64 protein-coding genes, 1 other RNA gene and 1 pseudogene (2 of these 66 only partly in view) are annotated in these 56,245 nt (G+C 46.8%); 7 read left to right on the top strand and 59 right to left on the bottom strand.

The window, feature by feature from the left end; all coding sequences use genetic code 11:
* Positions 1–3, bottom strand: partial view of an ATP-dependent DNA helicase gene (locus D5S11_RS12585; RefSeq protein ID WP_012117827.1) — the start only. 1,917 nt of this gene lie to the left of the window's left edge; 3 of the gene's 1,920 nt are visible here — the first part of the coding sequence; it begins with the start codon at positions 1–3; the stop codon falls past the left edge of the window.
* A gap of 103 nt (positions 4–106) precedes the next feature.
* Positions 107–298, bottom strand: coding sequence for a hypothetical protein (locus D5S11_RS12580; RefSeq protein WP_061046664.1), 192 nt, complete (start codon positions 296–298; stop codon positions 107–109).
* A 165-nt stretch (positions 299–463) separates the two neighbouring features.
* Here D5S11_RS12580 and D5S11_RS12575 point away from each other — a divergent pair, with 165 nt between their 5' ends.
* The gene (locus D5S11_RS12575) at positions 464–616 is read left to right on the top strand and encodes a YpzG family protein (protein ID WP_003153548.1); all 153 of its coding nucleotides are present in this window, start codon (positions 464–466) and stop codon (positions 614–616) included.
* A 40-nt stretch (positions 617–656) separates the two neighbouring features.
* Here the strand turns inward: D5S11_RS12575 and D5S11_RS12570 are convergent, their stop codons facing one another.
* The 9 genes and pseudogenes from D5S11_RS12570 to D5S11_RS12530 all read right to left on the bottom strand — a co-directional run bounded on the left by D5S11_RS12570 (position 657) and on the right by D5S11_RS12530 (position 8,031).
* Positions 657–1,823 (bottom strand): THUMP domain-containing class I SAM-dependent RNA methyltransferase, encoded by a 1,167-nt coding sequence (locus D5S11_RS12570; RefSeq protein WP_015417697.1) that lies wholly within the window; start codon positions 1,821–1,823, stop codon positions 657–659.
* A gap of 96 nt (positions 1,824–1,919) precedes the next feature.
* An RNA gene (rnpB, locus tag D5S11_RS12565) (RNase P RNA component class B) lies at positions 1,920–2,301 on the bottom strand.
* A 55-nt stretch (positions 2,302–2,356) separates the two neighbouring features.
* Positions 2,357–2,656: a cell division regulator GpsB gene (gene gpsB / locus D5S11_RS12560; protein WP_003153541.1), complete on the bottom strand. Its 300-nt coding sequence runs from the start codon at positions 2,654–2,656 to the stop codon at positions 2,357–2,359.
* Between the two features lie 79 nt (positions 2,657–2,735).
* Positions 2,736–3,284 carry an SLOG family protein gene (locus tag D5S11_RS12555; RefSeq protein WP_007409499.1) on the bottom strand — a complete coding sequence of 183 codons (549 nt, stop codon included), beginning with the start codon at positions 3,282–3,284 and terminating at the stop codon, positions 2,736–2,738.
* Positions 3,285–3,372: 88 nt separating this feature from the next.
* Positions 3,373–3,609 (bottom strand): spore coat protein CotD, encoded by a 237-nt coding sequence (gene cotD / locus D5S11_RS12550; RefSeq protein WP_003153539.1) that lies wholly within the window; start codon positions 3,607–3,609, stop codon positions 3,373–3,375.
* 83 nt (positions 3,610–3,692) lie between these two features.
* Positions 3,693–3,800, bottom strand: a pseudogene (locus tag D5S11_RS12545) (hypothetical protein); the annotation flags it as partial.
* Positions 3,801–3,921: 121 nt separating this feature from the next.
* The gene (locus D5S11_RS12540; RefSeq protein ID WP_032866286.1) at positions 3,922–5,160 is read right to left on the bottom strand and encodes a ribonuclease H-like domain-containing protein; all 1,239 of its coding nucleotides are present in this window, start codon (positions 5,158–5,160) and stop codon (positions 3,922–3,924) included.
* 19 nt (positions 5,161–5,179) lie between these two features.
* Entirely contained in the window at positions 5,180–7,426 is a 2,247-nt protein-coding gene (locus D5S11_RS12535; RefSeq protein ID WP_106080186.1) for a DEAD/DEAH box helicase, read from the bottom strand.
* A 98-nt stretch (positions 7,427–7,524) separates the two neighbouring features.
* Positions 7,525–8,031, bottom strand: coding sequence for a PTS sugar transporter subunit IIA (locus D5S11_RS12530; RefSeq protein WP_007409495.1), 507 nt, complete (start codon positions 8,029–8,031; stop codon positions 7,525–7,527).
* Between the two features lie 138 nt (positions 8,032–8,169).
* Here D5S11_RS12530 and D5S11_RS12525 point away from each other — a divergent pair, with 138 nt between their 5' ends.
* Positions 8,170–8,583 (top strand): Hsp20/alpha crystallin family protein, encoded by a 414-nt coding sequence (locus tag D5S11_RS12525; protein WP_017418017.1) that lies wholly within the window; start codon positions 8,170–8,172, stop codon positions 8,581–8,583.
* A gap of 29 nt (positions 8,584–8,612) precedes the next feature.
* Here D5S11_RS12525 and D5S11_RS12520 read toward each other — a convergent pair whose 3' ends face one another.
* Complete coding sequence (locus tag D5S11_RS12520) at positions 8,613–9,011, bottom strand: YppG family protein (protein WP_128424624.1); 399 nt, start codon at positions 9,009–9,011, stop codon at positions 8,613–8,615.
* Positions 9,012–9,728: 717 nt separating this feature from the next.
* On the opposite strand from D5S11_RS12520, the gene D5S11_RS12510 reads away from it, so the two are divergent.
* The gene (locus tag D5S11_RS12510) at positions 9,729–9,911 is read left to right on the top strand and encodes a YppF family protein (RefSeq protein ID WP_003153532.1); all 183 of its coding nucleotides are present in this window, start codon (positions 9,729–9,731) and stop codon (positions 9,909–9,911) included.
* 38 nt (positions 9,912–9,949) lie between these two features.
* On the opposite strand, the gene D5S11_RS12505 is transcribed toward D5S11_RS12510, so the two are convergent.
* Both D5S11_RS12505 and D5S11_RS12500 read right to left on the bottom strand, forming a co-directional pair.
* Positions 9,950–10,318, bottom strand: a complete 369-nt coding sequence (locus D5S11_RS12505; RefSeq protein ID WP_042635291.1) for a YppE family protein — start codon at positions 10,316–10,318, stop codon at positions 9,950–9,952.
* 45 nt (positions 10,319–10,363) lie between these two features.
* Positions 10,364–10,609 (bottom strand): DUF5446 family protein, encoded by a 246-nt coding sequence (locus D5S11_RS12500; protein WP_014418233.1) that lies wholly within the window; start codon positions 10,607–10,609, stop codon positions 10,364–10,366.
* 205 nt (positions 10,610–10,814) lie between these two features.
* Here D5S11_RS12500 and sspM point away from each other — a divergent pair, with 205 nt between their 5' ends.
* Positions 10,815–10,919 carry an acid-soluble spore protein SspM gene (gene sspM / locus D5S11_RS12495; RefSeq protein ID WP_003153525.1) on the top strand — a complete coding sequence of 35 codons (105 nt, stop codon included), beginning with the start codon at positions 10,815–10,817 and terminating at the stop codon, positions 10,917–10,919.
* Positions 10,920–10,962: 43 nt separating this feature from the next.
* Here sspM and D5S11_RS12490 read toward each other — a convergent pair whose 3' ends face one another.
* Positions 10,963–11,925: a DUF2515 domain-containing protein gene (locus tag D5S11_RS12490; protein WP_108724853.1), complete on the bottom strand. Its 963-nt coding sequence runs from the start codon at positions 11,923–11,925 to the stop codon at positions 10,963–10,965.
* A gap of 41 nt (positions 11,926–11,966) precedes the next feature.
* On the opposite strand from D5S11_RS12490, the gene recU reads away from it, so the two are divergent.
* Both recU and D5S11_RS12480 read left to right on the top strand, forming a co-directional pair.
* Complete coding sequence (gene recU / locus D5S11_RS12485; RefSeq protein ID WP_012117837.1) at positions 11,967–12,575, top strand: Holliday junction resolvase RecU; 609 nt, start codon at positions 11,967–11,969, stop codon at positions 12,573–12,575.
* A gap of 38 nt (positions 12,576–12,613) precedes the next feature.
* Positions 12,614–15,397, top strand: coding sequence for a PBP1A family penicillin-binding protein (locus D5S11_RS12480; RefSeq protein WP_108724852.1), 2,784 nt, complete (start codon positions 12,614–12,616; stop codon positions 15,395–15,397).
* Positions 15,398–15,477: 80 nt separating this feature from the next.
* On the opposite strand, the gene D5S11_RS12475 is transcribed toward D5S11_RS12480, so the two are convergent.
* The 18 genes from D5S11_RS12475 to D5S11_RS12390 form a co-directional block, all read right to left on the bottom strand.
* Positions 15,478–15,969, bottom strand: a complete 492-nt coding sequence (locus D5S11_RS12475; protein WP_020955982.1) for a YpoC family protein — start codon at positions 15,967–15,969, stop codon at positions 15,478–15,480.
* Complete coding sequence (gene nth / locus D5S11_RS12470; protein WP_047935888.1) at positions 15,966–16,625, bottom strand: endonuclease III; 660 nt, start codon at positions 16,623–16,625, stop codon at positions 15,966–15,968. The genes D5S11_RS12475 and nth overlap by 4 nt, the downstream gene beginning before the upstream one ends.
* Positions 16,626–16,643: 18 nt before the next feature.
* Positions 16,644–17,342: a DNA replication protein DnaD gene (dnaD, locus tag D5S11_RS12465; protein WP_003153516.1), complete on the bottom strand. Its 699-nt coding sequence runs from the start codon at positions 17,340–17,342 to the stop codon at positions 16,644–16,646.
* 94 nt (positions 17,343–17,436) lie between these two features.
* Positions 17,437–18,729 (bottom strand): asparagine--tRNA ligase, encoded by a 1,293-nt coding sequence (gene asnS / locus D5S11_RS12460; RefSeq protein ID WP_003153515.1) that lies wholly within the window; start codon positions 18,727–18,729, stop codon positions 17,437–17,439.
* A gap of 134 nt (positions 18,730–18,863) precedes the next feature.
* On the bottom strand, positions 18,864–20,045 hold the full coding sequence (locus tag D5S11_RS12455; RefSeq protein WP_108724851.1) for a pyridoxal phosphate-dependent aminotransferase: 1,182 nt from the start codon (positions 20,043–20,045) through the stop codon (positions 18,864–18,866).
* Positions 20,046–20,067: 22 nt separating this feature from the next.
* A complete protein-coding gene (gene tseB, locus D5S11_RS12450) occupies positions 20,068–20,553 on the bottom strand; it encodes a cell wall elongation/penicillin-binding protein regulator TseB (protein WP_007409483.1) in 486 nt (161 codons plus the stop codon).
* A 9-nt stretch (positions 20,554–20,562) separates the two neighbouring features.
* Positions 20,563–20,733 (bottom strand): YpmA family protein, encoded by a 171-nt coding sequence (locus D5S11_RS12445; RefSeq protein ID WP_003153512.1) that lies wholly within the window; start codon positions 20,731–20,733, stop codon positions 20,563–20,565.
* A gap of 147 nt (positions 20,734–20,880) precedes the next feature.
* Positions 20,881–23,667, bottom strand: a complete 2,787-nt coding sequence (gene dinG, locus D5S11_RS12440; RefSeq protein ID WP_108724850.1) for an ATP-dependent DNA helicase DinG — start codon at positions 23,665–23,667, stop codon at positions 20,881–20,883.
* A 121-nt stretch (positions 23,668–23,788) separates the two neighbouring features.
* Positions 23,789–24,172 (bottom strand): aspartate 1-decarboxylase, encoded by a 384-nt coding sequence (panD, locus tag D5S11_RS12435; RefSeq protein WP_003153510.1) that lies wholly within the window; start codon positions 24,170–24,172, stop codon positions 23,789–23,791.
* 1 nt (position 24,173) lies between these two features.
* Positions 24,174–25,034, bottom strand: coding sequence for a pantoate--beta-alanine ligase (gene panC, locus D5S11_RS12430; protein WP_012117844.1), 861 nt, complete (start codon positions 25,032–25,034; stop codon positions 24,174–24,176).
* Between the two features lie 3 nt (positions 25,035–25,037).
* Complete coding sequence (gene panB, locus D5S11_RS12425) at positions 25,038–25,871, bottom strand: 3-methyl-2-oxobutanoate hydroxymethyltransferase (RefSeq protein ID WP_032870056.1); 834 nt, start codon at positions 25,869–25,871, stop codon at positions 25,038–25,040.
* 244 nt (positions 25,872–26,115) lie between these two features.
* On the bottom strand, positions 26,116–27,093 hold the full coding sequence (locus D5S11_RS12420; RefSeq protein ID WP_012117846.1) for a bifunctional biotin--[acetyl-CoA-carboxylase] synthetase/biotin operon repressor: 978 nt from the start codon (positions 27,091–27,093) through the stop codon (positions 26,116–26,118).
* Entirely contained in the window at positions 27,078–28,268 is a 1,191-nt protein-coding gene (locus tag D5S11_RS12415) for a CCA tRNA nucleotidyltransferase (RefSeq protein ID WP_108724849.1), read from the bottom strand. Before D5S11_RS12415 ends, D5S11_RS12420 begins: the two co-directional genes overlap by 16 nt.
* 4 nt (positions 28,269–28,272) lie before the next feature.
* Complete coding sequence (gene bshA / locus D5S11_RS12410) at positions 28,273–29,406, bottom strand: N-acetyl-alpha-D-glucosaminyl L-malate synthase BshA (RefSeq protein WP_015240093.1); 1,134 nt, start codon at positions 29,404–29,406, stop codon at positions 28,273–28,275.
* Entirely contained in the window at positions 29,403–30,116 is a 714-nt protein-coding gene (bshB1, locus tag D5S11_RS12405; protein WP_108724848.1) for a bacillithiol biosynthesis deacetylase BshB1, read from the bottom strand. Before bshB1 ends, bshA begins: the two co-directional genes overlap by 4 nt.
* A complete protein-coding gene (gene mgsA / locus D5S11_RS12400) occupies positions 30,109–30,522 on the bottom strand; it encodes a methylglyoxal synthase (RefSeq protein ID WP_003153499.1) in 414 nt (137 codons plus the stop codon). Before mgsA ends, bshB1 begins: the two co-directional genes overlap by 8 nt.
* A 23-nt stretch (positions 30,523–30,545) precedes the next feature.
* Entirely contained in the window at positions 30,546–31,349 is an 804-nt protein-coding gene (gene dapB, locus D5S11_RS12395; RefSeq protein ID WP_003153497.1) for a 4-hydroxy-tetrahydrodipicolinate reductase, read from the bottom strand.
* Positions 31,350–31,357: 8 nt separating this feature from the next.
* The gene (locus D5S11_RS12390; RefSeq protein ID WP_003153495.1) at positions 31,358–31,693 is read right to left on the bottom strand and encodes a nucleotide pyrophosphohydrolase; all 336 of its coding nucleotides are present in this window, start codon (positions 31,691–31,693) and stop codon (positions 31,358–31,360) included.
* A gap of 142 nt (positions 31,694–31,835) precedes the next feature.
* Between D5S11_RS12390 and D5S11_RS12385 the strand changes: the two genes are divergently transcribed.
* Positions 31,836–32,708 carry a YitT family protein gene (locus D5S11_RS12385; protein WP_003153493.1) on the top strand — a complete coding sequence of 291 codons (873 nt, stop codon included), beginning with the start codon at positions 31,836–31,838 and terminating at the stop codon, positions 32,706–32,708.
* A 23-nt stretch (positions 32,709–32,731) separates the two neighbouring features.
* On the opposite strand, the gene D5S11_RS12380 is transcribed toward D5S11_RS12385, so the two are convergent.
* The 26 genes from D5S11_RS12380 to hepS form a co-directional block, all read right to left on the bottom strand.
* Entirely contained in the window at positions 32,732–33,907 is a 1,176-nt protein-coding gene (locus D5S11_RS12380) for an oxalate decarboxylase family bicupin (RefSeq protein ID WP_108724847.1), read from the bottom strand.
* 29 nt (positions 33,908–33,936) lie between these two features.
* Positions 33,937–34,719 carry a sporulation protein YpjB gene (ypjB, locus tag D5S11_RS12375; protein ID WP_007612217.1) on the bottom strand — a complete coding sequence of 261 codons (783 nt, stop codon included), beginning with the start codon at positions 34,717–34,719 and terminating at the stop codon, positions 33,937–33,939.
* A gap of 67 nt (positions 34,720–34,786) precedes the next feature.
* Entirely contained in the window at positions 34,787–35,380 is a 594-nt protein-coding gene (lhaT, locus tag D5S11_RS12370) for a lipoprotein heptaprenylglyceryl N-acetyltransferase LhaT (protein ID WP_020954210.1), read from the bottom strand.
* A 106-nt stretch (positions 35,381–35,486) separates the two neighbouring features.
* Positions 35,487–36,254 (bottom strand): menaquinol-cytochrome c reductase cytochrome b/c subunit, encoded by a 768-nt coding sequence (locus D5S11_RS12365; RefSeq protein WP_007409471.1) that lies wholly within the window; start codon positions 36,252–36,254, stop codon positions 35,487–35,489.
* Positions 36,255–36,285: 31 nt separating this feature from the next.
* Complete coding sequence (gene qcrB, locus D5S11_RS12360) at positions 36,286–36,960, bottom strand: menaquinol-cytochrome c reductase cytochrome b subunit (protein ID WP_003153485.1); 675 nt, start codon at positions 36,958–36,960, stop codon at positions 36,286–36,288.
* Position 36,961: 1 nt separating this feature from the next.
* Positions 36,962–37,465 (bottom strand): Rieske (2Fe-2S) protein, encoded by a 504-nt coding sequence (locus D5S11_RS12355; RefSeq protein WP_003153484.1) that lies wholly within the window; start codon positions 37,463–37,465, stop codon positions 36,962–36,964.
* A gap of 138 nt (positions 37,466–37,603) precedes the next feature.
* A complete protein-coding gene (locus D5S11_RS12350) occupies positions 37,604–38,050 on the bottom strand; it encodes a YpiF family protein (RefSeq protein WP_003153483.1) in 447 nt (148 codons plus the stop codon).
* 54 nt (positions 38,051–38,104) lie between these two features.
* Positions 38,105–38,644: a ReoY family proteolytic degradation factor gene (locus tag D5S11_RS12345; RefSeq protein ID WP_003153482.1), complete on the bottom strand. Its 540-nt coding sequence runs from the start codon at positions 38,642–38,644 to the stop codon at positions 38,105–38,107.
* A gap of 73 nt (positions 38,645–38,717) precedes the next feature.
* Positions 38,718–39,989, bottom strand: coding sequence for a tetratricopeptide repeat protein (locus D5S11_RS12340; RefSeq protein ID WP_007409469.1), 1,272 nt, complete (start codon positions 39,987–39,989; stop codon positions 38,718–38,720).
* Positions 39,990–40,305: 316 nt separating this feature from the next.
* Positions 40,306–41,592 (bottom strand): 3-phosphoshikimate 1-carboxyvinyltransferase, encoded by a 1,287-nt coding sequence (aroA, locus tag D5S11_RS12335; RefSeq protein ID WP_007409467.1) that lies wholly within the window; start codon positions 41,590–41,592, stop codon positions 40,306–40,308.
* Positions 41,593–41,603: 11 nt separating this feature from the next.
* Complete coding sequence (locus D5S11_RS12330) at positions 41,604–42,719, bottom strand: prephenate dehydrogenase (protein ID WP_025284926.1); 1,116 nt, start codon at positions 42,717–42,719, stop codon at positions 41,604–41,606.
* 51 nt (positions 42,720–42,770) lie between these two features.
* Complete coding sequence (gene hisC / locus D5S11_RS12325; RefSeq protein ID WP_007409465.1) at positions 42,771–43,853, bottom strand: histidinol-phosphate transaminase; 1,083 nt, start codon at positions 43,851–43,853, stop codon at positions 42,771–42,773.
* 11 nt (positions 43,854–43,864) lie between these two features.
* Positions 43,865–44,662 (bottom strand): tryptophan synthase subunit alpha, encoded by a 798-nt coding sequence (trpA, locus tag D5S11_RS12320; RefSeq protein WP_007612229.1) that lies wholly within the window; start codon positions 44,660–44,662, stop codon positions 43,865–43,867.
* Positions 44,655–45,857 (bottom strand): tryptophan synthase subunit beta, encoded by a 1,203-nt coding sequence (gene trpB / locus D5S11_RS12315; RefSeq protein ID WP_085342149.1) that lies wholly within the window; start codon positions 45,855–45,857, stop codon positions 44,655–44,657. The genes trpA and trpB overlap by 8 nt, the downstream gene beginning before the upstream one ends.
* Entirely contained in the window at positions 45,838–46,491 is a 654-nt protein-coding gene (locus D5S11_RS12310) for a phosphoribosylanthranilate isomerase (RefSeq protein WP_085342150.1), read from the bottom strand. The genes trpB and D5S11_RS12310 overlap by 20 nt, the downstream gene beginning before the upstream one ends.
* A gap of 4 nt (positions 46,492–46,495) precedes the next feature.
* Positions 46,496–47,248 carry an indole-3-glycerol phosphate synthase TrpC gene (trpC, locus tag D5S11_RS12305; RefSeq protein ID WP_069007643.1) on the bottom strand — a complete coding sequence of 251 codons (753 nt, stop codon included), beginning with the start codon at positions 47,246–47,248 and terminating at the stop codon, positions 46,496–46,498.
* The gene (gene trpD, locus D5S11_RS12300) at positions 47,241–48,257 is read right to left on the bottom strand and encodes an anthranilate phosphoribosyltransferase (protein WP_069007644.1); all 1,017 of its coding nucleotides are present in this window, start codon (positions 48,255–48,257) and stop codon (positions 47,241–47,243) included. The genes trpC and trpD overlap by 8 nt, the downstream gene beginning before the upstream one ends.
* Complete coding sequence (gene trpE / locus D5S11_RS12295; RefSeq protein ID WP_025284930.1) at positions 48,229–49,776, bottom strand: anthranilate synthase component I; 1,548 nt, start codon at positions 49,774–49,776, stop codon at positions 48,229–48,231. The genes trpD and trpE overlap by 29 nt, the downstream gene beginning before the upstream one ends.
* Before the next feature lie 223 nt (positions 49,777–49,999).
* Positions 50,000–50,383, bottom strand: coding sequence for a chorismate mutase (gene aroH / locus D5S11_RS12290; protein ID WP_003153463.1), 384 nt, complete (start codon positions 50,381–50,383; stop codon positions 50,000–50,002).
* Positions 50,380–51,468 carry a 3-dehydroquinate synthase gene (gene aroB, locus D5S11_RS12285; RefSeq protein ID WP_108724846.1) on the bottom strand — a complete coding sequence of 363 codons (1,089 nt, stop codon included), beginning with the start codon at positions 51,466–51,468 and terminating at the stop codon, positions 50,380–50,382. The genes aroH and aroB overlap by 4 nt, the downstream gene beginning before the upstream one ends.
* A complete protein-coding gene (aroC, locus tag D5S11_RS12280; RefSeq protein ID WP_003153459.1) occupies positions 51,468–52,640 on the bottom strand; it encodes a chorismate synthase in 1,173 nt (390 codons plus the stop codon). The genes aroB and aroC overlap by 1 nt, the downstream gene beginning before the upstream one ends.
* Positions 52,641–52,711: 71 nt before the next feature.
* Positions 52,712–53,482, bottom strand: coding sequence for a protein-glutamate O-methyltransferase (locus tag D5S11_RS12275; RefSeq protein ID WP_032866312.1), 771 nt, complete (start codon positions 53,480–53,482; stop codon positions 52,712–52,714).
* Positions 53,483–53,671: 189 nt separating this feature from the next.
* The gene (gene ndk, locus D5S11_RS12270) at positions 53,672–54,118 is read right to left on the bottom strand and encodes a nucleoside-diphosphate kinase (protein WP_012117865.1); all 447 of its coding nucleotides are present in this window, start codon (positions 54,116–54,118) and stop codon (positions 53,672–53,674) included.
* A 121-nt stretch (positions 54,119–54,239) separates the two neighbouring features.
* Positions 54,240–55,202: a heptaprenyl diphosphate synthase component II gene (gene hepT / locus D5S11_RS12265; RefSeq protein ID WP_003153454.1), complete on the bottom strand. Its 963-nt coding sequence runs from the start codon at positions 55,200–55,202 to the stop codon at positions 54,240–54,242.
* 28 nt (positions 55,203–55,230) lie between these two features.
* The gene (menG, locus tag D5S11_RS12260; RefSeq protein ID WP_003153453.1) at positions 55,231–55,932 is read right to left on the bottom strand and encodes a demethylmenaquinone methyltransferase; all 702 of its coding nucleotides are present in this window, start codon (positions 55,930–55,932) and stop codon (positions 55,231–55,233) included.
* 5 nt (positions 55,933–55,937) lie between these two features.
* Positions 55,938–56,245, bottom strand: partial view of a heptaprenyl diphosphate synthase component 1 gene (gene hepS, locus D5S11_RS12255; RefSeq protein ID WP_007409455.1) — the 3' end only. Its footprint extends 448 nt past the window's final position; only the last 308 of its 756 coding nucleotides appear in the window; its start codon lies beyond the right edge, outside the window — the gene reads right to left on this strand; the stop codon is at positions 55,938–55,940.

The raw sequence follows: 56,245 nt of genomic DNA, 5'->3' as shown, positions 1-56,245 counted from the left end.
CACCCAACTCCAACCCCTAACTATTCGGCATTCAGACCATCTATAATATCATTTAACCCTTTTCAATACAACAAAAAAACTTGGCCTCGCCAAGTTTTTGCCATTATCATTTCCGGTCAATGATATGTGTACATAGGAACGGATGGTCTGTTGAATGTGTATGTTTTACCGCATTTTCAAGTTCTTCCTGTGCGTGTGTCATGGCGGAAGGACCGAACTCCGCTCCGGCTTCCTCCAGCCGGAAAGCAGTTGCGTCTAACGCCTTTTGTATTTTACTGAAGTGCTCGCTGTTCAGCATAAAATAGATCACCTCTCAAATAGAAATAATCATCATTCTATGCCGATGCTTCACTTTCTATACATGCCATTCTGAATGATCCGCACCTGACCTGCACAAACTACAACAGATATTCGATCGAATATCCATCTTCACAAAATTATTCTATCCGGGAGTGATGGTTACATGAGTTATAAAGATCGATTAGATCAGCATTCTGAATTGTTTCATCACAATTGGACGCGGCCGAAACGCTCTAAATCGCAAGTGAACGGCCACACCGAAATGTCCCAGACCAACATTATTTTACGGAGCAACGCAAAAGCGCACCGCTGGTAATGGCAGAATAAAACGTAAAGATGCCGGAGAAGACGCTGTTTCAGGCGTCTTCTCTTTGTTGCGGCTTTTTCCGCTGCGGCCGCACTTTAGCCCAGTACTGATAATAATCCGTTTTGATAAAACCGTTAAAGAGCTTCCGTTTTTTGGTTGCTTTTCTTCCGTAGACCTCTTCAAATTGTTCATTTGACGTCAACATGTAGACAGACCATGTATCAAGAGATTCAAATGCCCGGCCCATTTCTTTATACATCTGCTCGACTTCCCTTTTTTCGCCGAGCCGTTCGCCGTACGGAGGGTTTCCGACGATTACGCCGTATTCGAGTTTCGTCGTAAAATCCTGCACCCGCATTTGCTTGCATTCGATCAGGTCACCGAGTCCCGCTTCTTCTGCGTTTTCTTTGGCGATGTTTACCATCCGGTGATCTACGTCACTGGCAAAGATCTGCAGCGGCTGATCATAGTTCGCCTTTTCTTCCACTTCAAGACGCGCCTTGTCCCACAGTTCTTTTCCGATCCATTCCCAGTCTTCTGAAACAAAATCACGGTTAAAACCGGGAGCAATGTTTTGTCCGATTAAAGCGGCTTCAATGGCGATCGTGCCGGAACCGCAGAACGGATCGACGAACGGACGGTCAGGCGTCCAGTTGGTTAACTGAATTAACGCGGCAGCGAGCGTCTCTTTAATCGGAGCTCCTCCCTGATCAACCCTGTATCCCCGTTTGTGAAGGCCTGTTCCTGATGAATCCAGTGTAAGCACGGCTTTATCTTTTAAAAGGGAAATCTCCACCTTATACTCGGGGCCCGTTTCTTCAATCCATTCATTTTGTTTTCCTGATTGAAGTTTCAGCTTTTCCGCTATCGCCTTTTTGACGATCCGCTGGCAGTCAGGCACACTGGCAAGCACTGATTTCACGGATTTTCCGATAACGGGGAACTTTGCGTTTTCCGGAATGTACGCGCGCCAGTCAATCGCTTTTGTTTTTTCAAACAGCTCATCAAACGTTTTCGCCTGAAACTCGGCGACCTGTACTTTGATGCGGTCAGCCGTCCGCAGCCATAAGTTAGCGCGGCAGATCGCAAGCGCATCTCCTTCAAAAATGACTTTTCCGTTGTCTACTTTGCATTCATAACCTAAATCACGCACTTCTTTGGCGACGATCGCTTCAATTCCCATCGGCGCCGTCGCTATTAGTGTGTACTTCTTCATCGTATCACCCTGTCTCTTTTAAGCTTTCGTCTCATTCAAGATAAAAGCTCCCCTTTAAAGGAGAGCTCTAATTTGTCATATCAATAATGTTTAACGTTCTGTAAGCCATGTTTTGTTCCGTCGTACTGCAATCGGCTCATCACCTCGTACTCAGGCGGCAATCATCTATCTACAGAAAGCATTCTGTCCTTCTATCTGTTCAATTCCTTCAAGAAGGTTCCCCTACCAAAATTTGGGTTTCTCGCTCGAGGGGTTTACCGCGTTCCACTCTCACCATTTCTGATGAGACTTCGTCACTGTGGCACTTTCAAGGATACTCAGCCATATCCGGAGACGTAGGCTTTTTTCCTGCCGTCAGCCTATCAAGGCTGCCCTAGCTTATTTCTTCGCTAGGCACGAACACTACGGGCATCTCAGCACCGTGCGAGCATGGACTTTCCTCTACAGATTCAAAGATCTGCAGCGATTACCCGAACGTTAAGAACACTTGTTCATTATAAAGCAACTTGTCTCATTTGACAAGTGCATCTGCCCTATTCGTCATAAAGTTTGCTGCCGAATACATGTTTCTCAAGGTTGGACAGCCTTTTCAGAATGTCAAAGTTGGTCGTATTGGACTGCACCGGCTGTTTTTTGCTTGCTTCTTCAAGCTGTTTTTTCAGCTGCAGATTTTCTTGCTGCAGTTCTTCAATTTCTTGATGAAAGGTTTCATAATCCTTAATAATCATATCTAAAAATTTGTCAACGTCTTCTTGTCTGTAACCTCTAACGCCTGTTTTAAATTCTTTTTCCAAAATGTCTTTCGCAGAAAGCTTTACTTTATCAGCAAGCATCTTTTTCACCTCATATCGTGAATCATCATGTTATATTTTATTCAGAAACACGTCCCGTTGTCAAATATTCTCTGACGTGTTATGTAAAGAAATCTTCTTCTTCAACGGCGGCACGGAGATCATCCATCGTAATCGAATAAATCGGATATCCGTCTGTTTCACGGCGTTTTTCTGCCTGCTGCAGCATATATTTCGGCGATCCTTCCATTTCAGGATCATATAAAAGCAAAAGCGCATCTGACTTTTCAATAAAGAACGCGTTTTTCTGCCGGAATTGGAGCGGACTTTCGTACGGCCGATGCGTCAGGCTCTCCTCATAATCTGCCTGAGCAAGCACCGCTTCATACATTTCTTTATTCGGTTCCTTCCACTTTTCTTCTTGGCCGTAGAAAGGCGTGATAACGGCAACCTTTAATTCCGGATACTCTTCTCTGAGATCGTACGCCGTTTCAGCCGCCCAAAGCTCAGTCCCCAGCTGTCCGGATATGAGAATCCATTCCAAGCCTTCGTCAATAAAGCTTCTGAGTCTGGTTTCTATCGCCTTTTTTATATAAACAAGCGCCCGGTCATCCTGTTTAAAAATTCCGAGTTCAAACGGCTTGTATCCTGTTACGGCTAATACTTTCAATTGATCACCTGCTTAAAAAATGGGGCTCCCCATCGGGCCCCATTTTGATTTGCTGATATCCTAACCGATCTTGCTTAAGCGTTCAATACTAATGATCGCAGCAAGGGCTTCCGCACTGAAAATGCTGGTGAGTTGTCGGGTCAACATTTGAAAAAGTGTGCGGATAGTAATGAACGTGCTCAAAGTTGTGGTGATTTACGTTAGTTGTATGTTGCGGATGAATATGCGGCACAACTGTGTTAGAAAAACAATGGTGTTCACAGCAATGAGTCGGATGGACAATCGGCGGCATCACGTTTGGTCTGCAACAATGATGATGAAACATGCTAAATCCCCTCTCCATTAACTTATATTACACTGTTAGGTTATGAAGAAAAGAGGGTGCATGTTCTAATTCAATCACCCAATTTAAAAGTGTGTCAGCAAGCTGTCTTTAAAATTCGAAAATACAAACGCAATCAAAAAAACCACGACAAAGAACAAGTAAAAAACACCTTTATACATACCAACTCTCCCCTATAAATAACTAACGCTATTTTACAAGATGCGGCACCATTCTACAACAAAATCGATGCGGATTCAGAAAAAAATATTTTTGGCGAAACAGCTCGGCTTTTGCGCTTTCCCGGGCAATATTTCAAGAAGGATATTTCCTCTTAAGCCGGGCAATTCTCACATGGAGCTTCTCGGCTTCTTTTTCCGATATTTCCCCGTCTTCTGCCGCCTGCTGTGCGGCCTGCAGAGCTTTTTTATAATCTTTTGCGTGATGCTCAAAATAGATCGCCAGCTCTACCGCTGATTGGTGTCTGCATATGTGAAGATCAGAGCCCGTCAGTTTCTCCCAAAGGGGCACGGCGTCTTGCCTGCGGTTTTGTTTTTTATAAAGCATTGCTAAGTCAAAAAGGGCCCGATCCGAATCTTCAAAGTCTTTGCCTTGCAGCGCTTCCAGCTGTGAAACAGCCCGATCGGTTTCTTTATGAGCGATAAACCATTTCGCCATGGCGTATGCTTCCTGACGTTCTGACGTCTGATCAGAAGATGCAAAAATCTTTTTTGACATATGGATGTAAAGAGCGATGAGGGAAAGCACATCTTGTTCATTATGCGAGAGCACTCCCTTTAAAAGAGCCGGATCCTCCGCCTTTAAAAATTGAAAATACAGCATCGGCGCCAAATAACCAGGTGTGTCTTCGTCCCTTTTAAAAGCAAGCTCTTCATTTTCAACCGCCGAAAGCGATACACGCTCTAATTTATGTTTCCAAAGCCGTCTCGCCCCGTGCAGAAGATCAAAGTGACCGAAGTCAGGAAGCTTCGGAAGCCTGTCCCGCAGCAATGTATGCCTAGTTTTTACCTGCGGCCAGTCAAAGGCTTTTCCGTTATACGTAACAAGGGACGTAATGTCAACCTCACTTAAAAAGCTTTTGTAAAGAGCCGTCTCGTTTCCCGGTTTAGGAAGCAGATGCTGTTTAACCGCGACACGGTCTTCATACACTCTTGCATGACCGAGCAAAAAAATCATATTGCCGGCCCCGCCGCCGAGGCCGGTCGTTTCAGTATCAAAGAAGAACAGCTGGCTTTTTTCGTATCCTTCTGCTGATAAAGTATGTGTCAAACCGCCTTTATTCCATAATGCCATGACGTCATCAAGTTCACTGAAGCTGTACCGTCCGTGGCGGTGCGAAAGCGGATAGACGGTTTCGCGGATAAGACAGTATTCATCCTCAAAAAAGAAAGGCTTCACTCCGAATGCCTCCCATTCTTCTCTAAATGGGACTTGAATATCCGGGACCGAAAGTTGTGAAGCTGCCGGCTTTTTTTCAGCTTCCGGCACATTCAGGTGGTTTTTCATCCGCTTTAATTTATTTTTCAAGGACATCTTTCGTCCCCCTTTTCTTTTACACGTAATTCAAGAGCCGGAGTATCGCTTTCTTTCCATCTATTCCTTCTATTTCGGAGCCGATGCAGGAAGGACATCCGTCTTGACATGGACATTGTCTGATCAGGCGCTCAGCCCCTTCATTGATTTCATCAAATCGCTTATATACTTCATCGGCAAGTCCGATTCCGCCCGGATAATGATCATACAGAAAGATTGTCGGAAGTCCCGTATGTGCGGCTTTGATTTGCGGCACGACATGCACGTCATTTCGGTCGCACATGACGTATACAGGCACGATATGCTGCAAGACGTGGGCAATGCCTAAAAGCAGCTGTTCAAGCGTTTTTTCGCCGATCTCCGAATCCGTCTCTTTTAATTCAAGCCAGGCTGCACTGGTATGCAGTTCTTCTTCAGGAAGATGAATCGGCCCTGATCCTATATTTTCAAATGTCGTCATTTTAATTTTTTTAAATATTGTCGGAAGTGCGTTCACGGTTACATCGCCGAAATGTAAGGCCGTTTTCTTTCTGCTGTCCGTTCTGTCAATGTCCAGCACTTTCAGCTGCACCGCTAAATTGGCATCTGTATAATATTCGACATCGACCTTTCGCACGTACGCTTTTTTATGATCCCAATCAAGCTTTTCAACCTGGTACTGCACCCCTTCATGAAGATAAATCGCTTCATCATGAAGAAGCGTCATCGCGCTGAAGCGGTCCATTTCTCCGATGATTTTTACATCAGCCGTCTCTGACCGGTCAACGATGACCACGTTTTCCTGTGACGCCGAACGGAGACTGATGTTGGAGGCGGGAAAAGATTCGCTCGCCCAGTGATAGCGTTCGCGGTTTTCGTGAAGCACCCCTTCTTCTTCTAAATACTCGAGAATGTCTCTTGCATCATTTTCTCCGAATGTTTCATCGGCTCTGAAAGGCAGCTCATACGCGGCGCATTTCAGGTGATCGACCAATATAATGAGATTATCGGGATTGATCCTTGCAGATTCAGGCGAGCGTTTAAAGAAATAATCAGGATGGCGCACAATATATTGGTCAATCGGATCAGAGTTCGCCACCATCACGATAAGCGCCTCTCCCTGCCGCCGCCCGGCTCGGCCCGCCTGCTGCCATGCGCTCGCGACACTGCCCGGGTACCCCGTCATCACGCAGACCTGAAGCTGGCCGATATCAACGCCGAGCTCCAGCGCGTTTGTGCTGACAACGCCGAGAATGCTTCCGTCTCTTAACCCCCGCTCTATTTCTCTTCTTTCTTTCGGAAGATATCCGCCGCGATAACCTCTGACAGACTTCGCACCGATTTCTTTTTTTACGATCTCCTGAATGTGGCTTAAAATAATTTCAACCCGAACACGGCTTCTGGCAAAAACAATCGTCTGGATCTTATTTTTTAAAAAAGTTTTGGCAAGTTCGTTCACTTCCACGGTGGCACTTTTTCGAATATGCAGCGGTTTATTTACAATCGGAGGATTGTAAAAAGCAAAGTGCTTTCTTCCGGCCGGGGCGCCGTTATTGTCAATCAGGCGCACTGATTTTCCCGTCAGCTGCTCCGCCAATTCCCTCGGATTGGCGATTGTGGCGGATGTACAGATAAATGACGGCGTGCTTCCGTAAAAAGCGCAGATTCTCATTAAACGGCGGATGACGTTCGCCACATGGCTGCCGAATACGCCGCGGTACGTATGTAATTCATCAATGACGATATATTTCAGGTTTTCAAACAGACTCACCCATTTTGTATGGTGGGGAAGAATGGCTGAATGAAGCATATCAGGGTTTGTGATCACAATATGCCCGGCCTTTCTGACTTTCTGCCTGATGGCCGGGGACGTATCTCCGTCATAGGTGAAGCTTTTAATGTCCATGCCCGTCTCGTCTATGATTTCGTTCAGCTCGCTTTTTTGATCCTGCGCGAGCGCCTTTGTCGGAAATAAATAAAGCGCGCGGCTTGAGGCATCTTCCGCGATAGACTGAAGAACCGGAAGATTATAGCACAGTGTTTTTCCGGAGGCCGTCGGTGTGACAGCCACAATGCTTTCTCCGTTTTGAACCGTCTGAAAAGCGGAGTATTGATGTGTAAAGAGCCGCTCGATCCCCCTCTTTTCGAGAGCCGCCCGAATTTTCCGATCTACTTGCTCCGGCATCGGCATGGTTTTCGCCTCCCGCGGTTCCTCTTCATGCCAATGCACAATATTTTCATGATTTTTTAATTCCTGAATCAGTTCGCTCAATGATTTTTTCTTCATCGTTCACACCTCTTTATGAGGTACAGTTTACCGAATATTTGTTTGCCTGGCTAGATGAAAATCCTGCACAAGAAAAAAAGCAGGGAATCAGCCCCTGCCTACTTCATTTTTATCTTAAAAAGCTCTGTTTGTCCTTTTTTCGCTTCATTTGCGCCTGCAAATTGCAAAGGTTCTGCGGCATCGCCATTCATAATCACCATAGGGATGACGGTGCTGCTTGCTTTTTCTTTTATTAAATCCAGCCGGCACGTTAAAAGCAGATCGCCTGTTTTCACTTTGTCTCCTTCTTTTACATGCGCTTCAAAGCCTTCGCCGTTCATATTGACGGTATCCAAACCGACATGTATCAAAAGTTCCGCTCCGGAAAGGGTGCGGATGCCGACAGCATGTTTTGTATGGAACAGCTGAATCACTTCTCCCTCAACCGGTGAAACAATGTCTCCGTTTGCAGGCTCGACGGCAATCCCGTCCCCCATCATTTTTTGTGAAAATACGGGATCCGGCACTGAAGCCAAATCCATCACCGCTCCGTCAGCCGGAGAAAAAATCACTTCCTCGGCCGGCTTTTTCCGGCTGTCTCCCAATCCGAATAATTTTTTCAGCAATGTGTTGTGCTCCCCTTCCTAAATGTGAATCCGTTACCAGTTTATTCTCCACTATTTAACCATACTTTCTTTTTTCCTTCAATTCTTAACCATACGGCATAACATCGCATAGTCTGTTTGTAAAAAGGCGGTGGTCATATGGATCAATCACAAAACGATAAACTTGATCCGCAAAGAAATGAGGACATCATCAGCCATGCGATGGACCAATTTTTTCACTCAGGTCCCTTCGCAGAATTGATGCAGGGTTTTCAGCACCTTGTCAATTCGGCTTTTACTGAAGCGCAAGTGACGATTGACGTCAGAGAAGAGCCGACGGGCCTCGCGGTTGATATCAGCGTTCCCGAGACATTCCGTGACGGTGATATGCTGGTGGAAACGAAGGGGTGCTACCTTCACGTTACAATCCGCTACGATCATAAACAGGCTCATTCATCCCATGTGTCTTCAAGCATGACAAGAACCGTTGTCCTCCCGTATAAGGTGAGTGAAGAAGATATGGAAACATCCTGGAATGAACAGACGCTTACCCTCTTTTTCCCTAAAAAATAAGCATGAATGATGGATATCATTCATGCTTTTTATTTGAAGATACTGGTGAAGCCTTTCACCAGCGATCCGACCTGATTTACGGCGCTTACCATCTGCCCCGTTGTATCTATCATTTTATTAAAGTCAAACTGTCCGTTCGTTTTTTTAAACTGGGAGAGTATGCCTGAGAATTGGGAAGACTGCTGCTGATTCGGTCTGGGAACGGGGTAAGGATTCACAAACCCCGGCTGCCCCCCGGGCATGCCTGCCTGAGGAGGAGAGGGAGCAAACGGCTGCTGCATATGACCGTATTCCTGATTCGGATAAAATTGCTGCGGGTACTGCCCTTGCTGATGATAGGGCGGCTGCTGCAATGGCTGTATCTGCTGCGGATACGGCTGCTGTAATGGCTGTATCTGCTGCGGACTCGGCTGCTGTAATGGCTGTATCTGCTGCGGACTCGGCTGCTGTAATGGCTGTATCTGCTGCGGACTCGGCTGCTGTAATGGCTGTATCTGCTGCGGACTCGGCTGCTGTAATGGCTGTATCTGCTGCGGACTCGGCTGCTGTAATGGCTGTATCTGCTGCGGACTCGGCTGCTGTAATGGCTGTATCTGCTGCGGACTCGGCTGCTGTAATGGCTGTATCTGCTGCGGACTCGGCTGCTGTAATGGCTGTATCTGCTGCGGACTCGGCTGCTGTAATGGCTGTATCTGCTGCGGACTCGGCTGCTGTAATGGCTGTATCTGCTGCGGACTCGGCTGCTGTAATGGCTGTATCTGCTGCGGACTCGGCTGCTGTAATGGCTGTATCTGCTGCGGACTCGGCTGCTGTAATGGCTGTATCTGCTGCGGACTCGGCTGCTGTAATGGCTGTATCTGCTGCGGACTCGGCTGCTGTAATGGCTGTATCTGCTGCGGGTAGAAATATCCCGCCGGCTGCTGGTACATATTTTGATATGGCTGCGCTCTCCATTGCATATGACATTCCCCCTTGTCTCTCACTAAGTTTCTGCTATATATGTATGAATTCCGCCGTGGTTATGTGCTTTCGGTGATTCTGATTTTTGTCAAATGCTGTCGAAAGTCTTAATTTTTTAAAAACAGAAAAAAGTCGAATCGTTATGTTACCATAATCTCAACATACATGAGAGGGGATGCACCATTATGAACGTATCATACTTAAGAAAGCGTTTTGCTGAAGTGAAAAAATATGAAACAGATTGTGCAGATAAACTGATGGACTTTGCAAAATTCCTCTATATTCAAGGCCATCTCACCGCAACCGAATTTCGAAACAGTATGAAGGTTCTCGAAGCAAGTGGAGCAGAAAACCCGGCGTATGAATAACATACCCGACCCCTTTATATAAAAGAAGGCAGCCGTTTTCAGCTGCCTTCTTTTTCAATTTCATCCCTTAATATACGAAGCGTATATAAAACAGATTCAGTTAAATCCCTGTATCTTTTTTTATGAATATGATGAACATATGATTGGAGCATCAGCTCTCCGAAATTTTCTGTAACGGCCTGAATTTGTGCGTGATGAACGTATTTCGGACGGTTTTCCCGAATAAACGCAAGTGCTGCTTCTGTCCAAAGCGCGCAAAGCCGGTCTCTTTTTTCAACATCGGGTTTTATAATCTCAAAAAAATCATATGAACGGCCTGACTCTTTTCCATCCTGATACCTTTTTTCGGCTTCCAGAACCGCCTCTATCATTTGTTCTGTCAGCTCCAATAACGACTGTGTCTGCAAACGGACTCACCTCAGTACATATGGTACCAAAGTTTTTGCATAAAATCAGCTGATCCGGCAGGCTCTCGGCAAATCCTTTTTACGCCGGTCAGCCAAAAACAGGTCATCAATACAAACATGAAGCTCCCGCGCCTCTTCCTCAAGGCGGGAAAGTTTCTCCTGTCTGATTTCTTCAGCTTCCGCCTGACAGGATCTGACTGCTTGGGTAAGCGTCTTTTCAGCAGCAGAAATCCGGATTTCAATATCAGAAAGCAGACGGAGAATATCAGCCTTGCTCGTGTAAACAGACATTCATGTTCCTCCCTTTTATCACTTGCGTCTCTTTAGAATATAATTCTCGTTTTCATACCGCTCTCCTCTGCACATGACAAAACTAGAAGCAGTTCGGCAAACAAACAGAGATTATCCTAAAAGGCGTGCCTTTCGACAAAAAAGTGCCGCAAACTTTGTATGAACCGGCACGTTAATGCAAACGATACAGTTGAGGAGGTGCCGTATGAAAACGAGACCGAAAAATGCAGGTAAACAGCAAAAAACCGAAGCAAAAACGACTGATACGCTTGATAAAAAATTAGGCGGCCCAAACCGCCCTTCCACGTAACACATCAGCAGCCCGAAACCCCAGCGAACGGTTTCGGGCTTTTTCATTTCTTCAGCCACTCTTTAACCGCGAAGAGCGCATGGAGCTCCCGTCTTTTCTGGAAGTACCAGTCCGTCAGTTCAAGCTGTTTCGGCATTTTCTCCTGTAAGAAAGCCCCTTTTCTTAACCTTTTTTGAAACCAATCCGCCCTTTCGCCGTCTAATGGGTGGGCAACAATGGGATAGGTTGTCCTCAGCATCGGTGATGTTCTTTTTTTGATGCCGATCATTTTCTCCATATCAAAGCGTGAACCGGTATGAGGAACGGTATCAAGAAAACGGTAAAAAGAAGCGTGAAGATCAGGGCTGAACAGAAGGCGGGCCAGCTGTTTTCCGAGCGTAATTCTTTCTTCGGTTTTTGAAAACCGTTTGACGGAAATTCCGTATAAATGTCCGTCAAATGAAGGGAATATCACCGTATTAAAGTGAAAACAATCACTTAAATAAAAAGGAATCGTGCCAAAAACATTCTTTTTAAACGAAGGATTTTGTATAATAGGTGCTTGGATAGTGTTTTGTTCATTTATAATAAGAGCATACATGAGCCGTTCCGTATCTCCGTCACGCCAAAAGCGGAACCATTCTTCCTGCATAAAAGCCGAGACGCGGAAATAAGGAAGATGACGGAAAAGAGGTTCGCCGATTTGTTTTGACCACTGGTAGACCAGAAGCTGAGGATAGGCATCAGAAAAAATCAGCCAATTCGCCCTTTCATACGAAAGGAAAAACCAGTTTTTCTGACTGCTGTCAAGGCCCTCCTGATAAAGGACGCCTCTTAAATCAGTCATCGACCAGCCCGCATTGCGGGACACAAACGATGCCAAAAGCGGCCACTTGATCTCAGGATGGCGGTCATAATATGCTTTATAGGCATTCGTCCGGGAAATATTATCGGCATTTTTTATTTTCGTCTCTTTTTCGATCAGGCGAAGAATGGCGGTTACGGTCTGTCGTTTATGCACGTTCATTCACTTCCGTCACTATTAGTTTGATAAGGAGGATGGAAAAAGTGATTCGGTACCCGAATGGAAAAACTTTTCAGCCGAACAAAACGGTTTCATCCCAAAACAGCCAGAAACGGTCCCATTCATACAGTAATCGCGGCATGACCCTCGAAGACGACCTGAATGAAACGAATAAGTATTATCTGGCTAACCAAATTGCTGTCATTCACAAAAAGCCGACACCCGTCCAGATTGTAAACGTCCACTATCCGAAAAGAAGCGCCGCAGTCATTAAGGAAGCTTATTTTAAACAGTCTTCCACAACTGACTACAACGGCATTTATAAAGGGCGCTACATTGATTTTGAGGCAAAAGAAACAAAAAACAAAACGGCATTTCCCCTGCAGAATTTTCATGATCATCAGATTGAGCATATGAAGCAGGTGGTCAGACAAGACGGCATTTGTTTTGTTATTATATCCGCTTTCGGAAAGGTTTATTTCCTCGAAGCCGACAAGCTGTTTGTCTTTTGGGAGAGAAAGGAGAACAATGGCAGAAAATCAATTCGCAAAGACGAATTAGAAGATGCTTCCTTTCCGATTTCCCTTGGATACTCACCGAGAATTGATTATATTAGTATTATTGAACAGCTTTATTTTTCGCAGGAACAGTAGACTGAGCGAAAGGTTGATAAACGAAAGGTTGAGATGTTATGTCAGATCAATTTACGAGCCGTGAAGAACGCCGTAAGGCAAGGCAGACGAAAAGCACTAAGCCCTCTTCACCGAAAAAAGGCAAGAAACAGCGTAAAGGCGGTTTATTCAAAAAGATTGTACTGTCCTTGGTTATTCTGTTTGTCCTGGGCATAGTCGGCGGAGCGGCGGCATTTGCCGTTTTGGTTTCCGGCGCGCCGTCTTTGGACGAAGCCAAGCTGAAAACGCCTTACTCTTCAACGATTTACGATAAAAACGGCAAAGAAATCGCGGAAGTGGGCGGTGAAAAACGAACCTACGTCCCGATTAAGGATATACCCGATGTTGTGAAAGAAGCATTTATCGCAACTGAAGACGCCCGTTTTTATAAGCACCACGGTATAGACCCGATCCGGATCGGAGGCGCCTTGGTCGCCAACTTTACGGATGGATTCGGTTCAGAGGGAGGAAGCACAATCACCCAGCAGGTTGTGAAAAACTCACTTTTGACCCATCAGAAAACGATTAAACGGAAAGCACAGGAAGTGTGGCTTTCACTGCAGCTGGAGCGCCATTATTCTAAAGATGAAATCTTAGAAATGTATTTAAACAGAATTTATTTCTCACCGCGTGCCTATGGCGTCGGTAAAGCGGCTGAAGAATTCTTCGGCGTAAAAGATTTGAGCAAGCTTACGGTTGAACAGGCGGCGACGCTTGCCGGAATGCCGCAAAGCCCGACCGGATATAACCCGGTTAAAAATCCGAAGGCTTCCGAAAAACGCCGAAACATTGTTCTCAGCTTAATGGAAAAACAAGGATTCATTTCAAATTCTGACTACCAAAAAGCAAAGAAAGTGTCCATGAAAGATGAAGGCGTCGTCAGCCAAAAGGAATACGATAAAAAGGACACAAATAAATACAGCGCTTTTGTCGAAGAAGTTATGAAAGAAATTGAGACAAAAGAAAAGAAAGACGTCAATATTTCAACTGACGGACTGAAAATTTACACGACTCTTGATACGAAGGCACAAGATTATCTTGATCAATTGATGAACGGAGACACGGTTGGCTTTTCGGAAGGCATGCAGGGAGGCGTCACGCTCCTTGATACGACAAACGGAGAAATCCGTGCCATCGGACCGGGACGGAACAGAACTGCCGGGGGATTCAATTATGCAACACAAGGTAAAACCCAGCCCGGTTCAACGATAAAACCGATTCTTGATTACGGGCCGGTCATTGAAAATAAAAAATGGTCGACTTACGAGCAGATTGACGACTCAGCTTATACGTACTCTGACGGCACACCGATTCATGATTGGGACAATAAATACAGAGGTCAGATATCTATGCGAGAGGCCCTCGCAGACTCACGTAATATTCCTGCTTTAAAAGCATACCAAGCAGCAGGAAAAGATAATGCCGTCGACTTCGCAAACGACTTAGGATTGGGATTAAACAAAGATCAAGTATATGAACCCTACTCTATCGGGGGATTTGGTGAGGGTAACCGCGGTGTATCTACTATGACCATGGCAGGCGCCTACAGTGCGTTCGGAAATAACGGAACGTACAACGAACCGCACGCGGTCACATCGATTGAATTTAATGACGGCACTAAGCTTGATTTAACACCGAAACCGAAAAGTGCTATGAGCGACTACACAGCGTTTATGATTACCGATATGCTCAAATCAGCTGTCGAATCAGGAACAGGTAAACTGGCTCAGGTGCCGAACGTGGAAGTCGCCGGTAAAACGGGTACGACCAACTTTACTAAAGAGGACATTCAAAAATATAACATTGCTCCAGGCGGAGTCCCAGACTCCTGGTTTGTCGGATACACCCCTCAATATACAGCGGCGGTTTGGACCGGAGTTGAGTCTGGCAACAAAGCAGGCAAGAAATCACTGTCTTCTGCAGACCAGCAAGTCGCAAAACGGATTTTCCAAAAGCTGATCTCTTACGTTGATGACGGTAAAGGAAGCTTCAAGCAGCCTGACAGCGTCGTAAAAGAAACAGTTGAGAAAGGCTCGAATCCTGCCGCTTTAGCCGGACCGAATACGCCGGATGATAAAAAAGTGACGGAGTACTTCGTGAAAGGAACGCAGCCAACTGCCGTTTCTAAAACGTACACGAAAGAAAAAGCCGATAAACCGACAGGATTGCAAGTGAAATACGACAAAGATAAAAAATCATTAACCTTAAGCTGGGATTATGACGGTGATGCAACATTCAATGTCAAACAATCCGTTGACGGCGGAAGCTACAGTGACATTCAAAACAGTTCGGCAAAAGAAGCCGTCGTCTCAGATGTCACACCAGGCTCCACATACAGCTTCCAGGTGACAGCGGAAAACGATGACGGAAAAAGCGATACGGCATCAGCATCTTTCAAAGTCCCGAAAGATGAAGAAGACGATGCAGATAAAGATAAAGCGACTGACGATGAACAGAAATCTGATGAAGATAAAGATAAGGACAAGACGCAAACCGATGATTCAAACACAGATGACAATCAAACAGATACGTCTGACGGATCGGATCAAACACCAACTGATGACCCGGATAAAAATCAGGATCAATCCGATAAGGATCAAACAGATAACAACAATCAGAATCAGCCCGGTAACGGGACCGATAACAACGGACAGCAAGATAACGGCCCTGATAATGATTCCGATTCCGGTTCAGACGGCTCAAATAAACCTGACAGCGGTCAAACGGACAAAAACCAAGACTCATCTTCAAATATCAACGGGCAGTCCAATTCGTCAACCATCCAGTCAAATTCCGCTCATTAGCGGCGGACGAAATCCTTCACCTCAAACAGGTGAAGGATTTTTTTCATACAAAAAAACCTCCTTATAAGAAAAGGAGGTTTTTAACTTTTGTTCATGACTTCATATTTATGATATTGTTTCTTCATCTCCGTCATCAATTCATCCAGCTGAATAAAGGAGTGAAATTGAGTCGGTTTTGTTAAAATAAACGCCATTCGCTCCGCCCAATTGATCGGTTCGGCGGGAAAATGCTTTGTTTCAAGCACAGACCAATCGAGTGATGTGACCCGCTCCCCTGCCGTCCAGTGAAAAGCGGCAATCAGACAGGCAATTCCCTTCAGCATGTCATTTTGATCACATCTCGATTTTCTTGTTTGAAAAACGGGAAGCAGCGTTTCTTTCGTTTCATTCCAAACTTGAAACAGAAACGGGACATATTCGCCCCTTTCCCTCCATGGCTGCACGGTTGGCTGACCGCTGAAATCCATATACAGCGGATGGCGGCGCAGCGCCGTTTTGATCTCAAGGCTTTCCAAGTCCGTAAGGCTGCGCAGGTATGTTTCATAGCCTGCCAGAATGTCAATCGCCGTCACCGTTTCACCAGCCCTTTTTTGTCACGCTTCTGCCCTTCTCTGCATAGCGGAAGCAAAGGACATTCCGCACAGCGGGGAGATTGCGCTTTACAATGATACCTGCCGAAAAATATTAATCTGTGATGCGTAACAGACCAATCCTCTTTCGGCACTTTTTTCATTAATGTTTTCTCTACCTCCAAAACAGAGTCCTTCCAGCGGCAGATACCAAGCCGTTTAGAGACTCGCTCCACATGAGTGTCTACTGCGATCGCAGGTACGCCGAAAGCAACAGACACGACCACATTTGCCGTTTTCCGTCCGACACCCGGCAGATTCACAAGCTCATCCCGGTCTTTCGGCACTTCTCCGCCGTACTCTTCGATGATCATTTTGCTCAGCTTTTGAATATTTTTGGCTTTATTACGGTACAGACCGATTGATTTAATATCCTGCTGGAGTTCTTCCAGCGATACGGAAAGATAATCTTCGGGCCGTTTATATTTTTGAAATAGCGTTTTTGTCACTCTGTTGACGAGAGCATCCGTACATTGCGCGGATAGTGCGACTGCCACAACCAGTTCGAAAGGATTTGAATGGACAAGTTCACATTCTGCGTGCGGAAACATATCGCCGATTTTTTCAAGACAATATTCAATCTGCTTTAAATTTAACACGTTTCTCCCCTTCTCATGTTATTGTTCCAGCCAATTATAAAAAGGCACCTGCCTCGTATACTCTTTTTGCGGATCATTTTGTTTCGTTTGAACACGCCGGAATTTTTGACTGTGCGCCTTCGCCTGCTCAACCGTTTTGAAGCCGTTCTTTTTCCATTCAAATAAAATCCGGTCAATATAGCGAAAACTGAGTTTCCCCGATAAAACGGCTTCTTTTAAGGCGTGCTTAATCAGAATCGCATCATGCTGATCCTGGTCCTGCCATATGGCCAGCGTCTCGCATTCAAGCGGCGACAGCGGTCTTCCGAACTCTTCTTCAAAGATGGTATACAGGCTTTTTTGTTCTCTTTCTGACGTTCTTTCCTGCGTTTCATTTTGAGAATGCTGCATGTAATCATACAGCTTCGCCCATAACGGCTGCAGAGAATATTTTTCAAACTTTATGCCGTTATGGTCTTCACATTCTTCAATAAACAGAAAACCTTTTTGAATAAACATTCTCAGGCAGCTTGTACATTCTTCAGCAGAGATGGACATGCCTGACTGAAGTTCAAACGGCGTCGGAAAATAAGAGCCTTTTTCCAAATGCATTTTAATCTTCAAAAGCAGGATCAATTCGGTTTCATTCAGCCCGAGCTGCCGGTAATGTGTCAGCAGCAGGTTGGGAATGCTTGAAATGCCGAGTTCCTGCATATCTATAAATTGCTGTTTTTTCATCCTTACACCTCTTACTGTAAAAGGTTATCTCCGGGAGCTTTCCCCTTTACTTAGAAAAAGTCTCCCTTGCAGGAGACTTCGTTTTTCATAACTATTACGGATACAGACGGTTCAGAAGTCTCGGGAACGGAATCGTTTCACGCACGTGAGGCGCTCCGCTGATCCAAGCCACTGTCCGCTCAAGTCCGAGGCCGAAGCCGGAGTGCGGAACAGAACCGTATTGTCTGAGTTCAGCATACCATTTGTAAGCATCTGAATCCAGACCGTGTTCTTTTAATCTTTCTTCCAATAAATCCATATCATGAACGCGTTCTGAACCGCCGATGATTTCCCCGTAGCCTTCCGGAGCGATTAAGTCGGCACATAACACGACATCGTCACGATCTTTGGCAGGCTGCATATAAAACGGTTTTAATGACGTCGGATAATGAGTGATAAACACCGGTTTGTCATAGCTTTCTGCGATCGCTGTTTCATGCGGCGCACCGAAGTCATCTCCCCACTCAATATCGTCAAAGCCTTTTTCTTTCAGGAATTCGATCGCTTTATCGTACGTAATGCGCGGGAATGGCGCTTTGATTTGTTCAAGCTTCGATGTGTCTCTACCTAATGTGTTCAGCTCGATCTTACAATGTTCCAGCACACTTTGTACGATGTATGCAACATAATTCTCCTGAACTTCAAGGTTTTCTTCAAATTCAACAAATGCCATTTCAGGCTCAATCATCCAGAATTCGATGAGATGGCGTTTCGTTTTCGATTTTTCCGCTCTGAACGTCGGTCCGAAAGAGAATACTTTTCCGAGCGCCATTGCAGCTGCTTCCATATACAGCTGGCCGCTTTGAGACAAGAAGGCGTCTTCATCAAAATATTTCGTCGCGAACAGCTCAGTCGTGCCTTCGGGAGCGCTTCCCGTCAAAATCGGCGGATCAACTTTCACGAAGCCTTCTTTGTTGAAAAATTCATAAGTCGCACGAATGATTTCGTTGCGGATTTTCATAATTGCGTGCTGGCGTTTCGAACGGAGCCATAAATGTCTGTGATCCATTAAGAATTCCGTACCGTGCTCTTTAGGCGTAATCGGATAATCAGTCGCTTCGTGAATGACTTCAATGGATGTAACAGCAAGCTCATAGCCGAGCGGTGAACGCTCGTCCTCTTTCACAATTCCTTTTACATAAAGTGACGTTTCCTGTGTCACTGATTTCGCGATTTGGAAGATGTCTTCTTCTACTTCAGCTTTAACGACAACTCCCTGAATGAAGCCTGTACCGTCTCTCAGCTGTAAAAATGCGATTTTACCGCTTGAGCGTTTATTAGCGACCCAAGCTCCAATCGTTACTTCCTCGCCTGTGTGTTTATACACTTGGTTGATTGTTGTTTTCAAACTCTTTCCCTCCAGAACAAGAAAGACATTCAGGAATCTGCCTGAATCTCTTTTTTCATCACTTTATTATACCCGTTCTACTCTAACGGGGTCAATGCAAGTGAAAAGCGGCTTTAAAAGCCGCTTTTTCAGAATCAGCTGTGTTTTTCCATGAAGCGGCGGATTCTTTCGACCGCTTCTTCTAAAAGATCAAGTGACGTTGCGTAAGATAAGCGGACGTTATCCGGTGAACCGAAACCCGAACCCGGCACGATGGCGACTTTTTCTTCTTCCAGAAGCGCCTTGACGTATTCATCGACATCTTTGAATCCGCAGTTTTCTGCGGCCGCTTTGGCGTTAGGAAACAAGTAAAACGCCCCTTCAGGCTTGACACAGGTGAATCCGGGAATTTCACTGAGCTGAGCGTAAATGGTGTTCAGTCTGTGCTCAAATGCCTGTCTCATCTCTTCCAGCGGCTCAGCCGGACCGTTATAGGCCGCAATAGCGCCGTATTGAGCGATAGACGTCGGATTTGATGTGCTGTGGCTCGCAAGGCTCGTCATCGCTTTAATAATCGTCTCCGAACCCGCCGCATAGCCGATCCTCCAGCCCGTCATGCTGTGAGATTTCGACACGCCGTTAATGATGATCGTCTGCTCTTTCAATTCATCTGAAAGCTGTGCGATTGAGACGTGTTTTTTTCCTCCGTATGTAAGCTTCTCATAAATCTCGTCGGAAACGATCAGAATGCCATGCTCCAGACACACTTTTCCGAGTTCCGCAAGCTCTTCTTTCGTATACATAACACCTGTCGGGTTGCTCGGTGAATTGATAATGAGCGCTTTTGTTTTCTCGGTGATAGCCTGCTTCAGCTGCTCCGGTGAAATTTTAAACTGATTGGATTCCAGCCCTTCTGCATAGACGGGACGCCCCCCTGCCAGTTTCACCTGCTCAGGGTAGCTGACCCAGTAAGGAGTCGGTATAATCACTTCGTCCCCTTCATCGAGAATAACCTGAAATAATGTATACAGAGCGTGTTTCGCTCCGGTGCAGACAATGATTTCTGACGGCTTATATTCAATCCCCTGGTCGTTTTTGAATTTTTTTGCGATACTGTCTTTCAGCGCCGGCAGACCGCCTGAAGGCGTATATTTCGTATGGCCTTCATTCATGGAACGCACCGCGGCATCTATAATGTGCTGAGGCGTATTAAAATCCGGTTCTCCTGCTCCGAGGCCGATGACATCATGGCCTTCTGCTTTCAGCTCTTTCGCTTTTGCAGTAATTGCAAGTGTTGCAGACGGTGTTAATGCGGATACTCTTTTTGCCAATTTCAACTTGAACTCCCCCTAATACGTCTCACGGTGTGATGTTTTTGAGAATCTTGCCGCTTGTAAAGTCCACATAACTAAAGCTATACTGCCCGCTTTTGTTGATATAGGTCACTTCCCATAACGGAACATTGTTTTCTCTCGCCGGGTGAACACCATTCAGCTTGGAAACAAGCCCTTCGTCCCGAACGATCTTGGCAGCCTTGCCGCTTGAAATGCCGTCACTGGCTTTTTTTGAGAGAATTTTTGCTTTTTTGTCGGCCGGAACCCATACATACATATCTTTTCCATGTTTATCCGTCCCGGTAACAACATAATATTTCTGTTTGCCGACAAAGGTCTCCACTTTCTCAGCATCTGTCAGATCCGTTTTTTCTTTAGCGGCTGCGGCAGCTGTTTCGTGGCCTTCTTCTTTTTGGGCCATTGCAGATTTAAAAATGCTGGCCGAAAATAAAAGAACTGCTAAAAAAATAATACCAAATACGGCTGTAAATATTAATGCTTTTTTTCTCATCTTTTTCACCTATGTGCGATAAATGGTGAAGACCGCTTCATTTTGATTTTCTTCGTCGAGCGCAAGGCCGAACATCAGATTGTCCCGTTTCAAAGTCCGGTTTAATGTATCGACGATTTTATATAAATCATCTGAATGCTCCACATTAATCGTTGACAGAATTTCAATTTTGCTTTCCATTTTTATACCCTCCATCGGTCGAACAAATTTTGTTAGTCATAACGGGATGCGCCCGCGGCATAATAAAATCACAAGGCGGCATGAACCCGCTTTTACTATAAAAACAATTCCTCATCCCACACCACGAAAGCCGCGTTTATGCGGCTTTTATTCCGTTTGGCTGACATAAGCCCCGAGTTCGGCATCCGTCAGCTCCAAAAGGGATGAAGTCGGGAGCGCTTCAAGAAACAGCCGTCCGTATCCCGCCGTCTTTACACGCTGATCTAAAAGAACGATTGTTCCCTTGTCTCCCGCCGTACGGAGCAGGCGCCCGATCCCCTGTCTGAACGTTAACACGGCCTCAGGCAGGGAAATCGTCTGAAACGGATTTTTCCCCTGCTTCTTGGCAAATTCGCATTTTGCGGCATGAAGCGGATTGTCAGGCGCCCTGAAAGGAAGTCTTGCGATCATGACGGTTGACAATTCATCCCCCGGAAAATCAACACCTTCCCAGAAATGATTCGTCCCGAGCAAAATCGCCCTGCTTGCCGTTTTAAAGGTTTTCATTAATTTACCGGGACTCCCGCCCGAAATACCTTGGGCGAGAAGCTGAATGCCTGATATCTCCATACTGAGTTTCAGTTCCTGATACACTTTTTTCAGCATATCATGAGACGTAAACAGGACAAGGATCTTCGGCTGTTTTCCCTTTGACATGATTTCTGCATACTTGGCAATATGCTCAATGACTTCCCGCTCTCCGTCATATTTAACGGATTTCATCTCTTTCGGAATGATGACGTTCATCTGATCATCGTAAGAAAAAGGAGACGGGATGCTTTTGGTGCGCGGATAAAAATCCGCAAGTCCGAGCCTTTCAATCATAAATTGAAAAGAATGCTCCACCATTAAGGTCGCTGATGTGAGCACAACGCTTTTTTTGCGGGCGAAAAACTGGTCTGCCAGCATTTCACCGGGCTCCAAAGGCTGCGCATAGATGCTGACGGCATTTTTTGCGCCCTTCGCGTCAATTTCAACCCAAACGGCTTCTTTCTCATCATTTTCAAACAGCAGCCTGCTGAACGTATCGCGATATTCTTTCAGCCCCCTGATACACTTTACATATTCGGCCGCTAAAAAAGCCGCTCCGCTTTTCATCTGATCAAGCTTTTGATGTAACAGTTTCTCCTGTACTGAAAACATGTCAAGCAGCTGATCCAGCATCGCACAAAGCCGCTCCGCTCCGTCCGTTATCATGTGAAACCCTTTATCCTGGCTTTTATGATTGAGACTATAAACGAGACGGTTCAGATCGTCTTTAGGTTTTCTTCGTTTGACAAAAGAATGCACTGAACTGAAAAATGCGTCGCTTTCCGATTGAATATGCTTCATCCACTCATCGGCGTCAAAAAAACTTTCCGCCGGCAGTTCATACGTATAAAACAGTTTTCTCACCCGCTTTAACAGTCCGTGTTCCTTTAAGGTTCCGATTCGGCTGAGCTTTGTGTGCAGTCCGATGTATGAAGCTCTCTTCCCCAGGTGCTCGCTGGCAGCGCGTTCGAAATGATGCGCTTCATCAATGATGACCGTTCCGCTTGCAGGCAGTTTTTTCGTTTCACTGCTTTGATCTGAAAACAGCAAAGCATGGTTTGTGATAATCAGATCTGCGGCCTGCGCCTTTTCTTTAGCCCGTTCATAAAACCCGGCAGCCGAGTCCTTCCCTTTTTTAAAAAAAGAATTCTCATCGTAAGCCATGCGCTCCCACAGCAATCTGCCGCCTGATGGAAGATTCAGCTCAGCGGCGTCGCCCGTTTCAGTCTCCGTCAGCCAGACGAGAAGCTGCGCTTTCGTCAAAACCGCATCATAGTTGTCATCTTCCTCATGCAGAATATGTTCAAACTTAGGCAGGCACAGATAATGTGATTTCCCTTTTAAAATAGCGGCTTTGACCGGCCAAGGAAACATACGCTCCAAAAGCGGAAGATCTTTAGACATGATCTGCTGCTGCAAAAGAGTAGAGTACGTGCTGATAATCACGGGAGTTTGCTCCGCTTTGGCAAATAAAACAGCCGGAACGAGATAACCGATCGTTTTTCCGATGCCGGGCGCCGCTTCAATCAGCGCATGCTCCCGATTGCGGAAGGCGCCAAGCACTTCATCCATCATCGAAAGCTGCCCTTTCCGCTTTTCATAGCGGGGGATGATGCCGGATAAGATCTGTTCTTTTTCTTCGTTCCACTTTTCAAGATCAATGGCCGCATTCACCGGACGGGAAACCGGAATGTGATCGGGCTCTTTAATTGAAAAAGAGGCGTATGGAATGCAGCGCTTTTCTTCCGCCGGCCTGCTTTCATGTATAAAAGAATCCAAAAGCAGCGTCAAATCGCTGATAAAATGCTGTGAAAGCCTTCTAAGCTGCTTTAATGTCGGTAAAGGCAAATGTTTCAGTTTATGTAAAATGTCTAAAAAGACCAGTCCCGTAACCTCCGCATCGCTGTCTGCGCGGTGAGGGCGGTCATGAACAATATTCAGCTCCGCACACAACTCACCGAGCTTATATCCTTCAAACCCCGGGAAAACAATACGCGAAAGCTCAACCGTATCAAGCACTTCACAATCCGGCAGCTCATAGCCCGCTTCGCTCAGTTCATACCGGACAAATCCGAGGTCGAAATGAATATTGTGGGCAACAAAATACGCGCCGTCAAGCAGATGAAAAATCTCCTCCGCGACTTCTTCAAACGGCAGTTCATTTTCAACCATTCCGGACGAAATTCCGGTCAGCTGTTCAATAAACGGCGGGATGGCCTGATTCGGATTGATATATTTTGAAAACCGCTCAGTTATTTGTCCATTTTCAATGACAACCGCTGCGATTTGAATGATTTTATCGCCCTTTTTCGGCGAATTTCCTGTTGTTTCGACATCTATGACAACGAACCGTTGTTTGTTCATTAAAATGGACACCTCAATTCTTGCATACGAGAAAAGTGTAACACGTTTTGTTGAGAAATGGAGCGGAAAAACAGCTTTTGCCCCTAAATCTTAAAAGAAAACCCCCATGAAGGGGGCTCTTTTACAAAATCGTGTGTGCCGGCTCCTGACCCAGCATCTGCTCGATTTTATTCTGATCATCCAGAACGGCCACCTTCGGCTGATGGCTTTTTGCTTCCTGATCAGACATCATTTGATAAGAAATAATAATGACTTTATCTCCTTCTTGGACGAGACGGGCAGCTGCTCCGTTTAAACAGATGACGCCGCTCCCCCGCTTACCGGGAATAATATACGTTTCAAGTCTCGCTCCGTTATTATTATTCACAATCTGAACTTTTTCATTAGCGAGCATTCCGACGGCATCTAAAAGATCTTCATCAATCGTAATGCTGCCGACATAGTTTAAATTGGCTTCCGTCACGGTAGCGCGGTGCAGTTTTCCGGCCATCATAGTGCGGTACATATTATGATCTCTCCCATTCATCAATATCAATAATGATATTATCAATCAGTCTGGCTTTAGAAAATTGGACGGCACAGGCCAGAATGACCTTGCCGTTTAATGTTTTAAGCGGAGTCAGCTCCGGATAAGCGTACAGTTCGGCATAATCAATGACGCCGCTTGTGTTTTCGATGATATCGGTGACGGTTTTTATAACGGTTTCCGGATTTCTTTCACCGTCTCTGATCAGTTCGGCACCTTGCTGCAATGCTTTATAGATCATCGGCGCTTCTTTGCGTTCCTGCTCAGTCAGATAGACGTTGCGAGAGCTTTTGGCAAGTCCGTCTTCTTCTCTGACCGTGTCCACTGCAACCAATTCGATATCCATAAAGAAATCCTCAATCAATCCGTCCACAACCGCTGCCTGCTGGGCATCTTTCAGGCCGAAGTAGGCGCGGGTCGGTTTAACGAGATTGAAAAACTTCGTCAGCACAGTGGCCACTCCGTCAAAATGGCCGACGCGGGAGGCGCCGCACAACACGTCAGTTCTCCTTTTCACTTGCACGGCAACATTTTGCTCGCCTTTGTACATATCACTTGGAGACGGCGTAAACAAAACATCTGCCCCCGCCTGTTCTGCAAGCCGGGCATCGCGCTTTAAATCTCGCGGATATGCTTCGTAATCCTCGCCCGGTCCGAATTGAGTCGGATTGACAAAGATGCTCATCACCACAATATCGTTTTCTTTGCTTGCTTTTTCAACCAGCGTCAGATGTCCTTCATGAAGAAAACCCATTGTCGGGACGAATCCGATCGTCCGGCCTTCTGAGCGGTATTGTGCAATCAATTCTTTCAGCTGTTGAGTTTCTGTCAGTTGTTTCATCGCTTACTTTCCTCCGTACAAGCCTTGCAGCACAGTTTGGTTTATCTGAAAGGAATGCTTTTCTTCCGGGAAAACCCGTTCTTTCACATCACGGACATAATCGCTGAGGGCCGACTCAATCGTGCCGTCGATTTTGGCGTATTGCTTCACGAACTTCGGTGTTCTGTCCACGCCGTGGCCGACGACGTCATGATAGACAAGGACTTGGCCGTCCGCTTTTGAACCGGCTCCGATTCCGATGACGGGAATGGATACTTCTTCTTTTATTTTAGCAGTCAGTTCAGCAGGCACACATTCAAGCACGAGCATCATCGCTCCCGCCTGCTCGCATTTGATGCTGTCTTCAATGAGCTTTTTCGCGCTTTGCTCATCTTTTCCCTGCACTTTATATCCGCCTAATACGCCGACAGACTGCGGTGTGAGGCCTAAATGGCTAACGACGGGAATTCCGCCGAGAGTCAGCGCGCGGATGGATTCGAAAACGCCGTCTCCGCCTTCCAGCTTTAACGCGTCCGCGCCGCTTTCCTGAATAATGGCCGCGGCGTTTTTCAATGTATCCTCTTTTGAAAGGTGGTAAGACATAAACGGCATGTCAGTTACGATAAACGTATTTTTCGCACCGCGTTTTACCGCTTTTGTATGGTGAATCATGTCACTGACCGTTACACCGACTGTTGAATCGAGTCCGAGCACGACCATTCCGAGCGAATCCCCGACTAAAATCATGTCGACTCCCGCCTGTTCCGCAAGCTTTGCCTGCGGATAATCGTAAGCGGTCAGCATCACGATCGGCTCTCCGTTTTCCTTCATTTTCACGAAATCCAGTTTTGTTTTCATTCTGTTTCTCCTCCTCTAAACGGTGAGGAGATGAGCCGCCAATTCTTCGCAAGCAAAAAAGCCTTCTGTAAAATAAGAAGGATCCCCACTTGTTTAACCTTCGGCGAATGTCATCCCTCTGTCCCAGTCCTTTTTTGGATCAAGGCAGACTTTTCGTAATCTCTGTTCTGCTGATCAGGTGCAGTTCATTATGATACTGCCCATAGGAAGTATACCAAATTCACGAGGCTTGTACCAACTAAGATTAATTGAGCTCAATATCGGCAGAATAGATCTTCTTTATACCGTCTCTCGTTTCCAAGAGAAGAACTCCCTCATCATCAATGCCGAGCGATTTCCCGTAAAACGTCCCTTGCAGCGTTCTCGCTCTGAGCTCGTTCCCCAGTCCGACCGCATAGCTTTCCCATAGCAGCTTGATCGGTGTAAAGCCGTGGTTCAAGTAATCCTGATAGCGTTTTTCAAAAGTCAGCAGAATCTCTTGTATCAGACCCGCTCTGTCAATTTTTTCGCCGGCTTCCATGCTGAGGCTTGTCGCAATGTCCTGAAGCTCGCCGGGAAAATCGGTTTCCTGCTGGTTCACGTTGATCCCGATCCCGAGAATAACCGAACGGACACGGTCTTCTTCTGCCTGCAGCTCAGTTAAAATCCCGACGGCTTTTTTGCCGTGAATCATTAAATCATTCGGCCATTTAATGGCGGGCTGTACACCTGTAAAAGCCTCGATGGCCTGTACGACCGCAACGGCGGATAACAGGGTGAGCTGCGGCGTTTTTTGCAAAGGAACGTCGGGTCTCAGAATGAGGCTCATCCAAATCCCGTTTCCCTCCTGTGAATGCCATACTCTGGCCATTCTTCCTCTGCCTGCCGTTTGTTTATCGGCGACTACAAGCGTCCCTTCCGGCGCGCCGTCATTGGCAAGTTCATGAGCGGTTTTTTGGGTGGACGGCAGGACGTCCCGGTAATGAAGCTGTTTGCCCAAAACCTCTGTTTTCAGCCCGAAACGGATTTCGGATTCACTGAGTTTCCCCGGTTTTTTAATGAGCCTGTACCCTTTTCGTCTGACCGCCTCAACTTCATAGCCCTCTTTGCGGAGCTCCTCTATATGTTTCCAAACGGCGGTTCTCGAGCAGCCGAGCGCGTCACTAATTTTCTGCCCGGAGATAAAGCCGTCACCCGCCTCAGAAAATAAATCAATTAATCGGGTTCTTAATGTTGATCCCATGATGCGAGCCACTCCTTTATATCATGTTTTCGGTTAGGGAGCTTCCCTGCCAATACCGCTTCTTCGATCCGGCGAAGTTCTTCGGCCACCCATTTACCCGCGCGGCGGTTTCTGAGCTCCATCAGATCAGCGCCTGAAATGTCGAGGTCTCGAAGGCTTTTGATCGGCAGCTGCTCATACAGGCTCTGAACCTTTTTCAGCTTTTGTTCATCAATCGTCTTATGCTTTTTCAGCATCCCGATTTTAACGGCTGAAAACAGCGCCTCTCCCGCCCGGTACATCGCTTCCGCTTCCAGCTGCGCCGGATAAACGCTTATGATCTGCACCGCTTTTTTTATGACTTTTCCCGGCAGTTTCCATTGTTTTAAAAACGCCTCGGCGCTTTTCGGACAAAGACCGAGAAACAATAACAGCGCTGCCCAGCGTTCTTCGCGTGCATCTAAAGAAGAAAAAGGAAAGCCGCTTGCTTCAAGCATTTGCTGCTCATAACCGGAAAGGCCTGGCAGCTCTTGTATCAAACCTATCTGCACCATCGTTTGAATCGCTTCTTGTGAGGAAGCGCCCTGCAGCAGCTTTTCAAACTCGACGGTCTTTCGTTCTACTGATACATGTGCCAAAAGCTCCCTGTCTTTTATGACGGCCTCTCTTGTTTCTTTTTCTAACAGAAAGCCGAGCTGACTCATAAAGCGGACCGCTCTCATCATCCGCAGAGCGTCTTCCCGAAAACGGTCTTCAGGATTACCCACCGTACGGATCAGCTTTTGTCCGATATCATGTGCGCCTCCGAAATAATCAAGCAGCTCTCCTTCGGCAGACATCGCCATCGCATTAATCGTTAAGTCTCTCCGCTTTAAGTCTTCTGATAAAGAAGTAATGAACCGCACAGCTTCAGGGCGCCGGTAGTCCTTATATTCTGATTCGGCACGAAAAGTGGTGACTTCATAGGTTTCATCTTCCCACAGGACGATGACGGTGCCGTGCTCTTTTCCTACATCGACAGTCCGCTTAAAGAGACGCTCCACCTCATTCGGCGAAGCGCTGGTTGCGATGTCCACATCACCTATTTTTCGTTTCATATAGCTGTCTCTGACGGCTCCCCCGACAAAGTACGCCTGATGGCCCGCCTTCATCAGATGATGAAGGATGGGGAGGGCTTTGACAAATTCCTGTTCCATAAGATCACTCCGGTCCTGCCAATTCGTCATAAATCCGTTCATACTGACTGACGATTCTTTGCGAAGAAAAGGCGGTCTCCACCATTTTCAGCGCATGATCAGTCAATCGTTTGCTGAGCTGTTTATCTTCTAAAACGGCAAGCGCTTTTTCAGATGCCGCCTGAATATCGCCGACTTCCACCAGAAAACCGCTTACTTGATCTTTAATCACTTCCGGTATTCCGCCGATATTTGTTCCGATGCACGGCACGCCGCAGGCCATCGCCTCCAGAAGTACGAGTCCGAAACTTTCTTTTTCAGAAAGAAGGAGCTTAAGGTCACTGATGGAATACAGCTCTTCCACCCTGTCCTGGTTTCCGAGGAGCAGCACTTGATCCTGCAAACCGTATTTTTCGACAAGCTGCCAAGCGACGCACTTTTCCGGCCCGTCGCCGACAAGCAGGAGCTTCGCCTTTGTTTTGGCTGCGATATTACGGAAAACGCGGATGACATCTTTAACACGTTTTACCTTTCTGAAGTTCGAGACATGGATGACGACTTTTTCATCCGGCAAAATGCCATGTTTCTCTTTTATACTCTCTGTATTTTTCTTAAGATAAACACGTTCATCAATAAAGTTGTAGATGGTTTCAATTTTTTTATCCGGCTTGATTAAGTCATATGTTTCTCCGGCAAGCGCGGTTGATACCGCCGTCACTCTGTCGGACGCTTCGATGGCAAAACGGATTAAATCTTTTAATGACGGATCATATCCTAAAACGGTGATGTCCGTACCGTGAAGCGTCGTCACGATGCCGATGTCGCGCTTGAGCATCTGTTTGGCAAGATAAGCGCATACCGCATGCGGCAGCGCATAATGCGCGTGAATGATATCAAGATTTTCCCTCGCGGCAACCTCGGCGATTTTGCTCGCCAGCGTAAGGTCATAAGGCGGATATTTAAATACCGCGTATTGGTTGACTTCCACCTCATGAAAATGAATATTCGGATGATATGTATTTAATCTGAACGGGATGCTTGATGTGATGAAATGAACCTGGTGCCCTTTTTCTGCAAGCAGCTTGCCGAGTTCCGTCGCAATAATACCCGAGCCTCCGACACTCGGGTAGCATGTAATCCCTATTTTTAATGGTCTCATTGTCCGCCCCCAAAAACATCATCATTCAAAACGGGAAGCTGTTTTGAAAAGAAACCCTCGGCATACCCCGTCCCGGCTTCTTTGCCATACAGTCTTTCCCGCGCTTCCACCATTTCAATATAACCGTTGGTCAGCGGTGTGTTCACTGACTGCGCCGTAGGAATAAACTGGCTTTGATAGGCGTGCAGGCTTTCTTTTTTCAGATCGATGGTTTCCGTTATGTCGATTACAAAGTCCGGACGGTGAAACCCATTGATCATATAATAGTATACGCGCTGAGCCTTATGAGCCGGCAGTTCCTGGTGATCTCTGTATTTATGAATTCCCGCCGAGAACACCGCTTCTTCGACCAAAGCCGCCGCATTGCCGTGGTCAGGATGGCGGTCTTTCGGATAAGGGATGAAAACGGTTTTCGGCCGGCAGGCTCTGATGACACTGACAATCCGGCGGATGCCGTCCTCACTTTTCAAAAGCCCGCGGTCGGGAAACGTAAGCTGGATTCTCTCTTTTACGCCGAGAATTCGTGCCGCCTCTGCCGCTTCTTCTTTTCTTATCCCTACCGTTCCGTTGGATGATAGTTCGGCCTCGGTCAAATCGCATATCACCGCGGTTTTTCCTTGAGCCGTAAATTTTGCGATCGTGCCGCCCATACCGATCTCGACATCATCACTATGGGCGCCGAACGCCAGAATATCAACGTGTTCAGACATTCGGCTCTCCTCCGCGCACAAGATTGCGGAAATCAAATGCCCCGCCGTCCAGCGTCCGGACGAGGATTTCCGCTGTCCCCATATTTGTGGCGAGCGGGATCGCGTATACGTCACACAGCCGGATCAGCGCCGAGACATCCGGTTCATGAGGCTGCGCAGTTAACGGATCGCGCAGAAAAATGACGAGATCCAGGGCATTTGCCGCAATCAATGCGCCGATTTGCTGATCTCCGCCGAGCGGGCCGGATTGAAAACGTTCAACGGACAATCCGGTCGCTTCCTGGATTTTCAGGCCTGTCGTACCTGTCGCGTATAACTCATGATGGCTCAGTATATCTTTATATGCGGTCGTAAACTGAACCATATCCTGCTTTTTCTTATCGTGAGCAATCAAAGCGATTTTCATTTGATGTTCTCCCCCTTGCCGATTCAGTCGATAATATTTTCGAGTCCGTATACAAGCTGGTCGATTTTCATCACTTGCTCCACTGACAGCTTCACTCCTGACATAAAGGAAGCCCGGTTATAGGAGTCATGGCGCAGTTTCAGCGTCTGGCCGTCCATGCCGAACATGACTTCCTGGTGGGCGATAAGGCCCGGCAGACGCACGCTGTGAAGGCGGATGCCGTTTAATTCAGCACCGCGGGCGCCTGGCAGAATTTCTTTTTCATCAGGATGGCCCTGCTGCTTTTCTGTACGGACGCTTGAGATCATTTCCGCTGTTTTCAGCGCCGTTCCGCTCGGGGCATCCAGCTTTTGATCATGATGAAGCTCAATGATTTCTACATCTTCAAAATAGTTGGCGGCCATTTGTGAGAACTTCATCATCAGCACCGCGCCCAATGCAAAGTTCGGAGCGATGATGGCGCCGATTCCTTTTTCTTCAGTCAAGGCTTGAAGCTCCTCTAAATCCGCTTCAGAAAATCCGGTCGTTCCCACAACGGGGCGGACGCCGTGTTCAAGAGCGGCTTTCGTATGTTTTTTGCCGATTTCAGGCGTTGTCAAATCGATCAGCACATCCGGTTTTGTTTCTTGGAAACATGCGCGGATATCCGTATAAATAAGAGCGTCTGAATCAGCTGACATCACTTCCCGCAATGTTTGCTGATCGTATGTATGGTCAATGGCGCCGACAAGCTCAAAATGAGGCGTGCGGACGGCAAGTTTTACGGCCTCCTGGCCCATTCTGCCTCTTGGTCCGGCAATGACGACTTTAATGGTTTCATTTGACATGGTTTCTCCTACTTTCCTTCTTCTTTTCTAGTCCAGCGGTCTTTATCACGTGTATTAAATTTATGCATGACGCGGTTATGAGCTTCCTCCAATGAAATATCAAGGGAGTTGGCGAGGCAGATCAGGACGAACAGCACATCGCCCATTTCCTCTTCCATGCTTTTCTCATTTTCCGTCGTTTTCTTCGGCTTTTCCCCATAATAATGGTTGACTTCTCTTGCAAGTTCGCCCAGTTCTTCCGTGAGACGGGCCATCATGGCAAGCGGGCTGAAATAGCCTTCTTTGAATTGGCCGATATATTCATCGACCTCAGCTTGTAAGTCTTTCATCGTTTTGTCACTCACTGTGCGAATACCTCCTGTCATCTCTTCCATGTTAGCTAATTCAAGTACATTTGACAAATGTTAAAAACGGCAGTTTGCTGTTTTCTTTTGTATCCACTATAATATTTACGCAATCTTATGGAAGGAAAAGGGGTTTGATGCAATGCTTGGAGAAATCAGAATCAAAAACATTTGCTTTATTTTAATCGGCGCTGCTGTTTTTTCATTCGGACTGGTTCACTTTAATATGCAGAACAATTTGGCGGAAGGCGGATTTACCGGCATTACGCTGCTTTTATATGCGTTATTCCACATCAGCCCTTCTATTTCCAACCTGGTATTGAACATTCCTATCTTTTTCATCGGCTGGCGTATGCTCGGCCGAACGATGTTTGTCTATACCCTGATCGGCACCGTCTCTCTTTCTGTTTTTCTGAGTGTTTTTCAGCGTTACGAAATTCATATGCCGCTGTCGCATGATTTAGCGCTGGCCGCCTTGTTCGCCGGTGTATTTATCGGCGCGGGTCTCGGCATTATTTTTAAATACGGCGGCACGACGGGCGGGGTCGATATCATCGCCAGGCTGATCAACAAGTTTTTCGGAATCCCGATGGGCCGGACGATGTTTGCCTTTGACGCCTGTGTCATTCTGCTTTCTTTGTTTACGTATCTTTCTTACAAGGAAGCGATGTACACGCTTGTAGCCGTTTTTGTCGCTGCGAGATTGATTGATTTTATCCAGGAAGGCGGCTATGCCGCAAAAGGGGCAACGATTATTTCTTCGAAAAACGATTTGATCCAGCAAAAAATCATTGAAGAGATGGAGCGCGGCGTCACCGTTTTAAAAGGACAGGGATCCTATACAAAAGAAGACAGGGACGTTCTTTACTGCGTCGTTCCGAAAAACGAAATTGTGCTTTTGAAAAGCGTCATCACTTCCGTTGACCCGCACGCCTTTGTTGCAGTAAGCGACGTTCATGATGTGCTCGGCGAAGGATTTACGCTTGATGAAAATAAAAATCCGATCAGACGATAATAAAAAGGCGGCTTTTGCCGCCTTTACTGTTTGTGTTTCCATTTGACAACCGGTGATTTTTTCTTTTTCAATCGGCGGGCGAATGCCGGACTGACATTGAGCGTCTGTTCGACGAAGCGCTGCGGCGTCAGTGCCAGCCATTGGTTTAAGGAGACGTCTTCGAAACGGTTGCTTTTGAAAATTTCCAGAAAGCGAAGCACGGTGTCACCGGTATTCTGAACATAATGTCCCATTGCAAAAGGAACATATCCTACGTCACCTGCTTGATAGTTAAATGTCCGCGCTCTTCCCTCCGCCGCAAACACCGTCATTTTCGCTTCTCCTGAAAGATAGTACTGCCACTCGTCCGTATTCGGATGCCAATGCAATTCTCTCATGCCTCCGGGTTCGACTTCCACGAGAGCTGCGGCAATCGTTTTTGACACCTTAAACGTTTTTGAATCGACAATCTTTACTCTTCCCCCGCTGGTAACAAGGGGCTCCTGCCGGGAAAGCTTGTAGCTGAACGGCTCCAAAACGGAGCCTTCCGGGGAAGAAACTGCTGCCTTTTCAATCGGGGGAGGCGGTTCCAGCTGGAACATGTAACGCTCTTTCTTGTGAATGTAGGCCAAGTCATATCCGGGAACACCGAAGTTCGCCTCCAGCACGCTGCGCGGGGTATGGGCAAACCAGTCCGTTACTGAAAAGGTGCTGTTTTCTGAAAAAGAGCCGTCATCAAAGACGAGCAAAAACTCACTGCCCTGCTCTAATCCTTGAATGGAATGAGGAATGCCGGAAGGAAAATACCACAGATCCCCTTCACTTACGTTGTCAATAAAATTCCTTCCATTTTGATCGACCGCAGTTAAACGGACTCCTCCGTTAATCACATATCCCCATTCGGCTTCTTTATGCCAATGAAGCTCCCGCACAGCTCCCGGCTTCAGTCTCATGTTCACCGCCGCGATGTTTTTGGATACCGGCAGTTCCCTGACCGTCACCTCTCTGGACCATCCGCCGTCTTCAAGCCTCATATGCGTATCAGAAAATGAGAATTTCAAGTTTTGAACCGTTCCTGCATCCGTTGAGGGGGGAACGAGCATGTCAGGATTCTGGAAGTCACGCGCGAGGTTTCGCGGTCCTTCGTCTGTCGCCCCTTTTCTGCCTCTGATTGGCTGCGGGAGGTGTTTTGAAGCCAATTGCTGGATGAGTTTTTTCACTGGCTTAGCTCCTTTACAGCAATTTGTGTTTATTTAGACTTAGGATACTCACGCTTTTTCTCTTTCTTTTTTTCCGCTCTGTATTTTCGGTAGCCGACATATGTCAGCGCAGTAATAATGATACCGCCTGTTGTCAGAATGACCCAGAGCAGCGAAGGGTCAGCGTCATCCCGCTCCACCTTGTCAAAAACCCGCTTTAAATCCTGTTGCAGGAGCGTCAGACGCTCAAGCTTTGTTCCTTTTGTCATCTGCTGAAACCCGTCCTGCTCAATCACCTCGATATGTTTCGCCACCGTATCAAGCTGGCCGGCCGACACATCCATTGTCAGGCTGGGATAAATTAAATCATATAATGATATAAATTCATTCCACTTTTCATTGAAATTTTCACTTCCGTTTCCGCTGACATCTTCTTTTAAGGCGCTGAATGTCGCCATAATCGGTCTTTCAAGCGAACCCCACAGCGGATCGGAGTGGTCTTCCATCGCATCCATTACCAACCTGAACTGGGCGGCTGCCCGGATTTTTTCGGTATCTGAGGCGTCTGCCTGTTTCAGAACGCGCACTAAATCATTGAAACCCAGAGTCACCTGCCTGACTTCGGCGCCGCTCAGTGAGTTTACGTGTGTCATTTTTTTCTTAAAGTAGCCAAGCACTTGCAGAGCCTCATCATACTGCGAATGCCGCGTCATTTGGAAAACGGTATCCGAAAGGTCGTTCAGTTCCTTGAGACCGCCCTCATCTTCAGCTTTGGCAGTTGTGATGAAACACATAAGAGCAAGTAAAAGACAGATCGTCAGCTTTCGTTTCATAGAGGTCCCTCCCACTCCTTCTCTTTACAGAATATGAGGAGCGGGACAAGGTTAGACCAAGATTCTATCAGTGTAAGTCAAGCTTTATCCGTCTTTTAGAAATCACCAAATAGTATGCAAGGCCGAGTGAAAATATGCTCAGCCAGAATGTAGCATAGCCGATCTCTTGCATATAGTCATTGAGCATTGAGTAGCGGGGCATCATGCCGAAAAGATAATCAATGACATCATTATGAAGCGTCCAAACAGCGGCAACGGCAAGATGCCATAACCGGAACCGAAAATACGGGCTGTATAAAACGCCTTGAACGGCCATGGCAAAATGTGAAGCAATCAGCATGTACCCTTCCAAAGGCATCTGCCCCATTTTGACCAGCACAAAGACATTCATTCCGACCGCCCACAGCCCGTATTTTACAAGGGTTACAAGAGCCAGCGCTTCAAACAGCGGCGCGTTTCTTCCCATGAGAAATGCCAGAAGCACGAACAGGAAGAAAAACGTCGCCGTCGGGCTGTCAGGCACAAATATCAGAAATCGGAACGGCGTGTCCGCAAGCTGAGGCACATACCAATAATAGCCGTACACCGTACCGATAAAATTAACGGCAAGAACAAGCAGAAGCATGCCGCGCAACCCTAAAAGATAAGAAATCCACCTCATACCATCAACTCTCAGTCCGTAAAAAGTATGTATCATGCAAAAAAAGCTGACATCCGGTCAGCTCTTTTCATAAAAGTATATCCTGCTATTGTCTACTTCACAATCGTTATTTCGCTGTCGTTTCAGAAATGAACTTCGCCAGCTGATCAAGCTGTTTGTCATTCCCTTTAAAAATACCGGCTGGCATCTGCCCTTTCCCTTTAACGGCGATTTTTTTAATTTCTTCCGGGCTCAGCCCGTTATCGACCAGGGACGGACCGGCGCTTCCGCCTTGAAGATTATCCCCGTGACAGGAAATACAGCCTTGTTCTTTAAATACCTTATAACCGTCTGATTCAGTATCAATGGCGGCTTCTTTTTTGATTTTCCCTTGCTCCTCCGCCTTCGCCCAGTCATGCGTCGCGACTGACTGCCACGTTAAAAAGACCGTAGCGCAAAGCGCCAAAAGCATCATGCCGACCGCAACCGGACGCTTCCACGGCCTTCTTTCAGACCCCCTGTCGAGAAACGGAGCCAAAAGCAGCGACCCGAAGGCAAGACCCGGTATAATCATCGCGCCGATAACGGTGTAGCTCCCTGCGGCATATTCATATTTTAATAGCTGGTATAAAAATAGAAAATACCAATCCGGCAGCGGAATATACCCTGTATCCGTCGGGTCCGCCACCCGTTCCAAAGGCGGCTCGTGCACAATCGTTAAAACGAGAAATCCGACGAGGAAAACGGCCCCGACCATCCATTCTTTCAGCAGGAAGTTCGGCCAAAACGCCTCTGTCTTTCCAGGATACTCTGAATAGTCTTTCGGTATATTCGGTTTTTTTTCAGCCGGTATCCTTGAATCTCCTACAAACTTCATTCCTTTCCCCCGGTGCATGTCATCCCCTCCCTTTTATATCAGATTTGTATTAAAGCGGTCCTGAAATTCCCTGCTTGCGGATCATGACAAAGTGGGCGCCCATGAGTGCAAACAAAGCGGCAGGGAGAAAAAATACGTGAATCGCAAAAAATCTCGTCAGCGTTTGGGCGCCGACAATATCGTGGTGGCCGGCAAGAAGAGTTTTCACCTGCGCTCCGATCAATGGCGTCGCCTCCGCAATCTGAAGACCTACCTTTGTCGCAAACAGCGCCTTCATATCCCATGGGAGCAGATACCCTGTAAAACCGAGACCGAGCATCACAAAAAAGATCAGAACACCGACGATCCAGTTCAATTCCCGAGGCTTTTTATAAGCTCCCTGAAAGAAAACCCGCAGCGTATGTAAAAACATCATCACAATGACTAAACTTGCACCCCAATGGTGCATACCCCTTACAATCTGCCCGAAAGCGACTTCATTCTGCAAATAATACACAGATTCCCACGCGTTTTTTATATCCGGCACATAATACATCGTTAAAAACATCCCGGACAACACTTGGATAACGGTTACAAAAAACGTCAAACCGCCGAAACAATAGACAAAAGCCGAGAAATGGTGAGCGGGATTTACATGTTCCGGCACTTCATGGTCGGCGATATCCCGCCACATCGGCGTAATATCGAGACGTTCATCCACCCAGTCATAAATTTTGTTCAGCATGTCACCCTTCCCCCCTAGGCTTTGCTTTTCCAAGATACAAAAAGCCATCCTTTACTTTTTGCTCATAACGGTCAAGAGGCGCGAGCGGCGGCGTGCCCGGAACGTTCGTGCCGTCTTTTTCATACAGCCCGTAATGGCAGGGACAAAAGAACTTGTTCGGATTTTTAGGATCATTGTTCCAGTTTACGGTGCAGCCCAAATGCTTACAGATCGGAGAAAGCGCTATAATTTCATCCCCATGCTTGTAAACCCAGGCTGACCTGGATTCTTCCGATTCGTACCAGGCGTCGACTTGATGAATTTTAAAGTCAAACCGCTTCGGCTCCTTCGTCAGCTCATCCACACTGACAACCTGCACCATTTTTTGATCTCCTGTCGGTTTTAATACCGGGTCCAGCGCAAAACGGACCATAGGCATAAGCGCACTGGCGGCCATAAAACCCCCCACGCCGGTGAGCGCATAGTTTAAAAATTGTCTTCTTGATATATCTTGTTTTCCGCCCATCTCTTCCCCCCCCTAAAGATTGACCAAAAATTAACTAAAATAGAAAATAATTCTGAGATTTGACACCCTCATAATATATGAATCTTTCAGCAAGGTCAACAGAGGCAAAACGGGTGTTTTGCGGGATGCCTGGTGTTTTTAAGAATTGTTCCACTTCTGTAACAAAACGTTCAAAATTTCTCCGCACTTGTCATCCGCTATTTTTCTCTTTAAAGAGTCTTTCATATGTTCAAACGGAACGGCAGGTATGTATATGACATCAGACCCTATTTCAGAATCCTTCCATTTTTCGTCTGCCGTCAGGAACAAGGCGTGCCGAAAGTTGGTCATCACCTCTTCTTTGAGTTTTTGAAGCAGAGCGATTTGTGATTGGTCTATATCAACATATGTATAAGAGGGGAATAAATATACCCGTCCCTTCAATTGGCGCTCAAGCTCTTCAGAAAGCAATTGGGTGCTTTCCCCCTGTTCAACGGCCTCTTTTAAGCCTCCTGAAGATGTTATGGAAATTAACGGAATGACAGCGGTATCAATGTAATCCGCAGATTGTAAATAGGCATCGGCATCAGCGGCCCTCCATCTCATGTCTCGTTCCTCCTCTTTACGCAACAAGCCTTGCATATTCTGCAAGGCTGTCATTTATGTGAGCTGATTCAATTGGCGGGAAAGCTTTTCAAATGTTTCTTTGTCGTGGCGGTCCAGCGCCTCGTCGATATCTTTAAGCAGCTTTTCCCGCTGGAAAGTGGAAATGGCGTGTTCTAATATTTTTTCGGCCATCCCCTGATCCTGTTTATTTTCAAACAGGTCTTTCGGCAGATGCGGATTTGATTCAAGAACAGCGGCATATTCCGGTGAGCTGTAGGCCGAACGGAAATTCAGCTGGATAAATAAATCCTGCTGTTTATTTAACCGGATGTCGTGAAAAGATTTTTCCGCGTCCGTAGTCATGACATTTTCTTTGTAAAACCTAAACGGCACCTCATCAACGCAATGAGTAGACATGATAATGCCTCGCGGGCAAAATTCAGCTTGTTCTACAAAATGGACTTTTTCCATTAATGAATCATGACTCATTAAATAATTTAAAATCCAGACGCACTCCCGGCGTTTAAGCTGATAATGATTTAAAAACCAACGGATAAAATCCTTTTTTTCATTGACAGAAACAGGGGTCTGCATGTAATTCCCTCCTCTATCGATCGTATAATCTGACATCACTTATACATTCAGCAAGCATGGTTCAAAATCCTGCTTATCTTAAAAATTCATCCTCTATCCGTAAGATTGTTTCTTCAAGCTCTTCGTTTGTTCCATCCATTGAAAGCACTTGTTTTAAAAGCGGCAGCGCTTCTTTCTGGAGACCCTCTTCCAATAAGAAGTGAGCGTATTCATATAAGAAATCCCGATCATCCTGATAATGGAGATACGCAGCTTCGAAGCTTTTTTTCGCTTCAGCGTATTGCTCAAGGCCTGTATAAGCACCCGCCAAATACCAATTGTATTTCGGATCTTCTTCTCCGTAGCCGCGGACTTCCTGAATCAGATCAATAATCTCTTCAAAGCTTTCTTCTTTATGATAGACGGCTAAAAGCGTATGGAGCGCTTCCACGTAACCCGGATCGAGCGCCAGCGCTTCCTGAAGAAGCTTTTTGCCTTCTTCTGCGTTGCCGAGCTTTAACGCCATTTTCGCCGCATAGAGAAAAAGCTCTTTATTGTATTCATCGTAAGTAATACCTTCTTTAGCGGTTTTTAATGCATCTTCATACATGCCTTCTGCCTCGTAGCTTTTTGCAAGCGGCATATAAAGCGATGAATAGGAAGGATCAAGCCCTTTTAAATCAGACAGCTGCTTGATGGCTGTTTTGACCATTCCCGCCTGATAGGCTGTGAACCCGTACCCGAAAATCGTATTCGGTTCTGTATGTTCTGCCGCCGCTTTTTCATACCATGAAATCGCTTCCTCAAATTCACCCGCCGCGCTCAATGACTCAGCCAGCCTCTGATGAACATTTACGCCGCCGATTTCGTGCCGTTCTTTTGCCGTCTCTTCATAGTAAGGAACGGCTTTTGCGTATGATCCCTGAGTAAAGTATAATTCCCCCAGAGCGAAATCAATAACAGGTTCATCTTGTAACATCGCTTTCGCCTGTAACAGCTTTTGCTCACTTACTTCAAATAAGCCCTGCATCTGATACAGATCAGCCATTAAAAGAAGGCTTTCCGCGTAAGACGGGTCTTCCGGAGAAATTGTCTCCAGCACCTCAAGAGCTTTTTCTTCTTCATCAATATCTATTAACAATTCGGCGTAAAAATTCGTCAGCTCAGACTCATCCGGATAAAGGTCATGCAGATCACTGATCAGCGCTAACGCTTTTTCGGCGTTTCCCCATTCATAGTAGAGCTGGGCTGCAATGGCTTTGTCTTCGTCATGAAGCTGCGTTTCAGCTTTTGAAAGCGCTTCGAGTCCCTTTTCGGTTTCACCTGCTTCAACTAATTTTATGGCTTCTTGGATCAATGTATTCAAATCAGACCGGTCCTTTCTTTTCCTATACCTCATCAACCAATGAAAAGGGTTTTTATTCGGGTTATTCTTATCATAATTCAGACAGGGCCTGCCCGCAAATAAGATGCTTTACCCGGCATTATAGTTTATCAGAAAATGATTAAGAGGAAAACGGCAAAAAAGGGGACGGCATCTTTATACGCAAACAGCGCAATTTGTTCCGGCTGTCTCTGTAACGAAAACGCATTCCCCCTTTCTGTTATTTTCTGTTTAAGACAAGCTATGTCAAAGCCCAAAGTTTTATGACACATGAAGAAAAAAGCCCGAAGAATCGTCTTCAGGCTTTTTTGGCTAATTGATCTAAATGCTCAAAAAATGTCGGATATGAGACATGGATTGCCTCAGTATCACAGATGTCAATCGGCTCTTCTGTCAGGCATGAAGCGACACCGAGCATCATGCCGATGCGGTGGTCACCGTGGCTTGACACATCGGCTCCGCCCGCAAGCGTTTTTTTGCCGTGTATTTTCATGCCGTCTTCAGTCGGTTCAATGTCTGCGCCGATTTTCCGGAGCTCTGATACGACGGTGTCGATCCGGTTCGTTTCCTTCACCTTCAGCTCCGCAGCGTCTTTAATGACAGTTGTGCCTTCAGCCTGCGTTGCCAAAAGGGCGATAATCGGGATCTCGTCAATTAAACGGGGAATGATTTCTCCGCCGATTTCTGCCGCTTTCAGAGCTGAGGTTTCAATAACCAGGTCTCCGTAAGGCTCTGCGCTGTCCGCTTCTGAAGGAATCACTTCAAGTGAAGCTCCCATTTGCTTTAAGACATCAATCATTCCCGTGCGTGTCGGGTTCAGGCCGACGTTTTTCAGCACAATCCGGCTTCCGGGAACGACAGCGCCTGCCGCGAGGAAAAAGGCCGCTGAAGAAATATCGCCGGGCACGAAAATATCAGCCCCCTGAAGCTTCTGACCGCCCGTTACGGAAGCGCTCGTCTCCGTTTCCGCAAGCTCGGCGCCAAAAGCGTTCAGCATCCGTTCCGTATGGTCTCTTGATTTATGAGGCTCAGTGACGGTCGTCGTCCCTTCAGCCTGCAATCCGGCAAGCAGCACGGCGGATTTGATCTGCGCGCTTGCAACAGGGGAGACGTAATCAATGCCTTTCAATTGTCCGCCTCTTACGGATAAAGGCGTAAATCCTCCGTCCGCTCTTCCGTCAATCGCGGCTCCCATCTGTTTTAAAGGCTCCGTCACCCTCTTCATCGGGCGCTTTGCAATACTTTCGTCGCCCGCTACCGTACTGTGAAATGGGCGTCCGGCTAAAATGCCGAGCATCAGGCGGATAGTCGTGCCGGAATTTCCGACATCAAGAAGGCTGTCAGGCTCACAAAGTGCGTCAATGCCCTTCCCGTATATCGTTACATCACTTCCGTTTTGTTCAATGGAGACACCCATTTTTCTGAAGCAGGCAATGGTGCTCAGACAATCGGCTCCGGGCAAAAAGTTTTTTACCGTTGTGGTTCCTTCCGCAAGCGCTCCGAACATAACAGAACGGTGGGAGATGGATTTATCCCCCGGAATATGAATTTCACCGTTTAAAGACGTCACTTTTTCTCTTTTCAATGTTTTCCACCTCAGTCAGCGTAAAATGTGTCATATTTGGCGCGGGATTGAATGCAGGTTTCCGCACGCTTCCGGTCATCATCAGTCTGGAAACTGATTCTGAGAATTCCGTTAATATCTTCTCTTGTTTCGATAATGCGGATGTTGGTGATACTGATTTTTTCTTCTGCCAATATCGCCGTAATTTCCGAAATGACCCCCGGATGATCGGGAACATCGACATAAAGGTCATAAAAGGACGGGATCGCTCCTTTTTGACGGAGCGGCAGACCGTCGCGATAATCTTTCGCTTTTTTAAAATATCCGAACAGGCTGTCCGCATCTTCATTTTCTACATAAGATTCGATCGTGTCAATCTCCCGTTTCCATTCTTTGAAGCGGTCAAGCAGTTTATCTTTGTTATGAAGAAGTATGTCCCTCCACATCGCCGGGCTGCTTGAGGCGATCCTGGTGATGTCCCGAAAACCGCCGGCTGCGAAACGTTTCAAAAACGGATAATCTTCTTCAGCATGATGAGCCTGATGTACGAGGCTTGCAGCAACGATATGAGGGAAATGGCTGATGACGCTCGTTACGCCGTCATGCTCCTCGGGGGTCATCTCCACAAAGTGGGCGTTTGCCGCTTTCAAGAGTTCCTTCAGATGCGTTACTGACTCTTTAGAAGTTGATTTTCCGGGTGTTAAAATATAAAACGCATTTTCGAATAAAAATTCTTTCGCGGCAGCGGCCCCGGATTTATGAGATCCCGCCATCGGATGGCCGCCGACAAATTGATAGTGAGCCGGAAGCACTTTGTCGGCGTAGCTGACGACTTTCTGTTTCGTGCTGCCCACATCCGTAATCAGGAGTTCATGGGTGATGTCTGATGCGGCCAGCACATCGAGCATTTTCAGCGTTTGGGCGACAGGCGTGGCGATAATGACAACAGACGCTTGCTGCGCCCCTTCCGTAAATGAGCCGGCCCGCTCGTCAATAATTCCGAGCTTCAGCGCGGCAGTGAGCTGTTCTTCCGAAATATCCACACCGATAATCCGTTTATGCGGATGCTCCTTTTTGATGGCCAATGCGATCGATCCGCCGATCAGCCCGATCCCCGCAAGCAATATAGTATCCTTCATTTCACTCATTTCCTTTTTCAACTATTTTAATAGAGCAAAGAGGTGATGCCTGATCACCTCTTATAATATTTCAGCTAAAATTGTGAGAATTTCCTCATTCTGCTCTTTCGTACCGACCGTAATCCTTAACGCTGTCGGAAATCCGAGCGCCTGTCCTGAGCGGACGATATATCCTTTTTCCAACAGGGCTTGGAACAGTTCATCCGCCGGGCGGTTAAAATCAATGAGCACAAAGTTGGTTTGTGAAGGATAACAAGTTAATCCGTGAGTTTCTGCAAAATCATAATACTGCTTAAGGCCTGCTTTATTTTTCTCGACGCATTCCTGAATAAATGTCTGGTCATCAAGCGCTGCCAGTGCCGAAGCCTGACCGATTCTGCTCGTATTGAACGGCTCTCTCGCCGGTTCAATCTGGCGGATCAGTGCTTCGTCCGCAATGCCGTATCCGACGCGCAGCGCGGCAAGTCCGTACGCTTTAGAGAAGGTGCGGAGGATCATAACATTCGGATATTGCTTTAAAAGCGGAATGCTTTCTGGGTAATCTTCCGCCGTAACATACTCGTAGTACGCTTCATCAAGTACAACGAGTATATGCTCGGGAACTCTGTTTAAAAAGGCAATTAGCTCTTGCTCAGAAGTATATGTCCCCGTCGGATTATTGGGGTTGCATACCCATATGATTTTCGTCTCGCCGTCAATTGCTTCCAGCATCCGGTCCAAATCATGAGCGCCGTCACTGCGGAGCGGAACCTCGCGCACCTCAGCGCCTTCAATCACCGCATTGTGTCTGTATTGCGGGAAAGTCGGGGCGGCGGTAATCGTGTTTGCCTGATCATTTAATAAAGAACGGCAGATAATCTGCACAAGCTCATCAGAGCCGTTGCCAAAAATGATCGAAGATTCACTGACCTGCAGATGCTCACTGAGCCGTGTTCTCAAAGCGGCACTGTAACCGTCGGGATACAGCGCAAGCTGCTCAATCTCCTGATGCAGCGCATCTTTAGCGGCCTGTGAACAGCCGAACGGATTTTCGTTAGAAGCGAGTTTTACTACTTTCTCAAGCCCGTATTCCATTTTCACTTCTTCTATTGGTTTGCCCGGCTGATACGGTTTCAGCTGCCGCAGCTGTTCTTTAATCTGCAAATCCAGTCACCTCATTTTACACTGTACAGTCGTCCGAACGTCTTTGCGTATTCTTCAAATTCAAGAAGCGCATCAGCTCTTGTTCCGGGATTCACAAGCTTTGTTTTAAGCTCTTCAACTTTTTTGACAAGCGCGCTGCCGACAACGACACCGTCAGATATTTCATTCATCCCGTCAACCTGTTTGCGGTTTGAAATGCCAAAACCGACAGCCACCGGAACAGAGCTGAATTCTTTCACCTTACGTATGAAAGAGTATACAGACGGGTCGAATTCGCTGCGTACGCCCGTCACTCCTAAAGAGGATACACAATACACAAAGCCGCAGGCCTGTTCAGTAATTATTTTCAACCGGTCTTCACTTGTCGGCGCAACCAGAGAGATATAAGCGATGTTCTCCTTTTTGCATGTCATTTGTAAAAGGGCGCTTTCCTCTAATGGAAGGTCGGGTACAAGCAGACCGTCTATGTCGTTTTCCCGCAGTAAAGCGAAAAAGTATTCTTTTTCTAATTGTAACACAGGATTATAATACGTAAAGAGGATAATTGGAATATGAACGCCGTTTTTTTTCATTTTGCCGCCAAGTTCAATTGCTTTTACGATATTCATTCCGTTTTCCAGAGCCCGTTTTGAAGCCCGTTGTATGACGGGTCCGTCCGCAAGCGGATCTGTGTAAGGAACGCCGATTTCAAGGGCAGAAGCGCCTGCATTCTGCAATGATATTGCCAGCTCAACAGAAATGTCAGGAAGCGGATCGCCAGCCGTAATAAAAGGGATAAATAATTTTTCAGAATCTCGCAGATTAAACATGTGTCTCCACCCCGTTTTCCAAAACATTCATCAGCGTATGAACGTCTTTATCTCCTCTTCCCGATAAACTGACGAGAATGATTTTGTCTTTATCCATGTCTTTTGCCATTTCAAACGCTTTTGCCAGGGCGTGGGCAGATTCAATAGCCGGAAGAATACCTTCTGTTTCAGAAAGCAGACGCAACGCGGCAATCGCTTCATCGTCTGTCACGCTTTCGTACGTTACACGGCCGCTTTTATGCAGATAGGCGTGCTCAGGGCCGATCCCCGGGTAATCAAGGCCGGCTGAAATGGAATACGGTTCGATAATCTGCCCGTATTCATCTTGTATTAAATAGGTCATTGAACCGTGAATCACCCCGAGCGTCCCTTTTGCGATCGTTGCCGCATGCAGCGGCGTATCAATTCCTTTTCCCGCCGCCTCGGCGCCGATCAGCTCAATATCTTCGTCTAAAAAGGCCTGAAATATGCCCATCGCATTGCTTCCGCCGCCGACACATGCAACAACCTTGTCCGGGAGCGTTCCTTCAACCCGGCGGAGCTGTTCTTTCGCTTCCTCGCCGATGATTTTCTGAAATTCGCGAACGATATACGGATACGGGTGCGGCCCCACTACAGAACCGATAAGGTAGAAATGATCTTCACAATGCTGGACCCAGTACCTGATCGCCTCATTCGTCGCATCTTTCAGCGTGCCGTTGCCGCTTGTGACCGGCACCACTTCCGCGCCGAGCAGTTTCATCCGGAATACGTTCAGCGACTGGCGTGCAACGTCTTCTTCACCCATAAAAACTGTACACGTAAAACCGAATTTTGCGGCGGCTGTCGCGGCAGCCACACCGTGCTGTCCCGCACCGGTTTCGGCGATGATTTTCGTTTTGCCCATCTTTTTGGCAAGCAGAATCTGGCCTAACGCGTTGTTAATTTTATGAGAGCCGGTATGGTTTAAATCTTCTCTTTTCAGATAGATTTTCGCCCCTCCCAAATACTCTGACACCCTGTCTGCGAACGTTAATGCGGTCGGTCTTCCGGAGTAATCAAACAATAGTTTTTTATATTCGGCATGAAAAACGGGATCATTCTTTAATTCTTTGAAAGCCGTTTCGATTTCCTCAAGGGGCCGCATCAATGTTTCAGGGACAAATTTGCCGCCGAATTCGCCGTATCTTCCGATTTCATTTGGATATGGATACATAGTGGTTCATCCTTTCTTCTAAAAGCCGGATCAGTGTTTGATCCTTTTGTCCGTTTTTTTCAATTCCGCTGGCAAGATCTATACCGCACGGACGCGATCTCAGTAAGCCGGTAATCGTTTCAGGATTAACGCCGCCCGCGATAAAACAGCGCTTGTTTGCATTTTGAGCCTGCTTTCGGTACAAGGGGACACGAGCCCATGAAAACGCGATTCCCGTGCCGCCTCTCATTCCTTTTACTGAAGAATCAATGACATATCCGTCGACAGCAGGTGCAAATTGAGCCATCTGACGAAGCGTCCCTTCCCCGTGATGGAGCGCTTTCCATATCTCCGAGCGCACAAGCGGACGGAGACGGAGGGCATCCTCAGGCGATTCATCACCGTGAAGCTGGATGGCGTCAAGTGCCAGATCAGAGGCGATTTGCGCGATGTTTTCTATCGTTTCATTTACAAATACTCCGGCATGTTTCTTGTCTGTCCGGACCTGCTCTTTCCATTTCCGGACCTCATCCGGCGTTACTCTCCGTTTGCTTGCGGCAAAAATAAATCCCAGATAATCCGCTCCTGAAGCTGCCGCAAGTTCGTAATCACGCTTCGATCGTATCCCGCAGTACTTTACCTCAGGCTTTTTCATATCATCACTCCCCGAACAGTCCGCGGATCGCCTTTTGCTGCGAATCCTCTCTCATTAAGGATTCTCCGACCAATACAGCCTGCGCCCCGTGCTTGTTGACGAATTGCAGGTCAGCCAAAGAACCGATGCCGCTTTCGCTGACCAGCAGGCAGCCGTCCGGCACAAGCTGCGCTATTTTTTCCGTTTGCGAAACAGAAGTACGGAACGTTTTTAAGTCCCGGTTGTTTATGCCGAGAATGTCCGGCTGAAACACTTGTAAAATCCGTTCAAGCACAGTTTCATCATGGACTTCAACGAGAACGTCCATGCCCTTCTCGCTGGCTTCCAGATAAAGCTCATGAAGCTCTGAAGGTTCCAGCGCTTCCCCGATCAGCAAAATGGCATCGGCGCCGATCCTGAACGATTCCTCCACCTGAAGGGAATCAATAATAAAATCTTTTCTCAGCACGGGAAGAGACACGGTTTGTTTAACATCTGTCAGAAATTGATTTCTCCCCTGAAAAAAACGGGTATCCGTGAGAACTGAAAGGGCGTCGGCTTTAGCCGCTTCATAATCCGCCGCAATCGTTTCCGGAACAAAATGCTCTTTAATCAATCCTTTAGACGGCGAAGCTTTTTTCACTTCGGCAATCAGCCCGATAAAACGGTTCGGGTCCAGGAGCGCTTTTTTAAAGGATCTCCGTTCAATTTGACAGGTTTCCGGCAGCACGATGGATTTGATTTCTTCTTTTTTCTGCTGAATGATTTGATCAAGCATACATTTCTTCCTCTTTCTGTTTCAGACGTTCGAGCTGCCTTTTGGCATCTCCGTTTTGAATCGCTTCTAAGGCGGTTTTCGTTCCTTCTTTCAGATCGTTTGCAAGACCTGCCGTATAAATGGCCGCGCCCGCATTTAAGGCGGTAATATGCAGAGCGGATGACGGAGCTTTATTTGCAAAAATATTCTGAATGAGGAGCGCGCTTTCTTCCGATGAACTCACTTGAATATCCTTTAGTGAACCTTCTGTAAAACCGAATTGTTCAGGTGAAACGGAATATTCCAGACGTTCACCGTTTTTCAGTTCAATGATATCGGTCGGTGCTGAGAGGGACAATTCATCTAATCCGTCACGGGCCGACACAAGCATGACGTGTCTGACATCAAATTGTTCCAGAGCGCTTGCCATCAAGCGCGCTTTATCAAATGAATAGACGCCGATCACCTGCCGCTTCACCTGCAGCGGGTTGCTGAGCGGGCCCAGCAGATTAAATACGGTTCGGAAGCCAAGCTCTTTTCTTGCGGCGGCGACGTGCTTCATTGACGAATGAAACAGCGGCGCAAACAAAAACCCCATTTGTTTCATTTCAATGCTGCGTTTAACGCTTTCTGGAGTGGCTTGAATGGGAACCCCCAGTTTTTCCAGCACATCCGCGCTGCCGCTTTTAGACGAAACGGAGCGATTTCCGTGCTTGGCAACTTTAGCTCCGGCAGCAGAAGCTGTAATCGCCGCTGCCGTGGATATGTTAAACGTAGAAATCCCGTCTCCGCCTGTTCCGCACGTATCAACGACATCCGCCAAGCCACCTGATGTCTGTGCCCGCGCCCGCATCACTTTTACAAATCCGGCAAGCTCCTCCGCCGTTTCACCTCGGTGGGCTAATACCGATAAAATCCCGCCGATCTCAGACTGCGACATGTCCCCGTTCATCATCATCTCCATCAGCTTTTCGGCTTCTCCAGTTTTCAGCGTACGGCCATTAACGCACGATTGCAGAAATTTGTTCATCCGTCTTCTCCTCCCCGCCAGAAAAGATGTCTTCTGCGATTTGAATCGTTTTTAAAAGCGCCCCCGCTTTGTTACAGCTTTCTTCATATTCGGCTTCCGGGACGGAATCGGCGACTATTCCCGCGCCCGCCTGCACCGACGCCGTACCGTTTTTGACACTCATGGTGCGGATGGTAATACACGAATCAATCGACCCGTCAAATCCGATATAAGCGATACATCCGCCGTAGGTTTCTCTGGAAGTCGGTTCTAATTCATTTAAAAGCTGCATCGCGCGGATTTTCGGAGCGCCCGTGAGTGTTCCTGCCGGGAATGCGGACATCAGCGCGTCAACGGGATGGACGCCCTGTTTTAAACGGCCGGTTACAACAGAGATGATGTGCATCACATGTGAAAAAGAAACGACCTTTGTGAATTCCGGAACGGCTACGGAACCGTACTCCGCAACTCTGCCGATGTCATTGCGCGCAAGATCGACGAGCATGTAATGTTCAGCTTTTTCTTTTTCGTCATTCATCAGCTCTTTTTTCAGGCGTTCATCCTCTTCTTTTCCGGCGCCCCTTCTTCTCGTTCCGGCAATCGGATGAATTTCCAGGTGCCTGTCATGCACGCGGATCAGACGTTCAGGCGAACTCCCGACAATGTCTCTGTCAGGCAGTTTGATATAGTACATATAAGGTGAAGGATTGACGATGCGGAGCACCCTGTACAGCTCAAATGAATGTTTGGATACCGGAATGTCAAACTTTTGCGAAAGCACCCCTTGAAAAATGTCTCCCGCTTTTATATATTCTTTCAGTTTATTGACGCCGGCCATAAACTCTTCTTTCGTATAATTGGATGTCACAGCGGCAAAACTTGGCGTGTCAAACGTTTCTTTAGAAAAAAACGGCTCTTTCATATCTTTCGATTCTGTCAAAATACCGATAAGCTTACGAAGCTCCGCGCAATTTTCTTTAAAAACGGCCCGCTTTTCTTCCTCCGTCTCCCGGCCGTTAAGCGCCGCATATTGAATGAAATGCACTTGTTTCGTTTCGTGGTCGTACGCGATGATTTTCCGGCAGACAAACAGCATACATTTTTCGAAATCTGTTACTTTCGCGTGGCTTGGCACGGAAGGCTCAATCAAAGGAATCATGTCATAGCTCAGATAACCGACCGCCCCTCCCGAAAATGGGATATCAAGCTCGGGTGTTTTAATGCGGAAGCTCTCATTCATCCAGTCAAGCACGGCTTTTAATTCTCCGGCTTCAAACAGCGTATGCCCATTTGGATCAGCGGCAGTGAATGTGTTATGACTCTCTTTAATCGTGATAAAAGGATCAAGGCCGATAAAAGAGTATCTCGACCAGCTTGACGACTCATCCTTGCTTTCTAAAAGATACGTAATGTTTCTGTCCAGTTTTTCAACCATCTGAATGGGTGTGATCGTGTCGACCGTAAAAGTCTCTGCGATTGGAATGGTGCGGTGTGTCAGACTGTCCTTTAAAAATAAAGAAACATCCGATTGTAAATTCATGATTCTCCTCCTTACGGTAAGGAGAATGAGATGAAGAGTGAGAGGAGTCTTGCGTATAAGAAATAAACCCAAAAGAAAGGCTTCTTTTGGGCAGAATAAAAACGTGTTTATCTCAGCTCAGCTAAACTCATTCTCTGCTACCCTATTCTAAACTCAACTGTTCAATGTCTTACTTACCAGCTCTATACACACTCTTGTGTATTTCTAAGCTTTGTTTATCGTATTACATGTCAGTATTTTTTGTCAATGATAAATCCGGCCTTAACACAACGGCTTTTTCTAAATAGACATGCTTGATTTCATCCTGAGGCGTATCCGTCTGAACCGTCATCAGGACACGGATACACTTTTGCAGAGCGCCGGTGACATCCATTTCCTGCATGCACGTCACCGGGACGTACTGCCACCCGGAAAGGCGGCGGACCGCTTTTGCCGGAAATACGGAATGGATATCAGGCGTGGCGGATAATAGGATCTGTACAACGTCTTCCGGCTTGCATCCATTTTGTTCAATGATTTTTTCAAGCAGCTGCTGTGTTTTTTCTAAAATTTCTTGTTCGGTGTCTTGTTCCACCGTTGTTGCTCCGCGAATGCCGCGTATCATCATGCTGTTTCCTCCATTCGCCATTTGTTCAGCAAATTTTCGAGCTCATCTTTTGAAAGCATGCAGTCCCGCGCTTCGCCTAATTCCTTTAACACGATGAACTGTGTCATGCCTCCGCGCGTTTTTTTATCATTCATCATCCGGGCGGAGAGAACCGGCGTTTCAATATCTTGTCTGATGCTTCCCGGGTAGCCGAGCCCAATCAGCCATTGTGTGAGTTCTTTCCTGTTCATCTTGCAACCCGCAACCTGTTCACTCACGTAAAGGGCAAACTGCATGCCGAGGGCGACCGCATCTCCATGTGTAATCCGTCCGTAGCCGTATTCCGCCTCAACGGCATGGCCGAGCGTATGGCCGAAATTCAGAAAAGCTCTTATCCCCTCTTCCTTTTCGTCCTCACGCACGACGGCCGATTTGATTGAAATTCCTTTATAAATCATTTCATTCAGCTCAGCGCTTGTCAGTCCTTGCAACGTGTCAAACGTGAGAAGTTTTTCTAAAAAAGCATAATCGGCGATAAACGCGTGTTTGATGACTTCAGCCATGCCCGATCTCAGCTCTTGTTCCGGCAGGGTTTTCAGAAGCTCCGTATCGTAAATCACCGCTTTCGGCTGATAAAACGCACCGATTAAGTTCTTTCCGAGTTTATGGTTGACGGCCACCTTGCCGCCGACCGCGCTGTCATGGGCAAGCAGTGTTGTCGGCATTTGAATGAAATCAATTCCGCGCATAAAAGTTGCTGCGCAAAAGCCGGCCAAATCACCCGTCACGCCGCCTCCGAAGGCGATCATACATGAGGAGCGGTCCATATGGAAAGCGATCGCTTTCGTTTGAATCCGTTCATACTCTTTTAGAGATTTCGCTTCTTCTCCGCTTGGAACGATCACTTTTTTCACGGGCCATGTTTCGTTTAAAAGCCGGAACATCTCATCACCGTAAAGCCGGTCAACTTCAGCATCGATGATGAGAAGGATCTTTGTCAGCGGCCTGTTCAGTGAAGACAAAAGGGCAGCGGCCTGTTTCCTTATACCTTCACCGATATACACGGGATATGCGGAGGAAGCTGTCCGAACCTCAAGCTCTTTCATCAGAATTCCCTCGATAATTTTTTCATGTTTTCAACATTTTCTTTAATTCGGTCGATCTGGTCAAGCCCGAATTGTTCTACGACGGCATTTGCGATTTCCCAGGCCACTGCTGCTTCAGCCACTACACTTGCTGCCGGAACCGCGCAGCTGTCTGAACGTTCAATGCTCGCTGTAAACGGTTCTTTCGTTTCAATGTCGACGCTTTTCAGCGGCTTGTACAAAGTAGGGATCGGTTTCATAACGCCGCGGACGACAATCGGCATTCCCGTCGTCATACCGCCTTCTAATCCTCCGAGCCTGTTTGTGGCGCGTGTATAGCCTTTCTCTTCATCCCATACGATTTCATCATGAACTTCACTGCCGTTTTTGCCGGCCGCTTCAAAACCGATGCCGAACTCTACGCCTTTAAACGCGTTAATCGACAGAACGGCAGCAGCGAGCTTGCTGTCCAGCTTACGGTCATAGTGGACATAGCTTCCGACACCGACCGGCATACCTTCGACGATCACTTCAACGATTCCGCCGATCGAGTCGCCGTTTGCCTTCGCTTCATCAATGGCTGCCATCATTTGACGGCCTGCTTCTTCATCGTAGCATCTGACCGGTGATTCTTCCGTTACCCGTTTGAGATCCTCAATGGATGTGTAATCGGTTTTCTCTGCTTTTACACTGCCGATTTGCAGGACATGTCCGGCGACTTTAATGCCAAGCTCAGCTAAAATCTTTTTAGCGACGGCTCCGGCAGCCACGCGAACCGTTGTCTCACGCGCGGAAGATCGTTCTAACACATTTCTCATATCACGGTGATTATACTTAATAGCACCGTTCAAATCTGCGTGTCCCGGTCTCGGTCTTGAAATCTGGCGTTTCATTTCACTTTCTTCTTCTTCTGTAATCGGTGCGGCGCCCATAATTTTTGTCCAGTGGGTCCAGTCTTTATTTTCTACAACGAGCGCGATCGGTGAACCGAGTGTCCGGGCATGCCGCACGCCGCTTGTGATCTTCGCTCTGTCCGTTTCAATCTGCATGCGGCGTCCGCGGCCGTGCCCTTTTTGACGTCTGGCAAGCTCAAAATTAATGTCTTCTTCAGTTATATAAAGCCCCGCAGGCACACCTTCTATAATTGTCGTCAGCTGCGGACCGTGTGATTCTCCGGCTGTTAAGTATCTCATTTCTTTCTTCTCCCTTCATCGCATTAACGCTTTTAAGTAAAACTATACCACAAGTTTTCATTAAATGTCTTCTATCTTTTTTGATAAAAAAATGTATCAGTGCTCTCAAGGCCGAATTTTTCCGGGCTGAAAATTTGTTCTGTACTGCCGACAAACAGAATTCCGTTCTTTTTCAGACTGCCCGCCATTTTCACATACAGCTCTTCTTTTGCTTTTTCAGTAAAATAAATAAAGACGTTGCGGCAGACGATCAGATCAAAATCCTGTTCATAGCTGTCGGCAAGCAGGTTGTGCCGCTTAAACCGGATGTTTTTCTGAATCTCTTGTTTTACTTGATAACTGTTGTCAGCCTGCTTAGTGAAATAACGGCTTTTCACGGAAGCCGGCACCTCTTGCAGCGAGCGTTCCTGATAGATGCCCCGCTTGGCTTTGCTTAGCGCCTTTTCATCAATATCTGTCGCCAATATATCAAATCCGGCCAGTCCCGTCTGCTGATTGAGAATCATCGCCAAAGTATAGGGCTCCTCTCCCGTTGAACAGGCCGCACTCCATATTTTTAACGGTTTGTTATGCTTTATTAATGGGAGAATTGAGGTTTCAAGAACTTCCCACCGTTTATAATTTCGGTAAAATTCAGAAACATTGATCGTCATTCTGTCCAATGTTTCGTTTAATAAAAGCTTGTCCTTTTCCAAAGCGGCGGCAAATTCCTGAAAATCTCTGAACCCCTTCTTTTCATAAAGGGACGTCAGCCGCCTTTTCATCTGTGCTTCTTTGTATAAAGATAAATCAACGCCGGTTATTTGTTTCCACTTGGTGATAAAAATGTCGTAAGGCTCCATTGCTTCTCTCCCAATCTCGCTGTCTTTTGTCCTAGTATAGCCTGTTTTCTGTCGAAATTGTACGATTTCAATAAAAAAATCAGCCCGCGGGCTGATTTGTGAGAAACGAAAAGACAGGGCAGCGCAGCCTCTGTCTTTCATAAATGATGTAAACCTTTTCATAATGCGAGAAAAAGAAAGGCTGACGGCTTAGTACACCCAGTCGGCCATTAATTTTTGATACGGTACAAGCTCTTCCTGTTTAAAGAAAATGTGAATTTCCCGCTCAGCGCTTTCTAAGGAGTCTGAACCGTGAATGATATTTTTGCCGACAAACATGCCGTAGTCACCGCGGATTGTGCCCGGCAGTGCATCTTTCGGGTTCGTTTTTCCGATCAGCTGTCTTGTGATCTCTACTACATTTTCCCCTTCCCATACCATTGCAAATACGGGTCCTGATGTAATGAATTCCACAAGCTCGCCGAAAAACGGCTTCCCTTTATGTTCAGCATAATGGGTTTCAGCCATCTGTTCTGAAACTTGCATTAGCTTGGCTCCTGCCAATTGTAAGCCCTTACGCTCAAATCTGGATAAAATCTCTCCGATCAGCTGGCGCTGTACGCCGTCCGGTTTTACCATGATAAAAGTTTTTTCCATAAGATTCTCCACCCCATCATTATGTATAGGCTTTCAAGTTGCACACCGAAATCGTAACATCTTTCTGACAATTAATCAATCCAGGGCGGAGAATGTTCACATCTTGTTCGTAAAAAGGAATTTAAAATTTCCGTTTGCCGATATATTTGGCGATGGCGGCCAATGATGAGCGCGCACGTCCTCTCGGCAGTGTATTCAGTTTTTCAAACGCTTTTTTTAAGTACCTGTCACTGACGGCCATTGATTTTTCAATCGCGTCTGTGCGTTTAATATTTTCAATAATGGGGGCGAGCTGCTCCTGTGTTGTTTCACTGTTAATTAATTTCAGCTGATTTTTCAATTCAGGCTGACGGAGCGCGTACAAAACGGGCAGAGTGACATTTCCTTGCAGCAGATCCCCTCCGACCGGTTTTCCCAGTTCCTCTTCCGTTGAGGTGAAATCAAGAATGTCGTCAATAATCTGATAGGACATGCCCACGTAATAACCGAACCAATATAATGCTTTGTGAATCTTCTCATCAGCTCCCGAAGCGATGGCGCCGAGCTGGCAGCTGACGGCAATGAGAAGAGCCGTTTTCCGTTTAATGCGGCGCAAATAGGTTCTGAGGTTTTGCTCCATATTGTATTTATCTCTGATCTGTTCAATTTCTCCGAGGCATACTTCTACGATGGTTTTGGACAGGATCCGGTGGGCTTTCGGCTCATCCAATCTCGTCATCATCTCAAGTGAGCCCGCAAGCATATAATCACCGGTATACATGGCGATGCGGTTGTCCCACTTGGCTTTGATGGTCGGTTTTCCCCTCCGCAGCTCGGCGTCATCAATGACGTCGTCATGCACGAGGGACGCCATATGAATCATTTCCAGCGTCACCGCAACATATTTTATTTTATTAATGTCATAGTCGCCGAACATGCCGGAAAGCAATACGAAAACAGGGCGGATCCGCTTGCCGCCCGCCTGGAGCAGGTGGAGCCCGGCTTCACTCAGCAAGGGATAGTCTGACCGCACCGTTTGCTCAAGCTCCCTTTCGATCACATCAATATCGTCATTTAAAAAAGAATAGGCCATTTTAAATTTCATATCATTCACCCAAACATCTGTATATTCATCATTTCCAACCGATATGCGTAGCAGCCACTCCGCCGGTAAACGAATGGTATTTGACATTCGTCAGGCCCGCTTCTTCAAACAGACGGGCAAGTTCTTTCATACCGGGAAATTCTCTTGCCGATTCTTGAAGCCAAGAATATTCTTTATAGCTCTTCGCAAACATTTTTCCGAAGAAAGGCATGATGTATTTAAAATAAAGAAAATATGCCTGTCTGAATCCGAACATTTCCGGCTGGGATGTTTCCAGACATACGACCTGTCCGCCCGGTTTGACGACCCGCCGCATTTCTTTCAGCACGGTCAGATAGTCGGGAACGTTCCGCAGCCCGAAGCCGATGGTGACAAAATCAAAAGAATCATCAGCGAAAGGAAGCTCCATCGCATTTCCGTGCAAAAGCTCAATTTGGCTGTAACCGCCCTCTTTCACTTTTTTCTCACCGATGCTCAGCATATTTTTGCTGAAATCCAGTCCTTTGATTTCGCCGCTTTTTCCGGCCGCTTCTGCGAGGGCAATCGTCCAGTCAGCAGTTCCGCAGCAGACATCAAGCGCTTTTGCGCCTTCTTTTACATTCATGATCTGCATCGTTTTATCGCGCCATTTTTTATGCTGCTGAAAACTGATAACAGAGTTCATTTGGTCATAATTTTTATAGATTTTTTCAAACACGCCGTGTACGCGCTGTTCTTTTGACTCCTGCATGTTGATTACCCTTCTTCCACTTTCTGATGATATGTTTTGTCCTGGCTGATCGCTTTAAGCCGGTTCAGCATTAGGTTTTGGATTGGTGAATTGAGCGGCAGCAGCGTTTCAATGCTTTGCTTTGCCTTTCGGAAGCTATCTTCCATTATGTCAGCCTTTGATTTTCCTGACTTTACAATATTGCCGATGACATCGAGAAATATAGCATTGCCGTTCATCAGCCGCTTATATACAAAAAAATCACTCGCCAGCTCTTTCCAGCGCGGAAGATTAAAGTGGTCTGACACTCTGTGAAACAGGGCCGCTTCCACAA

It is taken from the genome of Bacillus sp. L75, from assembly GCF_003676355.1.
In the GTDB taxonomy this organism is placed as follows: domain Bacteria; phylum Bacillota; class Bacilli; order Bacillales; family Bacillaceae; genus Bacillus; species Bacillus velezensis.
The sequence above is the reverse complement of the archived record's forward strand: the minus strand, read 5'-3'. Positions and strand labels throughout refer to the sequence as shown.

What these genes read in the sequence shown, in the direction of transcription:
- D5S11_RS12580 (WP_061046664.1), bottom strand. Translation starts at nt 298, where the DNA reads ATGCTGAACAGCGAGCACTTCAGTAAAATACAAAAGGCGTTAGACGCA.
- D5S11_RS12575 (WP_003153548.1), top strand. Translation starts at nt 464, where the DNA reads ATGAGTTATAAAGATCGATTAGATCAGCATTCTGAATTGTTTCATCAC.
- D5S11_RS12570 (WP_015417697.1), bottom strand. Translation starts at nt 1,823, where the DNA reads ATGAAGAAGTACACACTAATAGCGACGGCGCCGATGGGAATTGAAGCG.
- gpsB (WP_003153541.1), bottom strand. Translation starts at nt 2,656, where the DNA reads ATGCTTGCTGATAAAGTAAAGCTTTCTGCGAAAGACATTTTGGAAAAA.
- cotD (WP_003153539.1), bottom strand. Translation starts at nt 3,609, where the DNA reads ATGTTTCATCATCATTGTTGCAGACCAAACGTGATGCCGCCGATTGTC.
- D5S11_RS12540 (WP_032866286.1), bottom strand. Translation starts at nt 5,160, where the DNA reads ATGTCCTTGAAAAATAAATTAAAGCGGATGAAAAACCACCTGAATGTG.
- D5S11_RS12535 (WP_106080186.1), bottom strand. Translation starts at nt 7,426, where the DNA reads ATGAAGAAAAAATCATTGAGCGAACTGATTCAGGAATTAAAAAATCAT.
- D5S11_RS12525 (WP_017418017.1), top strand. Translation starts at nt 8,170, where the DNA reads ATGGATCAATCACAAAACGATAAACTTGATCCGCAAAGAAATGAGGAC.
- D5S11_RS12510 (WP_003153532.1), top strand. Translation starts at nt 9,729, where the DNA reads ATGAACGTATCATACTTAAGAAAGCGTTTTGCTGAAGTGAAAAAATAT.
- D5S11_RS12500 (WP_014418233.1), bottom strand. Translation starts at nt 10,609, where the DNA reads ATGTCTGTTTACACGAGCAAGGCTGATATTCTCCGTCTGCTTTCTGAT.
- sspM (WP_003153525.1), top strand. Translation starts at nt 10,815, where the DNA reads ATGAAAACGAGACCGAAAAATGCAGGTAAACAGCAAAAAACCGAAGCA.
- D5S11_RS12490 (WP_108724853.1), bottom strand. Translation starts at nt 11,925, where the DNA reads ATGAACGTGCATAAACGACAGACCGTAACCGCCATTCTTCGCCTGATC.
- D5S11_RS12480 (WP_108724852.1), top strand. Translation starts at nt 12,614, where the DNA reads ATGTCAGATCAATTTACGAGCCGTGAAGAACGCCGTAAGGCAAGGCAG.
- dnaD (WP_003153516.1), bottom strand. Translation starts at nt 17,342, where the DNA reads ATGAAAAAACAGCAATTTATAGATATGCAGGAACTCGGCATTTCAAGC.
- tseB (WP_007409483.1), bottom strand. Translation starts at nt 20,553, where the DNA reads ATGAGAAAAAAAGCATTAATATTTACAGCCGTATTTGGTATTATTTTT.
- D5S11_RS12445 (WP_003153512.1), bottom strand. Translation starts at nt 20,733, where the DNA reads ATGGAAAGCAAAATTGAAATTCTGTCAACGATTAATGTGGAGCATTCA.
- dinG (WP_108724850.1), bottom strand. Translation starts at nt 23,667, where the DNA reads ATGAACAAACAACGGTTCGTTGTCATAGATGTCGAAACAACAGGAAAT.
- panD (WP_003153510.1), bottom strand. Translation starts at nt 24,172, where the DNA reads ATGTACCGCACTATGATGGCCGGAAAACTGCACCGCGCTACCGTGACG.
- panC (WP_012117844.1), bottom strand. Translation starts at nt 25,034, where the DNA reads ATGAAACAACTGACAGAAACTCAACAGCTGAAAGAATTGATTGCACAA.
- panB (WP_032870056.1), bottom strand. Translation starts at nt 25,871, where the DNA reads ATGAAAACAAAACTGGATTTCGTGAAAATGAAGGAAAACGGAGAGCCG.
- D5S11_RS12420 (WP_012117846.1), bottom strand. Translation starts at nt 27,093, where the DNA reads ATGGGATCAACATTAAGAACCCGATTAATTGATTTATTTTCTGAGGCG.
- D5S11_RS12415 (WP_108724849.1), bottom strand. Translation starts at nt 28,268, where the DNA reads ATGGAACAGGAATTTGTCAAAGCCCTCCCCATCCTTCATCATCTGATG.
- bshA (WP_015240093.1), bottom strand. Translation starts at nt 29,406, where the DNA reads ATGAGACCATTAAAAATAGGGATTACATGCTACCCGAGTGTCGGAGGC.
- bshB1 (WP_108724848.1), bottom strand. Translation starts at nt 30,116, where the DNA reads ATGTCTGAACACGTTGATATTCTGGCGTTCGGCGCCCATAGTGATGAT.
- mgsA (WP_003153499.1), bottom strand. Translation starts at nt 30,522, where the DNA reads ATGAAAATCGCTTTGATTGCTCACGATAAGAAAAAGCAGGATATGGTT.
- dapB (WP_003153497.1), bottom strand. Translation starts at nt 31,349, where the DNA reads ATGTCAAATGAAACCATTAAAGTCGTCATTGCCGGACCAAGAGGCAGA.
- D5S11_RS12385 (WP_003153493.1), top strand. Translation starts at nt 31,836, where the DNA reads ATGCTTGGAGAAATCAGAATCAAAAACATTTGCTTTATTTTAATCGGC.
- ypjB (WP_007612217.1), bottom strand. Translation starts at nt 34,719, where the DNA reads ATGAAACGAAAGCTGACGATCTGTCTTTTACTTGCTCTTATGTGTTTC.
- lhaT (WP_020954210.1), bottom strand. Translation starts at nt 35,380, where the DNA reads ATGAGGTGGATTTCTTATCTTTTAGGGTTGCGCGGCATGCTTCTGCTT.
- D5S11_RS12365 (WP_007409471.1), bottom strand. Translation starts at nt 36,254, where the DNA reads ATGCACCGGGGGAAAGGAATGAAGTTTGTAGGAGATTCAAGGATACCG.
- qcrB (WP_003153485.1), bottom strand. Translation starts at nt 36,960, where the DNA reads ATGCTGAACAAAATTTATGACTGGGTGGATGAACGTCTCGATATTACG.
- D5S11_RS12355 (WP_003153484.1), bottom strand. Translation starts at nt 37,465, where the DNA reads ATGGGCGGAAAACAAGATATATCAAGAAGACAATTTTTAAACTATGCG.
- D5S11_RS12350 (WP_003153483.1), bottom strand. Translation starts at nt 38,050, where the DNA reads ATGAGATGGAGGGCCGCTGATGCCGATGCCTATTTACAATCTGCGGAT.
- D5S11_RS12345 (WP_003153482.1), bottom strand. Translation starts at nt 38,644, where the DNA reads ATGCAGACCCCTGTTTCTGTCAATGAAAAAAAGGATTTTATCCGTTGG.
- D5S11_RS12330 (WP_025284926.1), bottom strand. Translation starts at nt 42,719, where the DNA reads ATGAGTGAAATGAAGGATACTATATTGCTTGCGGGGATCGGGCTGATC.
- trpA (WP_007612229.1), bottom strand. Translation starts at nt 44,662, where the DNA reads ATGTTTAATCTGCGAGATTCTGAAAAATTATTTATCCCTTTTATTACG.
- trpB (WP_085342149.1), bottom strand. Translation starts at nt 45,857, where the DNA reads ATGTATCCATATCCAAATGAAATCGGAAGATACGGCGAATTCGGCGGC.
- D5S11_RS12310 (WP_085342150.1), bottom strand. Translation starts at nt 46,491, where the DNA reads ATGAAAAAGCCTGAGGTAAAGTACTGCGGGATACGATCGAAGCGTGAT.
- trpC (WP_069007643.1), bottom strand. Translation starts at nt 47,248, where the DNA reads ATGCTTGATCAAATCATTCAGCAGAAAAAAGAAGAAATCAAATCCATC.
- trpD (WP_069007644.1), bottom strand. Translation starts at nt 48,257, where the DNA reads ATGAACAAATTTCTGCAATCGTGCGTTAATGGCCGTACGCTGAAAACT.
- trpE (WP_025284930.1), bottom strand. Translation starts at nt 49,776, where the DNA reads ATGAATTTACAATCGGATGTTTCTTTATTTTTAAAGGACAGTCTGACA.
- aroH (WP_003153463.1), bottom strand. Translation starts at nt 50,383, where the DNA reads ATGATGATACGCGGCATTCGCGGAGCAACAACGGTGGAACAAGACACC.
- aroB (WP_108724846.1), bottom strand. Translation starts at nt 51,468, where the DNA reads ATGAAAGAGCTTGAGGTTCGGACAGCTTCCTCCGCATATCCCGTGTAT.
- aroC (WP_003153459.1), bottom strand. Translation starts at nt 52,640, where the DNA reads ATGAGATACTTAACAGCCGGAGAATCACACGGTCCGCAGCTGACGACA.
- D5S11_RS12275 (WP_032866312.1), bottom strand. Translation starts at nt 53,482, where the DNA reads ATGGAGCCTTACGACATTTTTATCACCAAGTGGAAACAAATAACCGGC.
- ndk (WP_012117865.1), bottom strand. Translation starts at nt 54,118, where the DNA reads ATGGAAAAAACTTTTATCATGGTAAAACCGGACGGCGTACAGCGCCAG.
- hepT (WP_003153454.1), bottom strand. Translation starts at nt 55,202, where the DNA reads ATGAAATTTAAAATGGCCTATTCTTTTTTAAATGACGATATTGATGTG.
- menG (WP_003153453.1), bottom strand. Translation starts at nt 55,932, where the DNA reads ATGCAGGAGTCAAAAGAACAGCGCGTACACGGCGTGTTTGAAAAAATC.